Source organism: Thiofaba sp. EF100 (assembly GCF_039822285.1).
Classification (GTDB): Bacteria; Pseudomonadota; Gammaproteobacteria; order Halothiobacillales; family Halothiobacillaceae; genus Thiofaba.
On sequence record NZ_JBAJEY010000002.1, the window covers coordinates 389,907 to 445,585 of the forward strand.

The window sequence follows — 55,679 nt, forward strand, 5'->3', positions numbered from 1 at the left end:
GGGCGCTCGGATACTTGTGGCGCGCGCCATACAGCCCAACCTCCTCCAGCACCGCCTCCGCCTCTGCGGCGGCGGCCCTGCGCCTTGCGCCGAATAAGCGTCCCAGGAGGGGCGCTTGCGCAAGTTCCAGGCCGAGGAGCACGTTCTCGAGCACGGTCAGGTGCGGGAAGACCGAGTAGCGCTGGAACACGATGCCGCGGTCCGGCCCCGGCTCGGCGGGCAACGGCTGGCCGTCGATCAGGAAGGTGCCGCGCGAGGGCTGCTCGATGCCGAGCAGCATGCGCAGGAAGGTGGTCTTGCCGCAGCCCGAGGCGCCGACGATGGTGATGAACTCATGATCCTTCACCTCCAGGTTGACGTTCTCGAGCACAACCTGGTCGCCGTATTCCTTCCACAGGTGCTTGATCGAGAGGGTGGTCATGTGCGGGCGCTCCCGACGTGGTACCAGGGGAACAGGCGGCGCGAGGCCTGGCGCAGCAGCTGGTCCATCAGGAAGGCCAGCAAGGTGATCCAGGCCACGTAGGGCAGGATCACGTCCATCGCCAGATAGCGGCGTACCAGGAAGATGCGATAGCCGAGGCCGTCCTCGGCGGCGATGGCCTCGGCCGCGATCAGGAACAGCCAGGCGGCGCCCAGGGCGAGGCGCAAGGCGTCGATCAGGCGCGGCAGCATCTGCGGCAGGATTACCCGCAGGGCGATCTGCCAGGTCGAGCCGCCGAGGGTCTGGGCCTTGATCAAAAGCTCGTGCGGCAGCTCGGCCACCCGCAGCGCGACGTCGCGCATGATGAAGGGGGCAATGCCGATCACGATCAGCACCACTTTGGCCACCTCGCCGAGGCCAAACACGATGAACAGCACCGGCAGCAGGGCGAGGGGGGGGATGAGGGAGAGCGCGGCGATGAAGGGGGAGAGCGTGGCGCGGGCGTAGGGGATCAGCCCGGTCAGGATGCCGAACACCAGTCCGATCAGCGCGCTCAAGGCCAGCCCAAGACCCAGGCGGGTGAGGCTGGCGGTGGTATCGGCCCAGAGCTGGTACTCCCCGGTGCGCTTGTCCGGCTCCAGGGCAAAGCCCTGGATCGCCTCGGCGAAGCTTGCGAGGGATGGCAGGAGCTTGTCGTTCGGGTTCGCCTCTAGACGCAGGTCGGAGGCGACCAGATAGAGGACGATCACCGCCAGGAAAGGCAGCGCGCCCAGCAGGATGGCGCGCCCCAGGCTCGGGGTCCGATTGAGCAGGCGCATGTCAGAGCTTTCCTTCAGCGGCCATGTTCATGTAGTCGGCATCGAAGCGCAGCTTGACGTTCTTCGCATCGCCCAGGGTCTTGCCGCCCGGGAAGGCCATGCCGACCGCGTCCGCGCTCTTCGCGCCCTGGCCAAGCAGGCCGTGGCTGAAGGAGAAGGTGCGCACGAGATCCATGGTCTTCACCAGATCAGCGCTCTTGCTGAAAGTGACCGCCTCGCCCGGGGTGTAGAACATCCGGGTGGTCTTGAGCTGAGCATCGAAGCCGGCGAGGTCGGTGCCGGAGGCATTGGCCATCGCCCCGCGTGCGGCCTTGCCTGCCGCGTCATCGCGGGACATGACGGCCATGGTCTCGTACCACGCGCCCACCAGGGCCTTGCCCAGCTTGGGGTTGTCCTGCAGCGTCTTCGTGTTGACCACCAGCAGGTCGAGGATCTCGCCCGGGATCTGGCTGGAGTCGAACACCAGGGAGGCGCCCGGCATCGCCTTGATCGCGGAGAGTTGTGGGTTCCAGGTCACCACCGCCGTTACGTTCGGGGTGCCGTAGGCGGCGATGATGTCGGCATCCGAGGTGTTGACCACCTTGATGTCCTTTTCCTTGAGCTTGACCGTCTCCAGCGCCCGCGCGAGCAGGTAGTGGGACACGGACAGCTCGACCAGGTTGACCTTCTGGCCCTTGATGTCAGCGAGCTTCTTGCCCGTGCCCTTGAGCACGATGCCGTCGTTGCCATTGGAGAAATCGCCGATGATCAGGGCGGTGCTGTCCACCCCGCTGGCGGCGGGAATGGTCAGTGCATCCATGTTGGTCATGGTGCAGCCGTCGAACTGGCCGGCGGTGAACTGGTTGATGGACTCGATGTAGTCGTTGATCTGGACGACGTCGACCTTGATGCCGTACTTGTCGGCCCACTTTTTCATGATGCCGCTCTTGGACATGTAGTCCCACGGCATCCAGCCCACATAGATGCTCCAGCCGATCTTGAACTCGCTCTTTTCGGCGGCAAGGGCGGCGGGGCTGCTCATGGCAAGGCCAGTCGTGAGTGCCGTGGCCATGACCAGCGGCTTGAGAACCCTGGAAAGAAGAGATCTGTGCATCGGTCCGCTCCTCAGTGTCGTGCGTTTGAAATCGCGCTGTTTGAGGAGTGGACACGAAGTCGCCTCGGGGATAGCAAGCTCCATGCTCACTCCTCGTGGGTGACCTCCCGGGCTTTTGTCCCGCCGTGTATCCGCCCCAGGGCGGACCGCCTCTCTCGGACCAGCACTCCCGTGCAAGGAGCCGGAACCCTAGAGGCGCCCGATTAAGACAACGCAAGTGCCGTGCCAGGACAGGCAATCCGCACCATGGCAGGGGAGTACGGCTTTGGGCACGGGGCAGACTGCGGCCAGGCGGGGCGATTTGGGTGCGCAGTGCACCAAAGTTGTGCGCACGGGGGTGCGCTCCGGTTGAAGGGACTCGTCGGAGGCCGTGCCGGGGGCGCTCCCCCGGTGTCTGGCACGCCACGTGCAAGGATGAACGTGTGCGCCGGGTGTTCGGGGACTTGGCCTGCGCACACACAACCCCTGCATTCATTACGGAGTACTGTCCATGACCTCCCATGCGGACATGTCCCGTCCTGAGTCCATCCTGTGGGAAGAGCTGGTCCCCGGCGGCAACCACTGGTCCGGTCTCATGCGACGCGGCACGGCCCTGCGCCTGACCGATCTTCAGGGCGGCGCCAATCTCTCGGCCCTGTTCTACAACTTCGACGAGCGCCTCGAGCGCTACAACATGGCGGACACGCTCAAGGCCCAGCACACCGCCCTGCTCACCCGAGGGCATGTGCTGATGTCCGACATGGGGCGCGTGCTTGCCTCCATCGTGGCCGACGATGTCGGGGGGCACGATGCCTTCTGCGGGGTGTCCGACGCCGCCCTGATCCGTGAGAAGTACGGCGAGCGCCCGTTCGGCGTGGCGCGCAATGCCATGTACCGCAACGGCCGCGACGGGCTCCTGATCGAGCTCGGCAAGTGGGGGCTGGGCAAGCGCGACCTGGTCCCCGGGGTCAACTTCTTCAGCCGCGTGATCGTGGGGGAGGAGGGCGAGCTGTCCTTCGCCACGGGTCACTCCTACCCCGGCGCCACGGTGGACCTGCGTTTCGACATGAATGTGCTGGTGGTGCTCTCCGCCGCGCCGCACCCGCTCGACCCCAAGCCTGAATACGCCCCGGGGCCGGTCCTGCTGACCGCCTACCGCGCGGGGCTGGCCGCGGCGGATGACTATTGCCGCACCTTCCGGCCGGAAAACGCGCGCGCCTTCATCAACACCGAACGCTATTTCGCCGAGTGAGGGGGCGACCATGAACATGCTGATCGAAAGTCCGCTCGACCCGCGCGATGCGGTGCTGGATGAAATCTGCCCGGCGGGCGAGGCCTGGATGGGCACGGTCAGGAAGGGGCAGACCTTCCGCATCGTCGACCTGGAGGGCAACCAGGCGGTGGATACCCTGTTCTACAACGCACATGATGCCGAGGAGCGCTACAGCGCGACCGACACCATCCGCCGTCAGGGAAGGCTGTACCTGACCACCGGCTCACGCCTGATCTCCTCGGAAGGCAATGTGATGCTGACCATCACCGCCGACACCTGCGGCCGCCACGACACGCTCGGCGGCGCCTGCGCGGCGGAGAGCAACACCGTGCGTTACGCACTCGACAAGCGTCCGATGCATAGTTGCCGCGACAACTTCATGCACGCCCTGAACGCCTGTGGCTGTGCCCACCACCTGGGGATGAGCAAGCGTGACATCACCAGCAACATCAACTTCTTCATGAACGTGCCCGTGACCCCCGAGGGCCGGCTCAGCTTCGAGGACGGCATCTCCGCGCCCGGCAAGTACGTCGAGATGCGCGCCGAGATGGACGTGGTGGTGCTGATCTCCAACTGCCCGCAGCTCAACAACCCCTGCAACGCCTACAACCCGACCCCGATCCGCCTGCTGGTGTGGGATCCGGTGTGATCAGGCCCGCGCGCGGGACGGCCCGCGTTGCCATCCGAACCCGCCGGGACGACCCGGCATCCCCCGCGAACGAGGCCAGCAGAGTCCGGTGCGGCATGGGAAGGAGTCGAGGACCCCAACGATGTTCAACAAGGTTTTGATCGCCAACCGGGGCGAGATCGCCTGCCGGGTGATCCGTACCCTCAAGACGATGGGCATCGCCTCGGTGGCGGTGTATTCGGAGGCCGATGCCGGCGCGCTGCATGTCGATCTGGCCGATGAGGCGGTGTGCATCGGCCCCGCGCCGGCAGCCGAGAGCTACCTGCGCGCCGAGCGTATCCTGGAGGTGGCGCGCCAGACCGGCGCGCAGGCCATCCACCCCGGCTACGGTTTTTTGTCGGAAAACCCGGAGTTCGCCGAGGCCTGCGCCGCCGCCGGGATCGTCTTCATCGGCCCCAGCCCCGCGCAGATGCGCGCCTTCGGCCTCAAGCACACCGCGCGCGAGCTGGCGCTGGCCAACCAGGTGCCGCTCCTGCCGGGCTCCGGCCTGCTGCGCGATGCCGGACACGCGCAGGCCGAGGCCGCCCGCATCGGTTACCCTGTCATGCTCAAGAGCACCGCCGGCGGCGGCGGGATCGGCATGCGCCTGTGCTGGAGCGCGGACGAGCTGGCTGAGGCCTTCCAGTCGGTCGAGCGGCTGGCGCGCGCCAACTTCAAGGAGAGTGGCATCTACCTCGAAAAGTACGTCGAGCACGCGCGCCACATCGAGGTGCAGCTGTTCGGCGACGGCCAGGGGCGGGTGGTCGCGCTCGGCGAGCGCGACTGCTCGGTCCAGCGCCGCAACCAGAAAGTGATCGAAGAGACCCCCGCACCGGGCCTGACCGATGCGCAGCGGGCGCGTCTGCTCGCCACCGCCGTGCGCCTGGGCGAGGCGGTCGGTTACACCTCGGCGGGCACGGTCGAGTTCGTCTACGACACCCAGAGCGGCGAGTTCTACTTCCTGGAGGTGAACACCCGCCTGCAGGTCGAGCATGGCGTGACCGAGGCGGTCACTGGGGTGGACCTCGTCGAATGGATGATCCGCGTCGCGGCGGGCGACAGTCCGCTGAAGGCGGGGGTACCCAAGCCGCGTGGCGCCTCGATCCAGGTGCGCCTGTATGCGGAGGACCCGGCCAAGAACTTCCAGCCCTCCGCCGGGTTGCTGACCGCTGCCGACTTCCCCCCCGACGTTCGGGTGGATACCTGGGTCGAACGCGGCAGCGAGGTGCCCGCCTTCTACGATCCGCTGGTCGCCAAGGTGATCGTCAAGGGGGAGGACCGGCAGGACGCCATCGCCCGTCTGCAGGCGGCGCTGAAGGCCACGCACGTGGCGGGCATCGAGACCAATCTCGATTACCTGCGCCAGATCGTGCGTGATGCCGTGTTCAGCGAAGGCCGCCAGACCACGCGCTACCTGAACGGCTTCCACTACCGTCCAAGCACCATCGACGTGCTGGAGCCGGGCGTGCAGTCCAGCATCCAGGACTGGCCGGGGAGGCTGGGCTACTGGGACATCGGCGTGCCGCCCTCGGGGCCGATGGATGCGCTGTCACTGCGCCTGGGCAACCGCCTGGTCGGCAACGCGGAGGGCATGGCCGCGCTCGAGCTGACCATGGCCGGGCCGACGCTGCGTTTCAACACCGAGGCCATCATCGCCCTCACCGGGGCGGTCATGCCCGCCACCCTGGATGGAGAGCCCCTGGAGCCCTGGACCGCCCAGCGCATCCCAGCCGGGGCTGTGCTGCGCCTGGGCGCGATCAAGGAGGGGGGCGCCCGTGCCTACCTGTGCGTGCAGGGCGGTTTCGACGTGCCGGACTACCTGGGCAGCCACTCCACCTTCACCCTCGGCCAGTTCGGCGGCCATGCCGGACGGACCTTGCGCGTGGGCGACGTGCTGCACATCCGCCCACCCAGGGACGCGTCGGTCTGTGGGCGGGCGCTGGCCAAGGCCCTGCGGCCGGTATTCGGCAAGCACTGGGACATTGGCGTGCTGTACGGCCCGCACGGCGCGCCGGACTTCTTTACCGACGGGGATATCGCCACCTTCTTCGCCACCGACTGGGAGGTGCATTACAACTCCAGCCGCACCGGCGTGCGCCTGATCGGGCCGAAGCCCGAGTGGGCGCGGACGGATGGCGGGGAGGCCGGTCTGCACCCCTCCAACATTCACGACAATGCCTACGCCATCGGGGCCATCGACTTCACCGGCGACATGCCGGTCATCCTCGGGCCGGATGGTCCCAGCCTGGGCGGCTTCGTCTGTCCGGCGGTGGTGGTGCAGGCCGAGCTGTGGAAACTCGGCCAGCTGCGTCCGGGCGATACGGTGCGCTTCCATCGCCTGACCCAGGCCGAGGCCGCCCGGCGTGCCCGGGCTCTGGATGCGGCCATCGCCGGTCTGGATGCGCCGCTCATGGCGCCCGTCGCCGACAACCCCACGGGGGATGCGCTGGAGGCCGTGGTGCACCGCTTGCCTGGCGGTCCTGGGCGGGTGGAGGTGGTGTACCGCCGTGCAGGCGATGCCTATCTGCTGGTCGAATACGGTGAGCTCAAGCTCGACCTCGCCCTGCGGATGCGCGCCCATGCCCTGATGGAATGGGTGCAGGCCCGGCGTGCCACCCTGTTCGCGGGCGCGATCATCGACCTCACCCCGGGCATCCGCTCCCTCCAGATCCACTACGATCCGCGCGCCCTGCCGCTCGACGCGCTGCTCGCCGCCCTGCTGCGTGCCGAGGAGGCGTTGCCGGAGATTGGCGACCTGGTCGTGCCTTCGCGCATCGTCCACCTGCCCCTGGCCTGGGACGACAGCCAGACCCGTCTTGCGATCGAGAAATACATGCAGTCGGTGCGCCCGGACGCCCCCTGGTGCCCGAGCAACATCGAGTTCATCCGCCGCATCAACGGCCTCGACACGATCGACGAGGTCATGCGGGTGGTGTTCGAGGCCAGCTACATGGTGCTGGGCCTGGGCGATGTCTATCTGGGCGCGCCGGTTGCCACCCCGGTCGATCCGCGTCACCGCCTGGTGACCACCAAGTACAACCCGGCCCGCACCTGGACGCCGGAAAACGCGGTCGGCATCGGCGGCGCCTACCTCTGCGTGTACGGCATGGAGGGCCCGGGCGGCTACCAGTTCGTCGGCCGCACGGTGCAGATGTGGAACCGCTACAAGCAGACCGCCGACTTCCGGGAGGGCAAGCCCTGGCTGCTGCGCTTCTTCGACCAGATCCGCTTTTACCCGGTGACGGAAGACGAGCTGCTGAAGATGCGCGAGGACTTCCCGCGCGGTCGCTTCAGGCTGCGGATCGAGGAGACGAGCTTCAGCCTGCGCGACTACCAGGCCTTCCTGACCACCCACGCGGACAGCATCGCGGCCTTCAAGCAGCGTCAGCAGGCCGCCTTCGAGGCCGAGCGGGAGCGCTGGAAGGCCCTCGGGCAGGCCGAATACGCGAGCGACGCCATGGTGGCGGGCGCGGCGGCGGACAGCGAACTGGACCTGCCGGAGCACAGCCGCGCGGTGGGCTCGCCGGTGTCCGGCAACGTGTGGAAGGTGCAGGTCGCGGAGGGCGACAGGGTCAGGGCGGGCGATGTGCTGGTGGTGGTCGAGTCGATGAAGATGGAGATCGCCATCGAGGCCCCCTGCGATGGCCAGGTGTTCAGGCTGTTCTGCCGCGAGGCCACCCCGGTCACCGCCGGGCAGGACCTGCTGATCCTGCTGGAGGAGGTGTGACATGGCGCGCAGCCTCGACATCACCAGCCTGCGCCGGGCCTATCTGGCCGGCGAGCTCACACCCGTCACCCTGCTGGAGGAGGTGCTCGCCCGCCTTGAGGGCGAGGATACCCACCACATCTGGATCGAGCGCCTGCCGCGCGAGACAGTACTGGCTTACGCCCGGGCACTGGAGGACCGGGACCCGGCCGGGCTTCCCCTGTACGGCATCCCGTTCGCCATCAAGGACAATATCGACCTCGCCGGGGTGCCGACCACCGCGGCCTGCCCGGCCTTTGCCTACCGGCCGGAACAGTCGGCGCACGTGGTGCAGCGCCTGATCGACGCGGGGGCCATCCCGCTCGGCAAGACCAACCTCGACCAGTTCGCCACGGGCCTCAATGGCACGCGCTCGCCCTATGGCGCCTGCCGCAATGCCTTCGACCCGGACTACATCGCCGGGGGCTCCAGCTCCGGTTCGGCGGTGGCGGTGGCACTCGGCCAGGTCAGCTTTGCGCTCGGCACCGACACCGCGGGCTCCGGACGGGTGCCCGCTGCCTTCAACAACCTCGTCGGCCTCAAGCCGACGCGTGGTCTGCTCTCCACGCGCGGCGTGGTCCCCGCCTGTCGCACCCTGGACTGCGTCTCCATCTTCGCCCTCCACGCCGCCGATGCCGAGGCCGTCTTGGCCGTGGCGGCGGACTACGACCCGCGCGATGCGCAGGCCCGTGCGGGTCGCCCGGAGGCCCCCTTCCCACCCCGCTTCCGCTTTGGCGTGCCGCGCGCGGACCAGAAGGCCTTCTTCGGGGATGATGCCGGGGCGGAGCTGTTCGCCGAGTCCATCGAGCGTCTGGAAAGCTTGGGCGGCCGTGCGATGACCATCGACTTCGCGCCGTTCCTCGAGGCCGCGCGCCTGCTCTACGAGGGGCCGTGGGTGGCCGAACGCTATGCCGCCATCCGTGACTTTTTCGACACCCGCGCGGAGGACGTGCTGCCGGTGATCCGCACCATCATCGGCCAGGGGCGCGATTTCGATGCGGCGCAGACCTTCAACGGCTTCTACCGCCTGGCCGAACTGCGCCGCGCGGCGGAGGCGGTCATGGCCTCGGTGGACCTGGTGCTGACCCCCACCGCCGGACGCATCTACACCATCGAGGCGCTGCAGGCCGAGCCGATCCGGCGCAACAGCGAGCTCGGCTATTACACCAACTTCATGAACCTGCTGGACTTTGCTGCCGTGGCGGTGCCAGCCGGGTTCACCCCCGCCGGATTGCCCTTCGGCATCACCCTGTTCGCGCCGGCCTTCCGTGACCGCGCCCTGCTTGCGCTTGCAGCGCGTTTCCACACCGCCCTCGGTGGCACGATGGGGGCGACGGGGTTGCCGCTGCCCGCGGTGGACGTCCCGGAACCGCGCGAGGGGATCATCGAGGTGGCGGTGGCCGGGGCCCATCTGGAAGGGCTGCCCCTGAATGGGCAGCTCACCCAGCGCGGGGCCTGGCTGGTCGAGCGCACCCGTACCTCGCCCGATTACCGCTGCTACGCGCTGGCCGGCGGACCGCCGTTCCGGCCGGGGCTGATCCGGGTCGAGGAGGGGGGCGCGGCGATCGAGGTGGAGGTCTGGGCGGTGCCCGCCGAGCATTTCGGCAGCTTCGTGGCGGGGATCCCGGCGCCGCTCGGCATCGGCCGGGTGACCCTCGAAGGCGGGCGGGAGGTGAGTGGCTTCATCTGCGAACCACGCGGCATCGAAGGGGCGGAGGACATCACCGCCTTCGGTGGCTGGCGCGCCTATCTGGCCGCCAAGGGAGATTAGTCCCTCAGTACGGCCACCATCCGCCCGGGCACGAGCAGGGCATCCAGGGCATCGAGGATGGAAGGGAAGATGGCGCGCGCGGCCATGAGCGTCGCGCCCGCCGCGCCCTCGTTCATCAGCACGGCCAGGCCCAGGTTGGCCTTTTCCAGCATCAGCCGGTCGTTCCAGCCATTGCCGATGGCGCATACCCCGCCGTCAAGGCCGGCGACGTAATCCCGCTTGGCGATGGACTGCCCGGTGGCGGGCAGCACGTGCAGGTTCACCGGCAGCCCTTCCAGGGCGACACGGGCGGTGCCAAAGGTGTCCCCGGTCACGCAGTGCAGGGTCAGCACCGCGCTCAAGGCATGCAGGCGCTCGGCCGCCCCGGCCACCACCGCCCCGCGCAGGGCGAGGGTGCCGTTGAAGTCGAGCACCAGGTGCTGGAGTTCGAGGGGCGGTTGGCCGGGCAGGTCAATGCGGAGCATGGTGGGGTAGGGGCCCTTAACGCGTGGCGGAATGATTCAGAAAAGGGCACGTTCCCTCCCCCCTGGCGGGGGAGGGTTAGGGAGAGGGGGGCAACGTCTGATCACCCTCTCCCCCAGCCCTTGGTCCCTCCTCTCCGGCCCTTCCGTCATCCTTGCCGGAAGCCCCTGCGGGGTGCGGCCGTCGAGAGCCCCCTCGAGGGGGAGGGGGGCAGGATGTACCTGTGTTGGAAGGAGGGTGCCCCGCCCCCGGCCCGGCGTCAAGTCAGCGTCCGCCCCGGTAGCCTTGACCCGATCCGCCATTCGACGCGGTCTGCCCGCACTGTTCCATCGGGCTTTGGAGGATGGCATCCACCGTGGCCTGGTCGATCACCTGCGCGGTGTAGCTGCCGGTCTGCTTGATGATTTGTCCGGCAAACGAGCGCAGATGGTTGCGCGAACCGCACATCAGGTTGGCATAGACCGTGTCGGTGTAGGTCTGCTGACTGAGGGCGATAGAGTCCACCAGGTCCTGGATGTCCACCTCCTCGATCAGGGCGCCGACCTTGAGGGCCGCAAGCTCGCTCGCCTGCCCCTGGGTGGTCAGGGTGGTGTAGAGGCTGGCAAGCTCCGGGTTGACGAACACCCCGTGGGTCTCGGCGGCATCCACCGGGTCCGGCAGGCCGTAGCAGTCGAGCACGGCCTTCATGCTGTCCATGTGCTGCTGCTCGGAGGTGCGGATGTTGCTCATGATCGTGACCACCGGCACCTGGCCGGCACGGGCGAGCCAGTAGGCGGCGAGTTCGTCGTACACGTCACGGGCGAGCTTTTCCTCCTCGCGCATGAACAGGGCCTCGTCGATCTCGGCCTGGGAGAGTGGCGTCACCACCTGCGGGCAGGCGGCGGCGGTGACCGTGGTGCTTGGTGGGCTGGAGGTGCTCGTGGTTCCTGCTGCGCTGGCGCCGCCGCAGGCGCTGAGGGTGGTGGCGCACAGCCCGGCCAGGGCCAAGGCGGACAGCGTGCGGGCAAAAGAAGGGGTATCCATGGGGGTTCTCCTGGGTGAACGAAGGCGTAGGGCTGGCGATCAACGACCGCCGCGTCCACCGCCCATGCCGCCGCCCATACCGCCTGCCCCCCCACCCATACCGCCGCTCTGGCGGTGCTCGGCGCGGCGTGCCTCACGCTCCTCGCGCTGCGTTTCGCGCTGCTGGAGCATGTTCTGCTGCATGACGGGATCAGTCTGGCGGGCCTGGGTGGCCGCGTGTTCACGGATCTGTTGCTGCAGCCGATCCTGGTTCAGCACCGGCTCTTCGGCCTGAACGAAGGTGGCGCCGAACAGGGTGAGGGCGCAGGTCGAAGCGAGGAGAAGGTTTTTGCTGTGCATGATGGACACCTCATCGTGTGGAATGTACGGTTCATCGGCGGCCATGGCCGCCGCCCATGCCGCCCCCGCCGAAGCCGCGACCGGCCGGGCCGTAGTCGCTGCCGAAGCCCGCGCCGTAGCGCTGCTCGAAGCCGCGGCCATAGCCGCCGCGCCGGCCCTCGTCCGGGCCCGGCTCGGGGGACCGATCCCACCCCGGGGCGAGTCGGCGGGCGTCGTCCTCGACCAGCCCGGGGCGCGGCTCATCGCCTGGGGTCTCCAGGCGTCCCTCCTCGGCCAGCAGTGGGCCGGAGAACAGGGTGAGCAGGAGCAGGAGGGGCTTGGTCATCGGCGCGGCGTGGGTTCGGGGGTTGGCATGGGGCAAAGGATGCACGGGGTGTCTTGCGCCAGGATGGCTCCTGTGCAACCGTGCGTTTCAGAATGTAACAGATGCGGGAAAGATGATGCCCACGCTCTGGCTGGTGGATGACGATGCGGCCCTGCGCGACCTGCTGGTGCAGTATCTGCGCGAGCAGGGTTTTGCCGTCGTCGCCTTTGCCGATGGCCCGGCCCTGGACCGCGCCCTGCACGAGAACCCCCCGCCCGATCTGCTCCTGCTCGATGTCATGCTGCCGGGGGAGGATGGGCTCTCCATCGCCCGCAGGCTTGGGGGGCTGGGCATCCCCATCATCATGCTCTCCGCGCGTGGCGAGGACATCGACCGCATCGTGGGACTGGAGGTGGGGGCGGACGACTACCTGCCCAAGCCCTTCAACCCGCGTGAGCTTTTGGCGCGCATCCGCGCGGTGCTGCGCCGCCGCGAGCCCAACACCGTCAGCCACGCGGCGCCGGTGGCCCCTGCCCGGCTGTTGGAGCAGGGCCCCTTCCGCCTCGATCTCGACACCCATGCGGTGAGCGTGGCGGGGCGGCCCGTCGAGCTGACCGAGGGCGAATTCCAGCTGCTGCGGATCTTTCTCGAACAACCCCGCCGGCTGCTCTCGCGGGATGCCCTGCTCGAGCGGCTCAAGGGTTACGAGCGCAGTCCCTTCGACCGCAGCATTGATGTGCGGGTGGCGAGGCTGAGGCGCAAGATCGAGTCCGATCCTGCCCATCCCCGCCACCTGCTCACCATCCGCGGCGAGGGCTACGTGTTCGTGCCGGAGGGGCGCGAGACCCCATGAGCATCCGGCCACTGGCCTGGCACCTGCGCCGTGCGCTCGGGGCGGTGTTGGCGGTCCAGCTGGTGCTGGCTATGGCCCTGCTGGCTGTCTGGGTCATGTTCCCGCTGACCGAGCATGCCGCGCGTGACAAGGCGGCCCTGCTCGTCCTCTCCGCCCAGACCTGGCTGGAGCTGCCGCCGCCTACCCGGCCGGATTTCGAGTGGGAGCTGCGCGAGCGGCATGGCCTGATCCTCGAGGCCGCCGTCTGGCCGGAGGGACTCACCCCGGCCTGGATGCCCTACCCGAGTGCCCTGCAGCACGCCTTGGCGGAGCGCACCGGCAGTCCGGTGACGGTGGGCGGGCAGGGGGCGTTGGGGCAGCTCACCGTCGCCTTCATGATCGAGGGGCGACCGTTCGTGGCCCGCTTCGCTGCGCCCCGACTTCTGGGCGGGCAGGTGGCCGCCCTGGCGCTGGTGCTGTTGCTCTCCACCGTGCTCGCCGCACTGATGGCCTTATGGCTAACCCGCCGCCTGACCCGCCCACTGGAGGCCATGACCGCCATGGCGGCGCGTTGGGAGCGGGGCGAGGCCGGACAGCTGGAGGTGGAGGATTGCGATATCCGTGAGGTGCGTGAGCTCGGTGCGCGCCTTGTGACCATGCAGCAGGCCCAGCGGCGCATGGAGCAGGAGCGCGCCACCCTGCTGGCGGGTATCTCCCACGATCTGCGCACCCCGCTCGCCCGCCTGCGTCTGGCACTGGAGATGCTGCCCGCGGCCGCGGACGAGCGGCGGGAGGCCATGATCCGCGACGTGGAGGCCATGGATCGCCTGATCGGCCAGGCCCTGGCCGTGGCACGCGGGGAGCCCCTGCCGCTGGAGGACGCCGATCTTGCGGGGCTGCTAGGCGAGCTGGTGGAGGGCTACCGGCGTCAGGGGAGAACCGTCCCTCTGGCGGGGCCCGCGCACTGCCCGGCCCGCATCGCCCCCCAAGCGCTGCGCCGCATCCTCGGCAATCTGCTCGACAATGCCGTGCGCTACGGGGGTGAATCGGTGGAGGTGCAGCTGAGCTGCACCCAGGATCGCTGGCGGGTGGAGGTGCTCGACCGCGGCCCCGGGGTGCCGGAAGACATGCGCGAGGCGATCTTCGCCCCCTTCGTGCGGCTGGAACCTTCGCGCAATGCCGCGACCGGGGGGAGTGGCCTCGGGCTCGCCATTGCCCGCCAACTCGCGCGCGCGCAGGGCTGGCGCGTGGGACTAGCGGCGCGCGAGGGCGGCGGCAGCTGCGCCTGGGTGGAGGGAGAACGGTAGGAGGCCCGCCCCGGGCCGATGAGGCCCGGCTCATCGCGGCGGGGGTATGGGTTATGCGCCCTCGTGCCCAGGCACCAGCCTTGAGAGCAGGGCGTCCAGCTCATCCAGCGAGCCGTACTTGAGGACGATCTGGCCCTTGCCGCGCTGGCCGTGGCGGATGGTGACCGGGGTGCCCAGGCGTTCGGCCAGCCGCCGCTCCAGGGCCTCCAGGTCGGCATCGCGGGGCTTGGCTGCCGGTTGGGCGGGGGCGGGGTGGGTGAAGCGGGCGACCAGGGCCTCGACCTCGCGCACGGAAAGCTGGCGCGCGACGATCTGTTCAGCCAGCTCCTCCTGCTTGGCGGCAGGCAGGGGCAGCAGGGCACGGGCATGACCCATGTCGAGCTGGCCGGTCTCGACCAGGCCCTGCACCGCCGGGGCGAGCTCGAGCAGGCGCAGCAGGTTGCTCACGTGGGTGCGGGAGTGCCCCACCGCCTCGCCGGCCTGCTGGTGGGTGAGGCCGAACTCCTCGATCAGGCGCTTGATGCCCTGGGCCTTTTCCAGGGCATTGAGGTCCTCGCGCTGCAGGTTCTCGACCAGGGCGAGGGCGGCGGTGGTGCGGTCGTCCACCTGGCGCACCACCGCCGGGATGTGGGTGAGGCCAGCGAGCCCGGCCGCGCGCCAGCGGCGCTCGCCCGCGATCAGTTCATAGCCGTCGCCCGAGGGGCGGACGACCACCGGCTGCAGCAGGCCCTGGGTCTTGATCGAGGCGGCCAACTGCTCGAGCTGCTCCGGCTCGAACACCTGGCGCGGCTGCCAGGGGTTGGGGCGGATCGCGGAGATCGGCAGGGTGCGCAGCTCGCCCTCGCGCGGCTTGTTGTCGCTCGATGAGAGCAGGGATTCCAGGCCCCGTCCGAGGCCCCGCTTGGCGGCGGCGTTCATGCGGCAAGCTCCTTCAATCGGTCCATGACCTCCTGGGCCAGTTGCACATAGGCCTGCGCGCCGGTGGAGGAGGGGTCATAGGCGAGACCGGACAGGCCGTGGCTCGGGGCCTCGGCCAGGCGTACGTTGCGCGGGATGATGGTCTGAAAGAGCCGAGGTCCGAAGTGGGCCTCCAGCTGTTGCGAGACCTCCTGCGCCAGGCGGTTGCGCCCATCAAACATGGTGCGCAGCACGCCGAAGATGGCGATGTTGGGGTTCACCGCGGCGCGCACCTGCTCGAGGGTGTCCATCAGGGCGGAGAGCCCTTCGAGGGCGAAGTATTCGCACTGCATGGGCACCACCACCCCGTGGGCCGCGACCAGCGCGTTGACGGTGAGGATGTTGAGCGCCGGCGGGCAGTCGATGATGACCACGTCGTAGCGGTCCAAGACCGGCTGCAGGGCGTTGCGCAGGACCATCTCCCGGCCGATCCTGCTCACCAGGCGTACCTCGGCGGCGGTCAGATCGCCGTTGGCGGGCAGGATGTCGAAGTCGCCCCCTTCGGTGGCGTGGATGCAGGCACGGATCTCCGCTTCGCCCAGCAGCAACTCGGCCGCGGTCGGTGCGATCGTGTGCTTGTCCAGCCCGCTGGCGGTGGTGGTGTTGCCCTGCGGGTCGAAATCGATCAGCAGCACGCGCTTGTCACCCAGCGCCATGCCGGCGGCGAGGTTGACGGCGGTGGTGGTTTTGCCCACCCCACCCTTCTGGTTGGCGACGGCGAGGATGATCGCGCTCACGAGGTTTCCTTGTCACGCAGGATGATCAGATGGCGCTCGCCGAGGACGGCAGGGGCGGCAAGACGGGGCGTCTCGACCACTTCGGCCCAGGCGGGCAGCTTTGATAGTTCATCATGCGGTATCTGGCCCTTCATCGCCAGCCAGCGTCCCCCCGGGGCGAGCAGGTGGCGGGTGAGGTTCACAAAGTCGGTCAGCGAGGCAAAGGCGCGGCTGGTGATCTGGGGGTAGTGGCCGGTCAGCGACTCGATGCGGGCGTGCAGGGCGCGGGCGTTGGTGAGCCTCAGGCTGCGGATGGCGTGCTCCATGAAGCGCACCTTTTTGGCCACGGCATCGACGAGCGTCACATGAAGGGAAGCACAGGGGGCTCCCCTCCCCCTTGAGGGGGAGGGGCTGGGGGAGAGGGTGCGCTCTGCTAGGCCGTCCCTCCCCCTCTCCCCGGCCCTCCCCCCCGAGGGGGGAGGGGGCTGGTTGTCCAGCGGGCAGGCGATGGCGACCACCAGCCCCGGCAGCCCGGCCCCGGCGCCCACATCCAGCAGCGGGGCGTCGTCGAGATGGGGCAATAGGCTCAGCGAGTCGAGTAGATGCTTGTCCACCATCTCCAGTGGGTCGCGGATGGCGGTGAGGTTGTAGGCCCGGTTCCACTTGATCATCAGCTCCAGGTAGTCGAGCAGGCGGGCCTGCGCCTCGTCCGGGATGACGAGCCCCATGGCGGCGATGCCGTTGGCCAGGCGCACGGCGAGGGTTTTCCGATCAACCGTGGACACAGCAGCCTCCCGTGCAGCACGGCTGTTCGAGCTGGATCGGCGGGCAGGGGGTGTCGCCGTAGGAGCAGAACACGCAACAGTCGCCCGGCTTGGGGCGGAGCAGGGTTTCGCAGGCCGGGCAGGGCAGGTACCACTGGCAGGCATCAAGGGGCATGGTTTCCGTCCACCCATGCCCGCAGGCGGGGCAGGTGACGGTGGAGTCGGGTTTGACGTTCATGCGCTCTTGGCGGCCAGCTGCCGCTTTTTCAGATGGATCAGGAGCAGGGAGATGGCGGCCGGGGTGATGCCGGGGATGCGCGAGGCCTGGCCCAGCGTGGCCGGGCGGTGGGCCTTGAGCTTCTGCTTGATCTCGTTGGACAGGCCGCTGATGGTGTCGAGATCGAGGTCCTCCGGCAGCACGGTCTCCTCGTTGCGGCGGGCGCGTTCGATCTCCTCCTGCTGGCGGTCGAGGTAACCGGCGTATTTGACCTGCACCTCGATCTGCTCGGCCACGTCCTCGCGTGTCACCCCAGGCCCAATGCCGGGCAGGGTCGACAGCTTCGCATAGTCCAGCTCGGGGCGCTTGAGCAGATCCAGCGCCGTGGCCTCGCGCGAGAGCACCACGCCTTGCGCCCGCAACGCCTGGCCGGCCGGGCTTGCGGGCGTGACCATGATCTCGCGCAACCGCTGGCGCTCGTGCTCGATGGCCTCGACCTTCTCGTTAAAGGCGCGCCAGCGCTCCTCGCCGACGATGCCGAGCCGCCGCCCAAGCTCGGTCAGGCGCAGGTCGGCGTTGTCCTCGCGCAGCAGCAGGCGGTACTCCGCGCGGCTGGTGAACATGCGGTAAGGCTCGTTGGTGCCGAGGGTGATCAGATCATCGATCATCACCCCGATGTAGCTCTCCTCGCGCCGCGGCGCCCAGGGCTCCAGGCCATGGGCCTGGCGTGCGGCATTGAGGCCGGCGACCAGCCCTTGCGCGCCGGCCTCCTCGTAGCCGGTGGTGCCATTGATCTGGCCGGCGAAGAACAGGCCATCGAGCACCTTCGTTTCCAGCGTGGGCTTGAGGTCGCGCGGGTCGAAGTAGTCGTACTCGATGGCGTAGGCCGGGCGGGTGATGTGGCAGCGCTCGAAGCCCTTGATCGAACGGTACATCTCAAGCTGCACGTCGAAGGGCAGGGAGGTGGAGACGCCGTTGGGGTAGATCTCCATCGAGGTCAGGCTCTCCGGCTCGACGAACACCTGATGGCGCTCCTTGTCGGCGAAGCGGACCACCTTGTCCTCGATCGAGGGGCAGTAGCGCGGGCCGACGCCCTCGATCACCCCGGCGTACATGGGCGAGCGGTCGAGGTTGGCGCGGATGATCTCGTGGGTGCGCTCGCTGGTGTAGGTGATGTAGCAGCTCACCTGACGCGGGTGCTCGGCGCGCGAGCCGAGGAAGGAGAACACCGGGGCCGGGTCATCGCCCTGCTGTTCCTCCATCACCGACAGATCCAGCGAGCGGATGTCGATGCGTGCCGGGGTGCCGGTCTTCAGGCGGCCGACGCGCGGGTGCAGCTCGCGCAGGCGCTGGGCGAGGGCGATGGACGGCGGGTCGCCCATGCGCCCGGCGGCGTAGTTGTCCATGCCGATGTGCACCTTGCCGCCAAGGAAGGTGCCGGCGGTGAGCACCACCGCGCGCGCCATGAAGCGGATGCCGGTCTGGGTGATGACCCCGGTGACCTGCTCGCCCTCGACGATCAGATCATCCGCCGCCTGCTGGAAGACCACGAGGTTGGGCTGGTTCTCCACCGTCTGGCGGATGGCCAGGCGGTAGAGGTTGCGGTCGGCCTGCGCGCGGGTGGCGCGCACCGCCGGGCCCTTGCGGGCATTGAGGATGCGGAACTGGATGCCACCCCGGTCGGCGGCACGGGCCATGGCCCCGTCCAGGGCGTCGATCTCCTTGACCAGGTGCCCCTTGCCAATCCCGCCGATGGCCGGGTTGCAGCTCATCGCGCCCACGGTCTCGATGTTGTGGGTCAACAGCAGGGTCTTGGCGCCCGCGCGCGCCGCGGCCAGCGCGGCCTCGGTGCCGGCGTGGCCGCCGCCGATGACGATGACCTCGAAGGTTTCGGGATAGAGCATGGTTGCAACCGGTGTGACGTCGCCCGTGGGGCGAGAAATGGCAAGCGATTGATTATACAGGCTCTATCGACCGAATGGATGCTCAAAGGTTCGCCAGGGCCTCACGCACGAACTCGGGCGGGGTCAGGGCGCCCTGGTGCACGCCGGCGTTGTAGTAGCGGGTTGGGAAGGCTTTGGCCTCGGCATCGGCGCGGCGGAAGGCATCGAGCGGCAGGCCCTTGCTCGCCAGGGTGCAGGTGATCGAGCCGCCGGGATAGACCGGCTGCGGGAACAGCAGGCTGCGGCGCTCAAGGAAGCCGGCCTGGATCATCGCGCGGTGGTAATTCTGCAGAATGTCCATGTGGTAGAAGGGCGACTCGCTCTGGCCCACCATGATCCCGTTCGGTTTGAGCACGCGGTAGCAGTCGGCAATGAAGGCCCGGCCGAACAGGCCCTCGCCCGGGCCTACCGGATCGGTGGAATCGACGATGATGATGTCCACCGAGGCCGTCGGGGCCTCGCGCATGAACTTGATGCCATCGTCGAAACGCAGGTCGGCGCGTGGGTCGCCGTTGGCGTCGCACAGCTCGGGGAACCACTTCTCCGCCATGCGGGTGACCTGCTCGTCGATGTCGATCTGCGTCACCCGCGCCACCCCGGGGTGCTTGAGCACCTCGCGCAGGGTGCCGCAGTCGCCACCGCCGATGATCACCACCTCCTTCGGGTCGGGGTGGGTGAACAGGGCAGGGTGGCTCATCATCTCGTGGTAGACGAAGTTCTCCAGGCTGGTGAGCATGAAGGCGTCGTCGATCACCAGCAGGTTGCCCCAGTGCTCGGTTTCGTACACGGCAATCTTCTGGAATGGGCTCTGCACCTCGTCCAGCTTGCGCGTGACCTTGAGGCTGAAGGCCGCGCCCATGTGCGGGACGATTTCACTGATCCACGAGTGGTCGAGGGACATTGGAGAGGCTCCTGGTCTGAAGGCTGGTCGCCATGTTGCCACCCACCCTCGGTCGGCTTCAACGCTGACGGGCCGGTGGGGGAGCATTCACCCGACCCCATCCCTTATGCCACAATGGCGGGTTCGCGCCCTCCCGCGGCCATGCCTGTGGGCATGACCGCTCGGGTGTGGGCAGCAGTCGCCGTCGAGCGATGCATCGGCTGTCCTCCCGGGGGCCTGGCGCGCCATCCCGAGCATCGAGCCTTACCTTAATTCAGCCCAAGCACGCTACCCATGAATCGAAAATTTCCTGTCCGCTCCCTTGTTACCAGCGTTGTCCTGTCAGCCCTCGCCCCGCTTGCGGTCTTCGCCATGCTCCCGGTCGAGTCGGTTGGCGCGGTCGACTACCTCCTGGTCTTCGTGGTGTTCCTGATCGCTACCCTGCTCACCGCCCTGGCCGGCGGGGTGTGGAGCGAGCTGCTCGCCACGCGCCGCGCACCCCGCTCCTCGCTCGGCGTGCAGTCTTCGGCGGATATCGGCAAGGAGGAGATGGGCACGGTGAAGTGGTTCGATGCCAGCAAGGGCTATGGCTTCATCCTGCGTGACGCGGGTCCGGAAATCTTCGTCCACTACCGCTCCATCCTGGGCGAGGGCCATCGTGTGCTGTACGAGGGCCAGCGGGTGAAGTTCGTCATTGCCCAGGGCCGCAAGGGCCTGCAGGCGGAAGAAGTGGACGTGATCGCCGCCTGAGCTTGGGCCTTACTCCCTGCCTGGCATGATCGGCTGGTCCGGCAGCATGCGCAGGCAGGGGACCTTGGCCTCGAGAATGGTCTGACGCAGCGCCTCGACCGCCTCCGGACGGGGAAAGCTCTTGCGCCAGGCCAGCACCACCCGCCGCATCGGGACGGGCTCGCGGAATGCGCGATACACCAGCCGTCCCCCCTCCATGTCGTTCTGTGCCGACGAGCATGGCAGCACCGTTACCCCCAGGCCCGACGCCACCATGTGGCGGATCGTCTCCAGCGAACTGCCCTCCAGGGTGCGTTGCAGGCCGCCGATCGCCGCGCTGCGGTTGCAGTCCGGACACATCTGCAAGACCTGGTCACGGAAGCAGTGGCCCTGGCCGAGCATCAAAAGCTCCCCTTCCGCCAGCCGCTCCGGCGGCAGGATGGCCATCTCCCTCCATGGGTGTTCCGGCGGCATGGCCACCACAAACGGTTCATCGTACACCGCCTGAGTGACCACCCCGGGTTCGGAAAAGGGGAGGGAGACGACGATCACGTCCAGTTCACCAAAGCGCAGGCGTTCCGCCAGCTCAGACGTGAAGCCCTCTTCGATCAGGAGCGGCATCTGCGGAGCACGGACATGCAGCGCGGGGATGAGGTGGGGCAAAAGGTAGGGGCCAATGGTGTAGATCAGGCCGAGGCGCAACGGGCCGTTGAGCGGGTCCTGGCTATGTCTGGCCACCTGCTTGAGCCGTTCCACCTCCTCCAGCACCCGCTGCGCCTGGGCGACGATGCGCTCGCCCGCGGTGGTCAGCCTCACCTCGCTCTTCGGTCCGCGCTCGAAGATCTGCACGCCAAGCGCCTCCTCCAGCTTGCGCACGCCCACGCTGAGGGTGGGCTGGCTGACGAAACAGCTCTCGGCCGCCCGGCTGAAATGCCGCTCGCGGGCCACGGCGACGATGTAACGGAGTTCGGTGAGGGTCATGCGGCTTTGATTCGGAAGGGCAAGCGGGCTAGAATCGAGCGCCCAGGCGGGTGTAGTTCAATGGTAGAACGGCGGCTTCCCAAGCCTCAAGCGTGGGTTCGATTCCCATCACCCGCTCCAGTTTCCTGATCCCTGGCCCATGACCGCCCACGCATGAGCGACTTCATCATCGTTGGGGCGGGCGCCATCGGCATGCTGACGGCCCTCGCTCTGCGTCAGCGCGGCTATGCCGTGACCCTCATCGACCGACAGCAGGCAGGCCGCGAGTCCTCGTGGGCCGGCGGTGGCATCCTCTCGCCACTCTACCCATGGCGTTATGCCGATCCCGTCAATGCGCTCGCCCGACGCTCGCAGGCGCTCTATCCTGACCTGGTCGCCTCCCTGATCGAGACGACGGGCATGGATCCCGAGCATGTGCAAAGTGGCCTGCTCATGCTTGACGGCGCCGAGGGTGATGAGGCGCTGGTTTGGTCACGCCGCACCGGCACGCCGGTCGAGCGGGTGGGGAGGGATGAAATCGCGGCCATCCAACCGGGGCTGGCCGGTGTCACCGAGCCCGGCTGGTGGATGCCGCAGGTGGCGCAGGTCCGCAACCCGCGCCTGGTGCGTGCCCTGCGCGCGGCGGTGGAGCTGAGCGGCATCCGTCTGGTCGAGGGCGCCCCGGTGGAGCGGCTGGAGCTGACCGGCGGGCGCGTGCAGGGGGTGCGGGCCGCGGGGAGGACCATGCCGGCCGATGCCGTCGTCCTTGCTGCCGGGGCCTGGAGCGGTGACCTCTCCGGGTTGCTTCCCCGTCCGCCGCAGGTCCAGCCGGTGCGCGGTCAGATGCTGGTGCTGAACGCGCCGGGCAGTCGCCTTGCGCGCATCGTGATGCGCGGCGGTCGCTACCTCATCCCCCGCCGCGACGGCCGGATCGTGGTCGGCAGTACGGTCGAGCAGGCCGGCTTCGAGAAGCGGGCCACCCCCGAGGCGCGGGAGTCATTGCACCGCTTCGCGCTCGAACTGCTTCCGGAGCTGCGCGAGGCACCGATCGAGCACCACTGGGCAGGTCTCCGGCCGGGCGTGCCGGCTGGCATCCCCTACATCGGCCCGCATCCTGCAGCCGAGGGACTGTTCCTGCATACCGGCCACTTCCGCAACGGCCTGGTCATGGGGCCAGCCTCCACCGAGCTTCTGGTCCAACTGGTCGAAGGCGAGATACCCTCCTTCGATCCCGCCCCCTACGCCCTCGATGCCCCTCGTCCCGGCGAGTTGCATTGAGGCCAGCGCGCCACGTGCGCTAGAATCCCGGGCCAGTGCCGCAATAGCTCAGTTGGTAGAGCAACTGATTCGTAATCAGTAGGTCGACGGTTCGATTCCGCCTTGCGGCACCACCCACACGAAGGGCCTGCAGAAATGCAGGCCTTTTTACTTTCGCGCATGCGCATCGGCCCCGTCGCGCTCGTCGTCATGCCCACTCCCCGATGATCCCCACCGAGGGTAGACCACGCGCGGACGCTCGTGCCTCGCCCCTGCCTATACTCGGATCGTTGTGGCAACGCCCCATCGGCACGGGAGGATCAGGTGCAGCTGCATATCGGCACGTCTGGCTGGGCCTACCCGCACTGGCAGGGGCCGTTCTATCCGCTCGACCTGCGAGAGCCCGCGTGGCTCGCCTTCTACGCCAGACATTTCGGCAGCGTGGAGATCAACCGCAGCTTCTACCGCCTGCCCACACGGGAGAACTTCACCGCCTGGCGGGACGCCACGCCCGAGGGCTTCGTCTTCGCCGTGAAGGCCAGCCGTTTCATCACCCACTTCAAGAAGCTGAAGGCCCCGGAGCAGACCCTGCCACCCCTGCTGGCGGCCATCGAAGGGCTGGGGGAGAGGCTCGGACCGCTGCTGTTCCAGCTGCCTCCCCGTTGGCATGCCGATCCCGGGCGTCTGCGGACCTTCCTCATGGCTTTGCCGGCAGGGCTGCATGCGGCCTTCGAGCTGCGTGACCCGAGCTGGTACACGCGGGATGTCCTCGCGCTGCTGGCTGAGTTCAACGCCGCTTTCTGCGTGCACGACATCGGCGGCTTCCAGAGTCCGCGCGTGACCACCGCCGACTTCGTCTACCTGCGTCTGCATGGCCCCGGCGCGCCCTACTGTGGGCGTTACGACCGGCGGACATTGGCTGATTGGGCCGAGTGGCTCGGGCGCCAGGAGGCCAGGGCGGCCTATGTCTACTTCGACAATGACGAGGCAGCCCATGCGGTACGCAATGCCTTGGAACTGAAGGAGATGCTTGGATGAGCCCGCTCGAGATCGATGGCAGTTTCGGCGAGGGTGGCGGGCAGCTAAGCCGTTATGCCATGGCCCTGGCGGCGATCACCGGGCGGCCGATCATCCTCAGGAACATCCGCGCCCGCCGCCCCCGGCCCGGTCTCATGGCCCAGCACCTCACCGCCATGCGGGCCGTGGCCGAGGTATGCGGTGGGGCGCTGGAGGGTGCGGAGCTCGGGGCGGCGGAGGTCTGCTTCCAGCCGGGACGGATCCGCGGCGGCGACTACCGTTTCGAGGTGGGCACTGCGGGCAGCATCGTGTTGGTCCTGCAGGCCCTGCTGCCCGTCGTCTTGCATGCCGACGGCCCCTGCAGGCTCGTCGTCAGCGGCGGCACCGACGTGAGGATGGCGCCGCCGGTGGACTACCTGCGTCAGGTCTTCCTGCCCTGGCTTGCGCGCATGGGAGCCAGGGTGAGCATCGACTCGGTCCGGCACGGTTACTACCCCAGGGGCGGGGGTGAGGTCAGCCTGACGCTCATGCCCTGCGGACCGTTGAGCCCCCTGGTCGCGGCATCGCCCGGTGCGCTGCGGTCCCTCCGGGGCGTGGCCCACGTGTCCCGGTTGCCACGGCACATCCCCGAGCGCATGGCCGGGGCGGCGCGCGCCAGCCTGGCCGGATTCGGTCCCGTCGAGATCGACATCCAGGTCCTGTCTGAGGTCGAGGCCTGCGGCACTGGAGGTGCGATGGTACTCGTGGCCGAGACCGAGCACAGCCTGCTCGGGGCGGCGGTGGTAGCCGAGCGCGGCGTGACGGCCGAGAGGCTGGGAGAGGAGGCGGGCCGCGCCTTGCGGGCGGAGCTTGCGGCCGGCGCCGTGCTGGACATCCATGCCGTCGACCAGCTTCTCATCTACGCGGCGCAGGCGTGGGGGGATTCCAGCTTCACGGTGCGGGAGATCAGCCTGCATGCGCGCACGGTCATGTGGCTCATCGCACAGTTCCTGCCGGTGGAGTTCAGGGTGGAGGCGCAGGGCCACCTGCAGCGGGTCGAGGTTGTGCACGGAGGAGATCCCCGCCTGCCGCTGCGGGCGGGATGGGCTACAACAAGGAGGGAAGCCCCTCCAGGCAGGGAGAGTCCTCCATGAACGCTTCCGTCATCCTGCGGCCCCTCGTGTGCTGCCTGGCCTGCGCGGCCATGGTGGCCTGTAGCGCGGACCCGGAGGGGCGTGCGAAGGGGCTCTCGGGCCAGGTGCCTGCCGGCTGTGCGGAAGGTGGGGCAGTGTCGTCTGTCAGGCTCGAAAGGGTGTTCGCGGCCATCCCCCTCGACGAGCCTCTGGCCATGCTGCAGGCGCCAGGTGATGCCGGCCACTGGTACGTGGTGGAGAAGGCAGGCCGGGTACTGCGGATCGACAACCGCCCCGATGCGGCGGCAAGCGAGGTGTTCGCGGACATCCGCCCGCGCGTGCAGGCCCGCTACAGCGAGTCGGGCCTGCTTGGCATGGCCTTCCATCCGGATTTCGCCCACAACGGACAGGTCTTCCTCTCCTACACCACTCACGGTACGCCACTCGTGTCGCGCGTCTCGCGCTTCCTCAGCCGCGACGGCGGACGGACGCTGGATGCAGGCACCGAGACCGTCCTGCTCGAGGTCCAGCAGCCCTACGCCAACCACAACGGTGGGCAGATCGCCTTCGGTCCGGACGGCTTCCTCTACATCGGTCTAGGCGACGGCGGCGCGGCGAGCGACCCACGGGGCCACGGCCAGAACGTCGGCACCTTGCTCGGTGCCATGCTGCGCATCGACGTGGACAAGGGGGCGCCCTATGCCATCCCGCCCGACAACCCCTTCGCCGAGGCCAGTGCAGAGGGCGGCGGGCGGCCGGAGATCTACGCCTGGGGCCTGCGCAACCCCTGGCGCTGGAGTTTCGACCGCGTCAGCGGCGAGCTGTGGGCGGGCGACGTGGGGCAGGACGCGTGGGAGGAGATCGACAAGATCGTCCGCGGCGGCAACTACGGCTGGGCCATCCGTGAGGGGGCGCACTGTTACGGCACCGAGCGCTGCCGCACCAAGGGGCTGATCGATCCGGTCGCAGAGTACGGCCACGGTGAGGGCTGCTCCGTCACCGGCGGCTATGTTTACCGCGGCAAGGCCATTCCCGCCCTCCAGGGGGCCTACCTCTACGGCGACTTCTGCAGCGGCCGCATCTGGGCCCTCTGCCAGGGCAAGGGCTTGCCCCGGTTGCTGATGAACAGCGGTCTGAATATCTCATCCTTTGCCGAGGGGATGGATGGCGAGCTGTACGTGCTGCATTTCAGCAGCCAAGGGGCGATCTACCGGCTGGTCACCGCCCCCTGATGGGGGCGCGCCGAGCTCAAACCCAACCCCGCTTCTTCAGCCCATCCTTGATGTAGGCATACAGGATCGGGCTTATCACCAGCCCTGGGATGCCTGCGATGCGCTCCATGGCCAGCATGGCGATGAGGATCTCCCAGGCTCGGGCGCGGATGTGGCCACCGACGATGCGGGCGTTGAGGAAGTATTCGACCTTGTGCACGATCACGAGGAAGGCCAGCGAGCTGGCGGCCACCATCACCGAGTGAGAGAGGCTGATGATGGTGATGACGGTGTTGCTGACCAGGTTGCCGACGATGGGAATGAAGCCCATGACGAAGGTGACCAGCACCATGGTCTTGACCAGTGGCAGGTGAACACCTGCCAGGGGCAGGGCGACCAGCAGGTAGAGGCCGGTGAGGGTGGTATTGACCGTGGTGATCCAGGCCTGGGCGGTGATGATGCGGCGAAAGGCGAGGCTGAAGGCGCTGACTTCCTGCAAGAGCGCCCGTGCCAGTGGGCGCAAGGCTTGAGGGTCCGTGGCTTCGGTGTGGAGGGAGATCATTGCGCCGATGATGAGACCGATGAGGATGTGCACCAGGCCATAACCCAGGGCGCCGCCGGCGGAGCCCACCTCGGCGGCATGGCTGCGTAGCCAATCGACGGCATGCTGTTTGAGCGCCTCCGTATCCGGCGGCAGCCATGGTTCGGCCCAGGCGGGCAGGGCCGCCTTGGTGTCGTCGAGGATGCGGGCCATTTGCTTCATCAGCCCCTCCACGCCTTCCTGGCCCGTGCCATGCATGAGTTTGAGCAGGGCGAGGGCCCCCAGAGTGAGCAGGGTCAGCACGACGGCGGAGACGAGCAGGATGGCCACCACCCGCGCAAGATGCGAGGAGAAGGTGGGGCTGATCAGCCGTTTGGCAATGGCATGCACCAGCTGGTGCATGAGCAGGCCCGCGAGCAGGGCGGGCAGCAGGTGCTGCTTCACTGCAAAGAACACCGCGGCCACCGCCAGAGCGAAGGCCAGCCAGTGCATCCAGGTGGGCGCAGTGGTCGAGGGCGGGAGGGTCGTGGGGAGACTGGGCATGTTCAGGTTCGAGAGCTGCTGTGGTCTTCCCCTCTCCCCCAGCCCCTCCCCCCTGAGGGGGGAGGGGAGTACGACGGACGAAGGGGCCAAGTCATAGGCGTGGGCTTGGTCCGCTTAGGCATGGCCAAGCATGACCGCGGCGGTGAGCATCCAGCCCGCCGAGCCGGTGTACCAGGTCCAGCCGCCGCGGCCGTTGTGCGGGGCCACGCCGTACACGTCGGCGGCGATCACGTAGGGTTCGGTCATGTAACGCTCGGCTCCCGTGGGGGTGGCCGTGTGGCGGATGGGGCTGAGCATCGTCAGCAGGTCCAGCGCCTTGTCCGGGTGGCCGGCCTGGGCAAAGGCCATCACCGCCCACAGGGCGGCGTGGGTGTACTGCCCGCCGTTCTCGCGTACGCCGGCGACGTAGCCCTTGATGTAGCCGGGGTCGTGCGGCGTCTTGTCGAAGGCGGGGGTGAGCAGGCGGATGATGCCGACCTCGCGGTCGATGAGGTGCTGTTCCATGGCGCGAATGACTCGTTCGAAGCGCGGTGTGTCACCCTCACCCCCATCCCTTGATCCCTCCTCTCCGTCCCTTCCGGCCTCCCTGCCGGAAGCCCCTTCGGGGTTCGGCCGTCGAGAGCTCCCCTCAAGGGAGAGGGGGGCAAAAGCTACGCCGCTGAGGATGGCCCAGGCCTGGGCGAGGGTGTCGATCTGGCACTCATCGGAGGCTTTGGAGCCGAGCACGGCGCCGTTGTCGTACCAGGCGCGGCGGTACCATTCGCCATCCCAGCCTTCCGTGTTCAGCGCCTCCAGCAGTTTGGCGCGATGGGCGCGGTATTTTTCCGCCCGGGCCAGGTCGCGGCGCGCCTCGCACAGGGGGATGAAGTCGCCGAGGATGGCGTAGAGGAACATGCCCACCCACACGCTCTCGCCCTTGCCGAGCCGTCCGACGCGGTTCATGCCGTCGTTCCAGTCGCCGGTGCCCATCAGGGGCAGCCCGTGGACGCCGACCTTGAGCGAACGGTCGAGGGCGCGGCAGCAGTGCTCGTACACATCACCCTGCGTGCCTGAGTCCTCCGGCACCATGAAGCGTTCATCCTCCCCTTCCTCCAAAAGCGGGCCGGTCAGATACCGTGCCGGCTCGTCGAGGATGGCCCTCTCCCCGGTGTGCTGGATGTATTTGGCGGTGGCGTAGGGCAGCCAGAGCAGATCATCCGAGAAGCGGGTGCGGATGCCGCGGCTGGTGCCATCCGGGAAGGGGTGCCACCAGTGCAGCACATCGCCCTCGACGAACTGGTTGGCGGCGTTGAGCAGGATCTGGCGGCGGGTGATCCCGGCATCGTGACGGATCAGGTTGAGCGCGTCCTGCAACTGGTCGCGGAAGCCAAACGCCCCGCCGGACTGGTAGTAGGCCGTGCGAGCCCAGATCCGGCAGACCAGGGTCTGGTAGGGCAGCCAGTGATTGACCAGGATGTCCACCTCCGGCTTGCCGGTGTGGACGCGGGCCTTGGCGGTGAAGTCCTTCCAGAAGGCCTGGACCTCGGCCAGAAGCTGCTCGATGGCTCCGGGCTGGCGCAGCCGGCGCAAAAGCCCCGAGAGCCCTGCGGCATCGCGCGTCTCGCCAAGGACGAAGGTCAGGGTGCGTTCATCGCCCGGCGCCAGGGTGAGGCAGGCCTGCAGGGCGGCGCAGTCCAGCCCCTTGCCGGTGCGTCCATCGAGGGTCAGCGCGGTTTCCACGGCCAGCGGGCGGGCGGGGCTGCGGCCCTGGCCGATGACGTGACTGCGGTCGGCGCTGTAGTGCACGGCATCGGCGGGGGCGAGCAGCGCGGCATAGGCCACGCCTTCGGCGAAGGCCCCGGCGCTCGGGTTGCGGGCGATCAGGGCGTGCGCGTCGAGATCCCAGGCGGTTTCGAGGTGCTGGGCGGTACCCTTCGGGTCCACGCCGAGCACCAGCCGGTGGTAGTTGAACACCGACAGCTGGCGCGTGCGGTCGGAGAGGTTACGAAGCTTGATGCTGACGATCCGGCAGGTCTCATGCAGGGGCACGAACACGGTGGTGTGCTGCTCCAGCTCCTGGCTGGTGTGAGCAAAGCGGGTGTAACCGAGGCCGTGGCGCACCTCGTAATCCCCCGCGCCGGGCACCGGGCCGGGGGTAGGCGACCAGTACAGCCCGGCGTCTTCGTCGCGCAGGTAGAAGGCCTCCCCGTGCGGGTCGATGACCGGGTCGTTGAACCAGGGGGTCAGGCGGTGCTCGCGGCTGTTCTGGGCGAAACTGTGGATGGCGCCGCTCTCGCTGACGATGCAGCCGGCGTTGTGGGCGTTGGCGAGTACATTGGACCAGGGCAGCGGGGGGCGTTTGAGAGTGCCATCAGCCTCACGCGGCAGGCGGATGACGTACTCGGAGCCGTCGGCGTTGAAGCCACCGTAGCCGTTTTCGAACTGCAACAGCTCGGCGCTGTGGTGCGGGGGCAAGGTGCAGGCGCCCTCCTGGGAGGCCGGGCGGGCCAGAGAAGGCAAGACGGGGGTGCGGTTCAGCGCCACATCGGCGAGCAGGCTGGCGCCCACGGGGGCTTCGAGGAGGGCGAGCGCGGCCTCGCGCGTATCCGCCACGCCGAGCACGAACAGGGCCTGGCCCTCCTGCCCCGGGGCGAGCTCAAGCACGGTGCGCAGGGCCAGGCAGGGGTCGAGGACATTGCCTGCGGTGCCCGAGAGGGCTTGAGCCAGCATCGCCTGCGGTGCAGCCAGCGTCCGGCCGCGGCCGATAAAGCGCATGCGGTCGGTCTCGAACTCGGTGGCCTGCGCCCCAAGCAGGCCATGCACCAGCCAGGGGAAGCGCTCATCCGCGCCGCGCGGGCGGCGGCGGGCCAAGAGCGCCCCGTGCGCCATGACCGCCTCGGTCTGCACGAACAGCTTGGCGAAGGCCGGGTGGCCGGCATCGGCCGCGGGATGGTGGATTACCGGTTCGAGGTAGGAGGTCAGCTCGATCCGGCGCGCGCGATCCCCGAGGTTCTTCAGGCTGACCCGACGCAGTTCGCGGTCGCCGTCCACCCACACGGTCATGCGCGCCTCGAGGCCGTGGCTGCGCTTGGCAAAGCAGGCGAAGCCGTCCGCAAAGGCATGGCCGGCCTCCACGCCCTCCCCATCCGGCACCGGCTGGCGGCCGATCGACCAGAAGGCCCCACTCTCCGCATCGCGCAGGTAGATGAAGAAGCCGAGGTCATCCTCGAGCGTATCGCCATGCCAGCGGTTGAGCTGCAGCTCGCCGCGCCGTGCCTCGCCCGCGCCCGAGGGCGTCAACAGCAGGCGGTAGGTGTCGCTGGCTAGGGTGTGGGGGGCAGACATCATGGGGACCTCGGGACGGACGGGGATGGGGGCGCGTGCCGGATGAGCACCACGGCCGGAACAGCGCTTAGCTTAATCGCTGGGCCCGCCGGCCGGAATGGCTGGCCGTCCACGCTGAACACCCGGTCGGCCAGGGCGGGCAACTCCAGCACCACCCCGCCGGCCGGCGTGCGTAGCGTACCGCCGAGGCGGAGGCGCAGGGTCCCGGCCTCGGGGTGGTCGATGTCCAGGTCGAGCCGACCGAAGGGGGTGGACAGTTCATGGACGCGCAGACCCTCGGGGGCGTCGAGCCAGGCGGCGGGCAGGCCGGCACCGATGACCAGCGCCTGGTCGGCCTCGCGGACGTGGGCGATCAGGCTCAGCACGGCGCGGATGAACTCGCCGGCCACCCAGCCATGCGGCATGTCGCCGATGTAGTCCGGCCGGCGCGGATCGGCCCAGACCACCTCCGGCCAGGCGTTCCAGCCGCGGGGGCGGCGGTCGGCCAGCAGCAGCCGTAGCAACGTCCAGGCCTCCTCGCGCCGCCCGATCCGGGCCAGGGCCTCGACGTTGCGCCACTCGTAGGGGGTGTAGCCGGGCCAACGGGGGGAGCCCGCGGCGCGCTCGCGCACCATGGCAAGGTACGCATCGAAGGTCAGGCGCAGGGCCTCCTGCGGCAGCAGGCCGTCCTCCTGGGTGGGGCTGAGGACGATGGCGGTGGAGGTCGGGTCGAAGTCGCCCAGGTCCGCCGAGGCGGGGAGGGTGGTCAGGCCCTTGTCCTGCATGGTCTGGCGGATGGAGGCCACCACGTCCTCGCGCATGGCCGCGTGCGCGCGCCGGTAGCGTTCGGCGGCGGCGTCATCGCCCAGGCGCTCCGCCAGCCAGGCGGCATCCTTCAGGCCGCGCAGGGCAAAGAAGTCGTCCCAGTAGGAGTGCACCGGGTTCTGCAAATAGCCTTCGTGGCTGGCGGAATCAGGCAGCAGGCCGCGGAAGCGGCGTCGCTCCGGGGCCTCGAAGGCCGGGCCCAGGCGCTCGGCGCGCAGGGCCAGGAGGTGCCCGGCGGCGCGCTGTGCGGCCGGCCACAGCGCGCGGGCGAGGGCGAGGTCCTCGGTATGGCGCACGGTCTCGGCCAGCAGAAAGATGAACTCGCCATGGCTGTCGTGCTCGACCGTGGGGTCGGGACCAAGGGCGTCGATGCAGCAGGGGATGCCGCCCTCCTCCTGCTGGAATCCTGTGTACCAGCGCACGAAGTCGCGGGCCCGCTCCGCATGGCCGAGTTGCAGCAGGGCATGGGCCATCAGCGCGCCGTCGCGGATCCAGGCCCGGGCATAGCCGCGCGAGCCGGGGCGGATCAGCGGGCGGGGCGAGTGGATCAGCAGGTAGGCGAGACTGGTGCGCAAGGCGGCGGCGAGGTCCTCGCCCTCCGCGGTCGGCAGGTGCAGCATCACGCGCCCGGTCTGTTCGCGCCAGAGCATGCGCTGTTCAAGGCGCAGGCGCTCGAACAGCGCGGCGGGGGCCGCGCGCAGGGCGGCAGGTGCCGGGGCCCCCTCGAAGGGGAAGGCCAGGATCGTCTCGCGCACCTCGCCCGGGGCGAGGACAAGGGGCCAGCGCCAGGCGCCGGCCACCCCTGGCCCCGCATCCGGGCTGAAGCCCCCCGGCGGGGTGAGGGCGAGGATGCGCCGCTCGTCGTTGATCAGGAGGGCGTCCTCTGTGTGGACGAGGCGGTGGATGGGAGCGGCCCCACCGTTCACCGCCAGCCGCAGCCAGGGGGGATAGACCTGCAGCGGACGCAGGGCCAGTTCCAGGGTGGCGGCGTGGGGTTCCGTCCCCAGGTTGCGCAGGCGGTAGCGTGCCAGCAGCAGGGGGCAGCCGCCGACCTCGCCCGCCACGGCGTCGATGTCGAGCCGCATCTCGTCGATGCGCCAGGTCACGCTCGGCAGGGGGAGATCGCCTTCGAGGAGCTGCTGCGTGGTACGCACGTCCGCCCAACCGATCCGCCGTCCATCGAGGTGGAGGAAGGGTTCGATCGACGGGCCGCCGGGCCAGGGCTCCAGCAGGCCGTCCTCGCTCAGCAGGGCGGCGTGGGGGCTGTCCGGTGCGCCGATCACCGTCCAGTAGGCCTGCTCGCCATGAAAGGCGCGGGGAAAGCTGCCGCGCGGCAGGCTGGCGGCCTGCTCCAGCAGGGTCTGGGTCAGGGCGGGCTGGTCGGGGGATTGCGCAAACACAGGCTGCATGGGCGCTCCCATCAGGCCAAGGGCCAGGAGTAACCGGGCGGTGCAGTGCAGGGATCGGTCCATGGCCTGCGTCGGGTCGTCCATGGGGCCGGTCAGGGCCTCAGCCTTTCAGGCTGCCCTGGGCAAGGCCTGCGATGTACTGCCGCTGCAGGAGCACAAACACGATCAGCACCGGCAGCACGGTCAGGGTGGAGGCCGCCATCATCAGCTCGGTGTCCTGCACATGCTCGCCAGCGAGGTTGGCCAGCGCCACCGGCAGGGTGTGCAGCTCGGCATCGGAGAGCACGATCAGGGGCCACATGAAGTCGTTCCAGCTGCCCATGAAGGTGAACAGGGCCAGGGTGGCGAGGATGGGCCTCAGCTGCGGCAGCACCACCGACCAGAACAGGCGGAACTCCCCGGCGCCGTCCAGCCGTGCGGCGTCCAGCATGGCCTCCGGGATGTTCTGCGCGTACTGGCGCACCAGGAAGATGCCGAAGATGCTGGCGAGCATGGGCACCAGTACCCCGGCGTAGGTGTTGATCAGGCCCATCTGCTTGAGCATGAGAAACAACGGCAGCATGGCCACCTGGGCCGGGATGACCATGGCGGCGAGGAGCAGGCGGAACAGCCGCTCCCGCCCGGCGAAGCGCAGCTTGGCAAAGGCATAGCCCGCCATGGCGTTGAGCAGGGTGGCGATGCTGGTGGCCAGGAGGGCGATCAGGGCACTGTTGAGCGCATAGCGGCCCATGTCCAGCCGGGTGAACAGGTCGCGGTAATGCTCCAGCGTTGGGCTGCTGGGCCACAGGCGCGGCGGAATGGCGCTGGCCTCTCCGGTAGGCATGAAGGAGGCCGCCAGCATCCACGCAAAGGGGGAGAGGGTGAGCAGGGCCAGGGCGATGAGCAGCAGGTGGAGCAGCAGGCGTTTCACATCGCCCTCCGCTGCAGGCGCAGCTGCAGGAGCGTGCCCATCAGGATGATGGCGAACAGGACGAAGGCGATGGCGGCGGCAAAGCCCATGTTCCACCAGCGGAAGCCCTCCTGGTACATCAACAGCACCACCGAGAGCGTCGCGTTGGCCGGGCCCCCCTGGGTCATCACATACGGTTCGGCAAACAGCTGCAGGTAGCCGATCATGGTCATCAGGGCCACGAACAGGAAGGTCGGGGCCAGCAGCGGCAGGGTGATGTGGACAAACTGGGCCCAGGGACTCGCCCCATCGAGCCGCGCCGCCTCGTACAGCCGCTCCGGGATGGCCTGCAGCCCGGCAATGAAGATGATCATGTTGAAACCGAAATTCTTCCACGCCGCCATCAGGATGATGGCGGGCATGGCCCAGGTCGGATCGCCCAGCCAGTCAATCGGGTCGATGCCGAAGAAGCCGAGGAGCTGGTTCAAAAGGCCGGCCTCCGGATGGTAGAGCGCGCGCCAGACCACCGCCACCGCGACCAGGGTGCTCACCACCGGGAGAAAATACACGGTGCGGAACAGCGTTTTACAGCAGGTCAGCCTGGCATTCACAAGGAGTGCCGCGGCCAGGCTCAGGGCCACCGACAGCGGCCCGCCGAGCAGGACGAAGTAGAGCGTGTTGGCGAGCGCGGTCCAGAACAGCGGGTGGTCGAGCAGCTGGCGGTAGTTCGCCAGGCCCACCCAGCGCAGGGCGCTGGGATCGCCGATGGCGTAGATGTCGAAATCGGTGAAGGAGAGCAGCAGCGCGGCCAGGATGGGCAGGGCGAAGAACACCGCGATCAGCCCCAGCGCGGGGGCGAGGAACCAGAAGGCGGGCGGCAAAAGCCTGCCCCTCTCCCCCCGGGGGAGCGGGGCAGGGGCGAGGGGCGCGGGCGTTGCAGGCGCCTCTGATGTGGAAGCCTTGGGGTGGTGCATGTTCACCCTCTCCCTCTCCCCAGCCCTCTTCCCTCAAGGGCTATCGTATGTACACATCTTCTGTACCATGTCCGCGAGCAAGTCGCCACCCTAAGGGCACCTCGAAAAACCGTCACGAGCGGGCGGAGTGCAAGGAACTCCGCAGCGAATCCCCAGCACATACTTGCGCACTCACAGCACGCGGCGCAACACGATCCACCTCAGCCCCCAAAGTCGCGAAGTCGATGTACTTCTCCATGTCCACCAAGGGATCGCCCGGGCGGTCAATCTTCTCCTTGCGAAGTTCGGCAGCAAACAGGTCGGCCTTGATAGTGCTGCGACAGTTCATAGGGTGGCGTAAATCAAGGACTGGAAGGCAGCATCGTGCCCCTCAGAAGCAAGATCGGGGTTGTTCGAGGCGCCCTTCTTCTGTGAATTCTTACTCAATAACCATCCCCATGAATAACCATGTCTCGGTCAAAAATCACAAAATCGTCGTCTTTGACTTTTTCTGAAATCCAATGAAAGACGGCTGTCGATCCATCTGTAAGCATTGCTCTTGGATGAAGGTGGAATCGCATATTGCGAATATGTTCGTTTTGAACAAGGCACTCACGATGATGGCCAATATCCGCATTATTATCGCCGTAAGTCTCGATGAGGATGCTTCGGATGTCATCAATTGTTGGAATGGACTCAAAAAGCACTGACAATCCCCACAACCCCACTGACCAGTATTCCTCTACGTGACCAACGTAAGCAGATGAATTCCATTCATCCTCTAGATAGCGAGGATCAGAAATTTGGTCATAATATGGGTGCTCTTCGCCCTCGGTAAGGTATTTTCTCCTGTTCTTCTCCGCTTTCCAGTTGAAGTCTTCTTTTCTTACATCTCGAACAACCGTAAGCTCCGATAGCATGCGCCCAAAAAGCAAGACTCCAACGTATTTGTGGTCAGAATGGTAACGATTTGGTTTTAGGTTTACTTTTCCGTTTAATTCCAGCATGGACTCTTTTAGTCCCTCTATGAGTGGTGCGTCGCTCAAGCACCTCGTCAGCTTTTCAAGGGCTTCATTCTGGCTGTATCGCTTTCCCGTCGACTTGTAAATCGACCCATAGAAATCCGAGAGGGTAAGCTTGCTTCTTCCGAGGGTGTTGGCGATGTTTTCTATTACTGAAAGAGCTGCGGGGCTTCTTTGGAAGCTCTCCATAATGTCGACTAGTTTTTTGCAAGTCTCCGAAAAAAAACCTTCGCATAAGGCGTGGATTTTTTTCTCAATCTTGTCAAGCTGGATCTCGTGTTCTTTGATCTCGCTGTGATTTCCTTCCATCTTGGCGTCTCTGATAGACTCCAAGATATACTTCCTGGTTTCCATTAATAAAGACGCTTCTCTGTCAACAGAGTAGCCAGTGTGTGTAATTTTATTTAACATCACGGCCAAATCAATAAAAGGCTGGGTTAGTTGATCCGATTTTTCTTCTAAAAACAAGTATGCATCACGCCGCTCTTCCCTTTTGCTTATATCTAGAGCAACTTTGGCAAGCACGATGGCAACAAACGATGCCGCTATCGATACTGGAACCCCCACCAACAAACCAAGGTAGTCTGATATGCCTGAAAGGTGGTTAATTGAAAAATCAGCGCCATTCGAGCCAAGAAGGCTTTTAATTCCTCCGATAATTCCTGTAGATCCCAAAAGAAATAATGCGCTGACGAGCAACAGAAGAAAAAAACTGGTCGCCAGCAGCAGCCAGAAATCTTTGATTATATTTTTATTCATGCTTGCACCAGCATTGTTTGTCTGGAGACAGAATATTTTTCATCAAACGAACCGCTTTGGCGAGGCTTCCCGATGGGGCTCCCCAGGTGGCCAGAAGCCCAGTTTTTCGAGAGGCCAATTGTAATGCTCGACGATGTAATGGGCCAGTATTGTACTGGTCCAGTACTTTTGGCACTCAGGATGGTCTTGGAGGAGCCATGGTACTGGAGCGAGGAGGCCCTGGCCGGGGTGGAGCATGACGGTGTTGTAAGCGACGCACCACTCGGCAAGTTTTAGGTTGAAGGCGTGGATGGTGGTGAACAGCAGGTCCTCGTGCTCGTCCTCGAACGGCTCCTGCACGGTGCGGTTGAAGCGCTCGCCATCGGCGTTCATCGAAGGTCGAGGCGGGTAGATCCAAAAGCGTGTCAGGATATGGGGCATGGAAGTGCTTCTTGAACTCCGGGCCGTTGTCGGAGAGGACATAAAGCACACGAGGGGCGCTCATCGGCTGCTGGGGCTCCGAGAGGCGCCGCCAGGGCCGGGGCAGTCGCCTGGGTGGTCCTGCCCAGCAAGACCACCGCAAAGCCAATGCGGGAGACTGGATCGAAGAGCGAGAGGATGTAGCGCCGCACACCATCGAGCACCCACAGTGTCCACTGCCCAAAGAGTCATCGGTGCGGCACGCAGGCCTTTGGGTTTGCGCACCTTCTTGAGCGGTGAATCCGCGAAGAAATTGAGGTGCCGATAACGTTTGGTGAGTGTGTCGTGGACTGGGTGTTCCCCAGAGATGCCCACCACGTGCCAGGGCTCAGTGACACCCAAGGCAGCTTCGAACAGCTTGGCCTGCATGGCGTACAACCACTTCAACCGGACCCCTTGTGGGCCGTAAACTTGGGATAGGAAGCTGCTACCCACTCGAGATCCAAATAGAGCCTCCTCTGTCATTAAATCCTTATGATCTCGAGGAACTTGACACTGATCATGTCCTGTCGTCATGGTTGACGATGCTCCAGCAACCAGCGGCGTTTTTCCAGGAGTCGATCGGTTTCGGCATCGAGGGTGCGCAACGCCTCCTCCTCGCTCGTAAGCCCCCGCGCGGCGCGTTCCGCCTGGCGCATGACCAGGCTCGCGATGCGCTCCCACTCCGGGATGGCCGGAACGCCGCGCACATGGGCAAGCTGCTGCCAGAAGGCCTCCACCCGCGGGGCCGTGTGCAGCCCGCCCTGCGTCCAGGCACGGGTGCGCACCGGCAGATCCCCCGTCTCGCGGTAGAAGGCAAGCTGCTGCTCGGGTTCGAGGAGGAAGGCGATGAGCGCCCGTGCCGCCTCCGGGTGCCGGCTGTCCGCACGCAGGGCCAGGCTCGCCCCGCCGGCGATGGATGCCCCAGGGTAGGGCGTGCCGTCCGGCACCGGCAGTGGTGCGGTGGCCCAGGCGCCTTGCAGCGCGTCGGGCAGGCGGCGCTCGAACTCACCGAGGTTCCACGGCCCGCTCACCAGAAAGGCGATGCGGCCGCGGGCGAAGGCCTGGTACACATTCCCGGCCGCGGCCTCACCTGCCACCTCGGCCAGGCCCTCGCGGAACAGGCGCAGGTAAAAGGCGAAGGCCGCGCGGAAGGCGGGAGCTCGGAAGTCGCCGTAGCGCCCCGCCTCGCGCAGCAGGTCGGCCTGTTGTTGCAGGCCCAGGGCGATGAGCGTCTGCCATTCGGTGAAGGGTAAGAGCAGGGGCGGGCGCCCGGTGATCGCCTTCACCCCGTGCAGGGCGGTGAGCCATTCACTCCAGGTGCGCGGCGGATGGTCGAAGCCGGCCTGTGCCAGTAGGTCGGCGCGGTAGTACAACAGGCGGGTGTCCACGTACCAGGGCAGCCCCCACAGCCGCCCGTCGATCCGGTTGGCGGCGAGCACGCCGGGGAAGATGTCGGCCTCCGCCTCGGCCGGCAGGGTGCCGTCCAGCGGGGCGAGGGCCTTGAGGGCATGGAGCTCCGGCAGCCAGGTGTTGCCGAGCTGGAAGACGTCCGGCAGGGTGCCGCCGACGTGGGCGGTGAGCAGCTTCTCGTGCGCCGCGCTCCAGGGGATCTGCTGCACCCGCACGCGGATGCCGGGGTGGCGGCGCTCGAACTCCGGCAGCAGGGCCTGCACCCGCTCGCCCTCGCTGCCCATAGCCCAGAAGTCGAGGGTCGTCGTTTCGGCCTCGTGCGCGCTGCAGCCGGCCAGCAGCATGGGCAGGAGGCAGGCGAGCAGGAGGGCAGGGAGGCGTCGGTGAGACACGATGTGAGGCGGCCAGCAAGACATGCCGACAGCATTCACCCGCGCCATGAACGCCGTCAAGCCTGGCCGCCCGGTTCCTTGGCAAGTCGGGGCTCAAGGTGCCATGCTTCCCGCATCCTGGTCTCACCCTGCCGGCCTGCCGTGTCCACCATCACCCTCGCCCTCCGTTCCGCCCTGTTTGCCGTCGGTTTCTGGGTCAGCCTGCTGATCTACCTGCCGATCCTGCCGGTGGTGCAGTTCCTGCCCATGCACCAGCGTTTCCTCATCCTGCGTGGCTGGAACTGGATGGCGGTGCACTGGCTGCGTCTCACCTGTGGTGTGCGCTGGACGGTCGAGGGCACAGTGCCGGAGGGGGGGGGCGTGATCATCGCCAACCATCAGTCCACCTGGGAGACCCTGTTCCTGCCGCTGGTGGTGCGCGGACCGGTCTTCGTGCTCAAGCGCGAACTGCTGCGTGTACCGGTCTTCGGCTGGGGGCTGGCGCTGGCCCGCCCGATTGCCATCGACCGCGCGGCCGGGCGCGATGCGCTCAAGCAGATCCTGTCCCAGGGGCGCGAGCGCATTGCTGAGGGACGTTGGGTCGTCATTTTCCCGGAGGGGACGCGCACCGCGCCGGGCCGCATCGAGAAGTTCAAGCCGGGTGGGGCCATGCTCGCCACCCAGAACGGGGCGCGGGTGGTGCCGATCGCACACAACGCCGGTTGCGCCTGGCCGCGCAAGGGTTTCATCAAGCGCCCGATGACCATCACCTTCCGTATCGGCCCGGTGATCGAAACCGAGGGAAGGGGGGCGAGCGAGGTGAACGCCGAGGTCGAGGCGTGGGTGCGGGCCCAGTTGGCGACCATGCCCTGCCCGGACCAGGGCGCCTGAGGCCCCTGCGCCTGCGCAAGGGCATTTGTCGGAGGGGAATCATGACCGATTTGTCGGGAACACATCGGGGGTCGCCGTCAGGCGAACCCGCAGGGGGCCGACCAGGGATGGTCGGCGTCCACCTGTACGAGCAGATCGGCGAGCGGATCGGCGAGGCGACCGGCCAGCCCTTCCGGCCGCGCCATTCGTTCAGCCGGGGCGGCGGCTGCATCAGCGAGGGGATCGTGCTGGAGGAAGGGGCGCGGCGTTACTTCGTCAAGCTCAATGCTGCCGGCCGCCTGCCGATGTTCGCGGCCGAGGCGGAGGGCCTGCGCGAGCTGGCCTCCGCCCGCGCCCTGCGCGTGCCCGAGCCCATCGTTTACGGCGAGGCTGGTGGGCAGTCTTTCCTGGTCCTGGAGTACCTGAACCTGGAAGGCCCCGATCGCCCGGACCGGCTGGGTGAGGGGTTGGCGGCCCTGCACAGCCATGCCGCCGGGCAGTACGGCCTGGCGCGGGACAACTTCATCGGCACCAGCGTCCAGCACAATACCCCCTCGGGCGACTGGCCCGGCTTCTGGATCCATTGCCGGCTGGAACCGCAGCTGGAGATGGCTGCACGCAGCGGGGCGGGCTGCGACCTGCTGGATCTCGGCGAGGCGCTGATGACCTGGCTGCCAGCCTTCTTCACCGACTACCGCCCCGTGCCCAGCCTGCTGCACGGCGACCTATGGGGGGGTAATTACGGTTACGTGTCGGACGGTGACGCCGGCGCGGGCGAGCCGGTGGTCTTCGACCCGGCCGTGTACTACGGCGACCGCGAGGCGGACATCGCCATGACCGAGCTGTTCGGCGGTTTCCCGCTGCGCTTCCGCCATGCCTACGAGGCGATCTGGCCACTCGATCCGGGCTACGGGGTGCGTCGCCAGCTCTACAACCTCTACCACGTGCTCAATCACTTCAACCTGTTCGGGGGCGGCTACGCCGAGCAGGCGAACCGCATCATGCGCAGGCTGTTGAGCGAGGTGCGCGGATGACCCTCCCCCTCATCATCCCCGACTGGGCCGTGCTGCCCGGGGTGCGCGCGGTGGTCACCACCCGCGTCGGCGGGGTCAGCCAGGCGCCTTTCGACACCTTCAACCTCGCCACCCACGTCGGCGACGACCCCTGCGCGGTGGGGGAGAACCGCCGCCTGCTGCGCGAGGCGCTGAGCCTTCCGGCGGAACCCCTCTGGCTGGACCAGGTCCATGGCACGGCGGTGTGCGATGCCACGATGACCGGGGGCTGCTTCGACGCAGCCTTCGCCGACCGGCCCGGTGTGGTGCTGGCCGTGCTCACCGCCGACTGCCTGCCGGTGTTTTTCGCAAGCAGTGATGGGCGCGAGATCGGCGTGGCCCATGCCGGCTGGCGGGGGCTGGCGGCGGGGGTGCTGGAGGCCGTGCTGGACCGCTTCGCTGCCCCGCCCGGCGCGATCCGGGCCTGGCTCGGCCCCGCCATCGGACCTTCGGCCTTCGAGGTGGGGGAGGAGGTGCGGGCGGCCTTCCTCGCCCATGCGCCCGAGGCGGCGGCAGCCTTCGTGCCGACGCATCCCGGCCACTGGCTCGCCGACCTCTTCCTGCTCGCACGTCAGCGGCTGGCGGCGCGTGGGGTGCACGCCGTCACAGGCGGGGGGCTGTGCACGGTGAGCGACCCTGCGCGTTTCTACTCCTACCGGCGCGACGGTGTCACTGGACGCATGGCCAGCCTGATCTGGCGTGATTCATGAACATGCAACCCGTTTGTGTATGATCCGGGTGTTTAACGGTTTCTGATGGGAAAGATGGACGATGACTGAGAACACGCAGAACGGCTGGAAACTGCTGACCCTGGTCGGCCCCGACCGTGCCGGCATCGTCGCCGAGGTGTCCCGCGTGCTGTATGGCGCCGGGGCGGAGCTGGGCGAGGCCTCGATGATGCGCCTTGGGGGGGTGTTCACCATCATGCTGATGGTGCGCCTGCCGGAGAATGTCGCGGATCTCAAGGGCCTGCTGGAGTCCGTGCGCAACGAGTTCAAGCTGCGCGTGCACGTGGATGAGGTCGGTGCCGGGCTGCACCGGCATGTCGATCCCGATGTGCGGATCACCGTGCACGGCGCCGACCGTGCCGGCATCGTCGCCGAGGTGACCGGCGCCCTGGCGCGGGCCGGGCTCAACATCCTCGACCTGCGTTCCGACGTGGCCGGCAGCCGCGAGCAGCCCATCTACATCATGACCATCGAGGGGGTGGCCCAGCAGGGCTATGAGGCGCTGGAGAGCGCCCTGGCGGGCCTGCCCAAGGACATCCGCGTCACCTTGAGCCCAGTCGACATCGTCAGGGGTTGAGATGGCCGTCCGTGACATCGTTCTCTACCCTGACGAGCGCCTCAAGACCCCCTGCGAGCCGGTCGAAACCTTCGATGCCGAGCTGCGGGACTTCGTCGAGGACCTGCTCGACACCTGCGCCGTGGGCCCCGGGGCGGTCGGCATCGCCGCGCCGCAGGTGGGGCTGCTCAAGCGCGTCTGCATCGTCGATGCCACCCGCGCCCGACGGCCGGTGCCCAATCATGGCCGGCTGGTGCTGGTGAACCCCGAGATCACCGCCTGGGACGGGTTTGCCGTGGGTCGTGAGGGCTGCCTGTCGGTGCCGGACTACACCGGCAACGTCATCCGCGCGGAGAAGATCCGCCTTGCGGCCTTCGACCTCGAGGGCAAGCCGTGCGAGTTCGAGATGGAGGGCTATGAGGCGCGCATCGCCCAGCACGAGCTGGACCACCTCGATGGCGTGCTGTTCCTCGACCGTCTGGTCAGCCGCAGCGCCGACCTGTTCCGCCGCAAGGGTTGATCACCCCACCCTCCAGATTGTTTCAAAAGGGCTGTCCTGCCCTTTTGAAACTCGCCTCGTCGCGGTACACGCCCGCGACGGGCTCCGAGGGGGTGGTGACATCCCCGCCTGCCGGGTGCATGCTAGGCCTAACGAAGCCTTCATCCAACGGGCATGCCTACCACCCTCCGTCACGGCCTGTGGGTCGTCCTGATCGCGCTCGGCGGACTCTTTTTCGCCCATGAGGCCGGTCATTTGCAGGCTGACCGTGAGCTGGCCCAGCAGCGGTCCGAAGCGATGCAGGCCTTGGCCCTGCATCGCGCGCGGCTGGAGGGGGCCTTGAATGCCTCGCTCTATCTCACCCATGGCCTGGCCAGTCAGATCGCCGTGGAGGGAGGCATCAGCGAGGAGCGCTTTGCCCTGCTTGCGCGTGACCTGATCGGCATCAACCCCTACATTCGCAACATCGTCCTTGCACCGGACAACACCATCCGCATGGTCTACCCCCTGGTGGGCAACGAGCTCGCCCTGGGGCTTCACTACCCGGACCGCCCCGATCAATGGCCGGCCGTACGCCGCGCGATCGAAACCCGCCAGCCGGTGGTCGCCGGACCGCTTGAAGTGGTGCAGGGCGGGATAGGCATCCTCAACCGCATCCCGGTTTTCCGGCGTGGCGGCCCCCAGGATGGCGCCTACTGGGGCATCGTCAGCAGCGTGATCGATTTCGGCGCCCTGCTCAGGACCGCGGGGCTGGAGGGGGAGTCCAGCCCCTACGTCTTTGCCCTCAAGGCCCTGAATGCGCGTGGCGAGGATGAGATTTTCCTGTGGGGGGATCCCCAGCTGTTCGAGGGCGGGCATCTGGCCCTGGATGTGCGTCTTCCGGGCGCGACCTGGGTGCTTGGCGCCCGGCCCGTGGCCGGCTGGACCCACCGCACGGGGGAGCAGACCGAGGCCTTCTGGATTGGCATCGTCTTGACCGTGCTGATTACCGCGCTGGTTCATCTGCTGCTGGCCAAGCAGCGCGCCATCGGCCATCTGGCGATGCACGATCCGCTCACCGAGCTGCTCAACCGGCGCGCCTTCGATCGCCGGCTGGAGGAGGCTGTGGCGCGTCAGTGGCGCTATGGGGGCAGCTTCGCCGTGCTGCACATCGACCTGGATGGCTTCAAGCCGATCAACGACCAGTTTGGGCATGCTGCTGGGGACGAGGCCTTGCGCATCATTGCCTCACGCTTGCGCGATACGCGGCGTCTCGATGATGTGGTCGCGCGGCTGGGGGGTGATGAGTTCGCCATCCTGGTGCAGGGGGGCGAGCCCAGCGCCATTCCCATGGCCAGGAGCTTGGCGGACAAAGTCCTGGCCGCCATCCGTCAGCCGCTGTGGCTGGCAGGGCAGCCGGCTCACCTTGGGGCATCGATTGGTATCGCGGCCTGTCCCGAGCATGTCTGCGAGGAAGGCGGCTTGATGCGCCTGGCCGATCAGGCCATGTATCAGGCCAAGGCCTGCGGCAAGGGGCTGTGGGGCATAAGCGACGGCCAGTCGCCCTGCAGTCTCGGCTGAGTCGCCCTCAGAAGGTGGCGGTTCCGGGCGGTTGTTGTGCCGGGGTCGCCTGCACGCCACCGAAGATGTCCCGATAGCTGGCATAGATCGCGATCATGATGATCGGCATGAGGAACAGCCAGCCGAGCATCAGTGGCAGGGAGGCGAGGAACGCCAGCGGGATGAGGATCAGGCCGAAGATCAGGAGCGGCAGCCAGTTGCCCAGGCAGGCCCTCAGACTCAGCTTGAGCGACTGCAGCGGCGGCATGCCCGCGAACAGCACCAAGGGCGCGGCGTACAGCATCGCCATCAGGAAAACCAGCGACAGCAGCAGCACGGTGAGCAGGCCGGCAAGGCCTGCGCCCATCATCTGCGCGTGCATGGTCGCAGGGTCCTGGCCGAGCAGGGCCGAGGTGCCTGCCGAGCCGCCCATGACCGCCGCCAGGGTCAGCACCAGCAGCAGACTGAAGGCGATGCTGATCGCCCCGAGGGTCAGCATCGGTCCGCGCGAACGCTCGTCGGTGAGCGGCTGGAACAGCATCTTCACATCCAGCGGCCGGCCGGCCTCCGCCTCGCGGGCGGCCAGGTACAGGCCGCCCGCGAGTGATGGGGAGATCAGCGCGAAGGTCAGCTGGCCGATGATGGGGATGAAGCCGAGCACGATGGCCAAGCCCAGGTAGATGAGCACCAGCAGCAGCCACATGCCGATCTGCCCCTTGAAGATGGCCCACGCGTCGGCATACCAGCCTGCTCCGCGTCCTGCCCCGACTGTTTTGAATTCCATCGTCGCCTCCCTTGGTTTGCGCTAGGCTGACTATAGCGGAAAGCCCCTCTTCGTGCCCTTGAAAGGCCTTGTCCCGCCCCAACAGTAAGGCTCAATTCATTTCGACCCTTCAGGAGTGTCGCTCATGCGCATGGACAAACTCACCGCCAAGTTCCAGCAGGCCCTGGCCGATGCCCAGTCAATCGCCATCGGCCGCGACCATCAGATGATCGAGCCCATCCACCTGCTCGCCGCTCTGCTCGACCAGGAGGGCGGATCGGTGCGCGCCCTGCTGCAATTCGCCGAGGTCAACGTCAACCAGTTGCGCTCGCAGATCAACGAGGCGCTGGATCGCCTGCCGACCGTCAGCGGCGCGGCGGGCGAGGTGCATGTCTCCAATGATCTCGGTCGCCTGCTCAACGTGACCGACAAGTTGGCCCAGCAGCGCAAGGACGCCTACATCTCCAGCGAGTTGTTCCTGCTCGCCGCGGTGGACGACAAGGGGGCAACGGGCGAGCTGCTGCGCAAGGCCGGCGCCACCCGCGGCATGATCGAACAGGCCATCGACAAGCTGCGCGGCGGGCAGAAGGTCAATGACCCGAACGCCGAGGATGCCCGCCAGGCGCTGGAGAAATACACCCTCGACCTGACCGCGCGGGCGGAGAGCGGCAAGCTCGACCCGGTCATCGGCCGCGACGAGGAGATCCGCCGCTGCATCCAGATCCTCCAGCGCCGCACCAAGAACAACCCGGTGCTGATTGGCGAGCCGGGCGTGGGCAAGACCGCCATCGTCGAGGGCCTGGCCCAGCGCATCGTCAATGGCGAGGTGCCGGAGGGGCTGAAGAACAAGCGCCTGCTCTCGCTCGACATGGGCGCCCTGCTCGCCGGGGCCAAGTTCCGCGGCGAGTTCGAGGAGCGCCTCAAGGCGGTGCTGAACGACGTGGCCAAGGCCGAGGGGAGCATCATCCTGTTCATCGACGAGATCCACACCATGGTCGGCGCGGGCAAGGCCGAGGGGGCGATGGATGCGGGCAACATGCTCAAGCCGGCGCTGGCGCGCGGCGAGTTGCACTGCATCGGCGCCACCACCCTGGACGAGTACCGCCAGTACATCGAAAAGGACGCCGCACTGGAGCGCCGTTTCCAGCAGGTGCTGGTGGACGAGCCCTCGGTGGAGGACACCATCGCCATCCTGCGTGGCCTGAAGGAGCGCTACGAGGTGCATCACGGGGTGGAGATCACCGATCCGGCGATCGTCGCCGCGGCCACCCTCTCGCACCGCTACATCACCAGCCGCCAGCTGCCGGACAAGGCCATCGACCTGGTCGACGAGGCCGCCAGCCGCATCCGCATGGAGATCGACTCCAAGCCGGAGGAGATGGACCGCCTGGAGCGCCGCCTGATCCAGCTGCGCATGGAGCAGGAGGCGCTCAAGAAGGAAACCGACGAGGCGAGCAAGAAGCGCCTGGCTGCGCTGGAGGAAGAGATTGCTCGTCTGCAGGCCGAGTACGGCGCCCTGGAAGAGGAGTGGAAGCGCGAGAAGCTCTCGCTTGAGGGCGCCTCCAAGATCAAGGAGGAGCTCGACCGCCTGCGCGTCGAGTTCGAGGCTGCGCGCCGCGCCAACGACCTCGCCCGCATGTCCGAGCTGCAATACGGCCGGATCCCGGAGCTGGAGAAGAAGCTGGCCGAGGCCCAGGCGGTCGAGCAGGTCGAATTCAAGCTGCTGCGCAACAAGGTCACCGACGAGGAGATCGCCGAGATCGTCAGCCGCTGGACCGGCATCCCGGTCAGCAAGATGCTCGAGGGCGAGCGCGAGAAGCTGCTGCGCATGGAGGATGAGCTCGGCAAGCGCGTGGTCGGCCAGCGCGAGGCGGTCAAGGCCGTGTCCGACGCCATCCGCCGGGCCCGCGCGGGCCTTGCCGACCCCAACCGGCCGAACGGCTCCTTCCTCTTCCTCGGCCCCACCGGGGTGGGCAAGACCGAGCTGACCAAGGCTCTGGCTGCCTTCCTGTTCGACACCGAGGAGGCCATGGTGCGCATCGATATGTCCGAGTTCATGGAGAAGCACTCCGTGGCGCGGCTGATCGGGGCGCCTCCGGGCTATGTCGGCTACGAGGAAGGGGGCTACCTGACCGAGGCCGTGCGCCGCAAGCCCTATTCCGTGGTGCTGATGGACGAGGTGGAGAAGGCCCACCCGGACGTGTTCAACGTCTTGTTGCAGGTGCTGGACGACGGCCGCCTGACCGACGGCCAGGGGCGCACGGTGGACTTCCGCAACACCGTGATCGTCATGACCTCGAACCTCGGCAGCCACCGCATCCAGGAGCTGGCGGGTGAGGCGAACTACGAGCAGATGAAGGCCGAGGTGATGGAGATCGTCAGCCACCACTTCCGCCCGGAGTTCATCAACCGCATCGACGAGGCGGTGGTGTTCCATCCGCTCGGCCGCGAGCAGATCCGCAGGATCGTCGAGATCCAGACTGCCAACCTGCGCAAGCGCCTGGAGAGCCGCGACATGCAGCTCGTGCTCTCGGAGGCTGCGCTGGATCTCTTGGGCGAGGCCGGCTTCGACCCGGTCTACGGCGCCCGTCCGCTCAAGCGCGCCATCCAGCAGAAGCTGGAAAACGCCTTGGCCCAGGCCATCCTCAAGGGCGAGTTCGGCCCGGGAGATACCATCCGGGTGGATGCGGCGGGCGACCAGCTGGTGCTGAGCAAGGGGTAAGTGCCCGTTACAGGCCGTTTGAACGGTGTTTTGAATCCAAGGCCTCGTGGGGCGACCTGCGAGGCCTTGCTTTTGCAGGCTCAGGACGCAGCTGTGGGCAGACGGAGAGTGATCCTCAAGCCGCCAAGATTCTCGGCGCGCCCCAGATGCAAAGAGCCGCCATGCAGCAAGGCAATCTCCCGCGCCAGGGCCAAACCCAGTCCCAGGCCGGCTTTGACCGAGTCGCCCCGGCCAAAGCGTTGCAGGAGCGGGGGGATGCGTTCCTCGGGGATGCCCGGGCCATTGTCTTCGATGATCAGGGTCATGTGCTGTGGGGTATGGTGCATGCGCAGGGCGATGTGGAGCTCGTTCGGGCCGTGTTTGCAAGCGTTGTCGAGCAGGTTGTACAGCATGACCTGGAGGAGCAGGCGGTCGCCCTCGATCCACCAGTCATCATCGCCTTCCTGGGGCATGTCCCAAAGAATCTCGCGTTCGGGCCAGCGGTCCTGAATTTGTGCCGCAATCTCTAAAAGCAAGGCATGCAGGTCGAGGCGGATCTTCTGCAGGACGATTTGTTGGCGCTCAAGGCGCGCAAGGAGGAGCAGGCGTTCGATCAGGCGGTGGAGGTGCTGCGTCGATTGATGGGCCTTGTCCAGATCCTCGGCAGCGTCCGGGTGATTTTCTTTAAGCAGCTGAAGCTGGGCGCTCAAGCCTGCGAGGGGGGTGCGTAACTCGTGGGCGGCAATCGCACTGAAGTGCCTCTCGCGCTCCACCAGGCTGCGGAAACGGGTCAACAGACGCTCGAAGGCCTCCACCACCACCGCCAGTTCCGCCGGTAAGTTTGTGGACGGGGGAAGGCTGACGCGCAAAGGGTCGGGGTGGTTGAGAGCCCGGATCAGCTGGCGCAAAGGGCGCAAGGATAGGGTGGTCAGGACGAAAATGAACAGCGCCAGCAAGGGGAGCAGGATGAGGGATTGCAGGCTCACCCGCAGGGCGATGTCGGAGGCCAGCTCTTCGCGGATGGCATGCTCCTGGAGCAGCAAAACGTAGTGCTGGTGGGCGGTATCCCAAAGTCCCACGTAGCGCCAGCTGCCGCCCTCGTCATGCAGCGTGCCGAACCCGACCGGTTGATCGGTGATCTGGGCCAAGGGTTGCGGGTCGCTATCCCATGCCACCGGCCCTGTGGAACCCCGCCAGAGGTGTCGCACGACCACCTTGCGGGTGTAGGGATGAAGGGGGGCAGGTGGGGGGTGGGTGATGGGATGATCCATCGCCAGATGGATGCGCGCCTGCTGCTCAAGTTGCGCATCGAACAGCTCGTCCAGCTCGTGGTGGGCATCCTGATAGACGCCGACCATGGTGATGGGCGCCACCACGAGCATGGCGCCCAAGAGGCCGACCATCAGGCGGGTCCGGAGCGAGGCGCGGTGGATCATCGAGCTTCAGGGCAGCGCAGGCGATAGCCGATGCCGCGCAAGGTCTGGATGCGTTCACTCCCCAACCGCTTGCGCAAATGGGAGATGAAGACCTCCAGCGTATTGCTGGCAATGTCACCGTCCAGATCATAGAGCAGCGCGTGCAGGCGCTCGCGCGTCACCGTCTTGCCGCAATGGCGCATGAGCACTTCAAGAACGGCGCGTTCCTTGTTGGGCAGGTCGATGGGGTGGCCTGCCACCTGGAGGGTACGGTGGGTCAGATCCAAGGTTAAATCGCCGCATTGCATGACGGACGAGCAGCTGGGGGTCTTGCGGCGTCCCAGGGCCAGGATGCGCGCATGCAGTTCGTGCAGGTCGAAGGGCTTGATCAGGTAGTCATCCGCCCCGGCTTCCAGCCCTTCCACACGCATGGCCACGGCGTCCATGGCGGTGAGCATCAGGACAGCGACCCCCTGCAGCGGCGGCGGTTGACGGCGCAGCCAGCGCAAGAGGCCGAGACCATCGCCCTCGGCCAGGCGCCAGTCGAGCACGATCAGATCAAAAGCGATCTCGCGCAGAAGTTGGCGCGCCAGGCGCTCACCGTTGGCCGCATCCAGCACATGACCCTTCTGGGTCAGAAAGCGCGTCACCGCCTCGGCGATCAAAGGGTCGTCTTCCACCAGCAGGATGCGCATGCCGATCAGGGGTTCGCTGCAAAGTAGCCAACAATCATGTCGATCTGTTGCGGAGTATAGCCGTGGGCATGGGCAGCCATGATGTTCCTGTTGGCGGCCATGGCGCGGAACTCCACGATCTCTTTAGCCTCTTTGCCGCGCAGATCCTCGAAGCCGCCCGTGCCATGGGTTCCGTGGCATTGGAAGCAATTGGAGGCCAGCAAGCGGGCCGGACTCGCATCCAGGAACGCCGACGAGGTTGTCGTCGGAGTGTCGAAGCGGGGCTTGGCATGTTTTGCCTGATGGTTGCCGTCCCGGTCATCGTCGGCACTGACGGTGAGGGGGATGGCAGAAAGCATAAGGAGCAGGAAGGGAATCCGGATGTTCATTGGCGAATCCTCAGGAGGGCATGGCGGGTGCGCCAGCGGCACCCGCTGCTTTGGTCAGGCAAAGCTGTCGCTCATCAGCGTGGTGAACCAGGTGTTCATCTGGTTGAAGTTTTTGCTGCTGATGCTGGCCGCCTCGACGACACCCGCTCCGCCAGGGACCATGGTCTTGCTGCTTCGGTCGTATTGATACACCGCAGTCAGCCAGCTCGCCGTCGTGGCCGTGATCGGGGAATAGCAGGCCGAATTGGTGACGGGGGCGGGATCAGGCTGCTGTCCCTGGAGTAAGCGCACGATCGCATCGGCACACACCTTGGCTTCCTGGTTGGCGATATGGCCCGCTTTGGGCTGGGTCGTGGCCGAGGCGTCGCCGATCACATGGATGAACGGCACCGCAGTCGATTCATAGCTCAATACATCCACGGCGGCCCAGCGGCCCCCGGCGCTGTTGGCCACCCCGGCCATTTCGGCCACCACCCCCGCCCGGTGGGGTGGTATGACATTGATGACCTTGGCGTTGATCACCTGTGCCGCACCTCCTTGGGTAAAACTGATCGTGCGGTTGACCTTGTCGACCTGAATGTTGGTGGTGCCCGGGCGGTAGTCGATGATCCCGGCGTGGGTCTGGGTGAAGGCCAGGTTGAAATTGTGCGGTTCCGCCTGGATGGAGGGGTTCTCATCCAGGACGACGACCTTGCAGTTTCCGCGCCCGGAGGATTTGAGGTAATCCGCTACAAGACAGGCCCGCTCGTAGGGGCCCGGCGGGCAGCGGTAGGGTTTGGTCGGAATGGTCATCAGGAAGGTGTCGCCATTCTGCATGCTTGCCAGCTGATCACGCAGCTTCTGCGTTTGCGGCCCAGCCTGCCAGGCATGGGGAAATTCGCCTGCATAATCGGCCTGCGTGAGCCCATAGGCGTCGTCGAAGCGAATCCCTGGGGCGAGGACCAGGCGGTCATAGCTCAAGCGGCTGCCATCGGAGAGCGTCACTGTCTTGGCCTGGCCATCGACGGCTGTGACCTCGGCCTGTTTGACCACCACCCCATACTTGCTGCTCAAGGTGGCGTAGCCGTAATTCAGGCTGCTCAAGGTTCGCGTCCCGGAGAGCACGAGGTTGCTCATGATGTTGGAGACATAGGTGGGGTTTTTTTCCACCAGGACCACCTCGAGCCCCGCGCCGCCCCACAGGCGGAGATATTTGGCCGCCGTGGCCCCCGCCATGCCTCCGCCGACCACCACGACGCGGCGTTGGGTGATGCCCGTCTGGGCCAGGACGGCTGTTCTGCCCACCCCAGGCCAGAGCAGAAGTCCGGCCCCTGCAGCGCAACAACGCAGAAAATCTCTTCTGTTCATGATGTTTATCCCCTCGATGCTTAACGGATCTGGTTGAGATAGCCCACCAGGGCCTGGAGCTGGGCATCGGTATAGCCCTGGGCATGGGCGGCCATGATGTCGTCGCTGGCTGTCTTGGTGCGGAATTCCCAGATCTCACCGGCCTCGTCGCCGGCAATGCGCTCAAATCCGCCCGTGCCATCCGTGCCATGGCATTGGAAACAATTGGAGGCGAGCAGCCTTCCTGCTGCGCTGGCCGGCAGAGCGACCTCGCCCCTCGTGCCTTGTGTACCCTCGGGCGCCCCGGAGGAAACATCGCTCCCCGTTGTTCCACCACCTCCCCCACACCCCGCAAGGAGCAACGGGGTGATCAACAGGATGGTTCTGTAGCGTTTCATGTTGTCTTCGGCCTCCCTTGTCTTGGGGCTTTGAATACCCCTTGCCGCGCAGGTTAGGCAGGGAGTCTGAAAAAAGCCTTAACAAAGGTGGGGGAGGGGCAAAAACAAAAAGGCCCGCACCCAGTGTGCGGGCCTTTGCCTATGCATCACGGCAGGGGGGAGCCCCCTGCTCAGGGTGAGGTGAAGTGCAACGGCGTTGCGCCCGTGCCCACGCTCACCGTGGCCGAATGTGTTTCCAGGAAGGCGATGCTGTCGTTTTTGGCCGGATCGTCGGCGGCAGCATCGCAGGTCAGGGCCAGGGTATAGCTGCCTGCGACCAGCGGTGCGGTGACATAGCGGCAGAGGGGTGGGGTTGAAGTGTCGCACACCACGGGGGCCGTGGTGACCGGGTTCACCCCATGCGGTGCGGGGCAGTCGACGAGCACGCCGCCCTGGTCGAGGTAGCAGAGGTCGTCCGGCGTGATGGCGCTACCTGCGTAGACGTACACCGCGCAGTCGTCTCCCGCCGCAGCACTGCCCACGGTGCCTGCGAAGTGGCCGGCTTGCAGGTTGTCGACCAGGCGTAGGGTGGGGCGCAGCTTGTAGCCCTTGGCATCCTGGTGCACCGACTTGCGCAGGTCGAACTCGACGGTGAAGTCGCTGAGGCCGCCTGCAGCCACGGTGAAGCCCGAGATCAGCTTCAGGCCGCTGTTCTCGTTGCTTGGGATATCGAGCGACTCGACGACCTCGTTTGTTTTCCCTTCGTTGAAGACGATCTCGGCATGATCGACATACAGCCGCAGCCACTGGTAATTGCCGGCCGGCACACTGACGCGATCGAGCAGCAGCAGCCGGTTCGTGCCCTGGTAGTTCATCAGGTTGACAGTGTAGGGCTGGTTGCCGGCGGTCAGTGGATCGCTGTCGAGGACGAAGCTCTGGGTGCCGTCCGGGCTGTGCAGGTCGATGCGGGAGAAGGTGATGTAGACCGCGTCGGCGCCATCGACCGGGGCGTCCTGCACTGCGATGCTGACCGTGCCGGTGCTGGAGCCGCCGCCACCGCCGCCGCAGGCGGCGAGCAGGAGGGTGGAGGTGACGAGGGCGGAACGGGCGAGGTGCTTGATCATGGAGGGCCTCCCGGAATGAGGAAGAGACCCTTTGAAGGGTAGTACACGGACAGGCATCCCGCCGCCCAGGCCTAACCCCGCACGTGGTCCGCAATCGCCAGCCTGCGCCGCATGGCCATGCGCTTGCTGTAATGCCCCTCCATGCGGGAGAGCACGCCCGAGAGGAAGCGCACGGCCTCGATGATGTGCGGACCTTTGTTGAGCATGGCGCATTCGGCGCGGATGCTCATGGCCGCGTCGGTCACCTCGGGGCGGGAGGGGGCGCCGTTCTTGGCCAGGCTCTCGAGGATCTGCGTGGCCCAGATGACTGGGACGTGGGCGGCCTCGCACAGCCAGAGGATCTCCTCCTGCACCTCGGAGAGGCGCTCGAAACCCATCTCCACCGCGAGGTCGCCACGCGCGACCATCACCCCGAGCCGGGGGCTACGCAGGCCGGCCAAGAGGATGCTCGGCAGGTTTTCGAAGGCCTGACGGTTTTCGATCTTCAGCACGATGCCAAGCTGGGAAGCGCCCAGGCGTTCAAGCTGTTTCTGCAAGCCGATGACATCCCCAGGGGCGCGCAGGAAGGACAGCGCGACCATGTCCACATGCGGGGCGAGGGTTTCGAGGTCGGCCTGGTCCTTGGCGGTGAGGGCTGTGGTGTGGAACTCGGTGTCAGGAAAGTTGATGCCCTTCTCCTCCCTCAGCCGGCTGCCCTCGGGGGCGGCGTGGGTGATGGCGAGGCGCATGATCTGGCCGTCGTTGGCGACGATGACGCCACCGATGCGTCCATCGTCCAGCCACACGCGTTGTTCCGGGCGGGCCTGCTCGAAGGCCGCCTCGAGGCTGCAGTGCAGGCGGGCCGGCTCGCTCATCTCGCCAGCCTCGTTGCGCACCCCGGCTCGACCGGGCTCATCCGCGCGGGTGAGGAGCAGGGGGTCGCCCACCTTGAGGCGGATCTCCTCCAGGATGGCGGGGGCACCGCCGAGCTGGCCGCGCAGCAGATGGCGGCGGCCGCGCGTGGCGTTGATGATCGTGCCGTCCTCGATGTAGGCGGTGTGGTCGAAGGCGAGCAGGGCGCCGTCCGGCCCGGCCTGGATGACGCTGGCGACGCGCAGCCGGCCACGCGCGTCGGTCAGCTGCAGCCGGTCGCCTGCCTTGAGGCGCTCCAGGCCCTTGCCCTGGAACAGCAGGGCGGGTACTCTTGGGATAGGGGCGGGACGGCTATCCGCGCTGATCCACAACAGGGCCTCGCGGGTGACGCGACCGCGGAAGTCGCGTTCCGGACGGATCTTCAGTACGCGGCCAAGCGTGCGGATGAGAGCGGTGCGGGACTTGGGTCCGGCGAGGTCGGCCTGGATACGGCACTCGCGCCCTTGGGCGAGGGCGGCGGCGCGCACCCGCTGGATCATGGCAAGCCAGGTCTCGGCATCGTCATGGGCGCAGTTGATGCGCGCGATCTCCATGCCGGCCTCGAGCAGGGCGGGAATCAGGTCAGGGGTGGTCGCCGCTTCGCTCGGGAGGGTGACCATGATCCTGACCTCGCGGCCATCGCGGGCCTCGCCCAGCAGGTTGCGCGCGTTCTCACGCAGGTGGCGGGGGCCGCTGATGAAATCGACGGGCGGCTCGGGGGGCGGGCTCGCAGGGCGGCCGTCCATCTCTTCCAGCCGTGCCGCGACGGCGTTCAGACTGGCGAGGGCGTGCGATTCAAGCAGGCCGAACGAGGACAGACCGAGCATGGCAAGCTCGCGCTGCAGCGGGCGGATGTCGTGCCGGCGCAGGGCAAGGTAGTGCAGCAGGTTGCGGGCGCTCGGGCGGAGGGCGGGATGGATGCCTTCCAGCGTCGTGGCGAACTCCTGTTCGAGTTGCAGGCCCTCGTCGCGCAGGGCGCAGACCTGCTCGAGCAGTCCGGCGGCATGGGGCAGGGTCGTCATGGTGGCGGGGGTCTAGGGGGATGCCCCTCATGCTCGCCGCCGGAAGTGACAGCCTTGTGTCGCCCTGTTGATGTTGGCCGAGCGGGTGCGCATAGTGAAGCAGTCACTGATGAGGAGGTTGCCCATGCCAAGCTACGACTATCGTTGTCCGGCCAATGAGCGCGTGTTGGAGGTGCGCCACGGCATGAATGAGTCCATCGCCAACTGGGGTGAGTTGTGTGCCCGTGCGGGGATCGAGCCGGGGGATACACCGCTGGATGCCCCGGTCGAGCGCCTGATTAGCGGTGGGGCGCTGGTGGGCAGCGCGGCGCTGAAGAATCCCTCGCTCCCGCCCTGCATGTCCGGCAGCGGTTGTGGAGGGGGTGTTTGCGGCCTGAGCTGAAAGCGTCACACGTTCTACACCGTGGGCCGCCAATATCGGTCCTGCCCGACAACCAGAGGAGAATGCCATGAGCGACATGGGCCAGACGATGCACGACTTCAAAGAGGGCTTTGCCATGATGACGAGCGAGGCCGCGGAGGTCATGCAGGCCTTCAACGGCTTCATGAACCAGGTGCTGTGCGACGGTGCGCTGGATACGCGCACCAAGGAGTTGATCGCCCTTGGCATGGCCATCACCGCGCGCTGCAGCTACTGCATCGGCATCCACGTCAACAAGGCGCTGCACGCCGGGGTGACCCATGCCGAGATCATCGACGTGTGCAAGGTGGCGATCCTGATGGGCGGTGGCCCGGCCATGACCTACATCGCTGAGGTCAAGAAGGCGCTGGACCTGTTCGAGAAGCAGCAAGCCTGCGGTTGATCCCTCATCCGCCTTGTCAGACTGTTTCAAAAGGGCTGTCCTGCCCTTTTGAAACTCGCCTCGTCGCGGTACACGCCCGCGACGGGCTCCGAGAATCAATCACGTGCTGTGATTGATTCTCGGGCGAGCCGTCCTTGGCTCGCCAATCCAGGCTGTTTCAAAGAGTTTTGAAACAGCCTGTTGTGCGGGCCTTGTCATTGAATGAGCGGCAGCCAGCCCGGCAGGCAGGCGCTGGCCTTGCGCAAGCGGCGATCCCACTGGCGCGCGCCCAGGCATCGCTCCTCCAGGGCCTGCCAGAAGGCGGGGCTGTGGTCGAAGTGCTCAAGGTGGGTGAGCTCGTGCAAAAGCACGTAATCCACCTCCTGCGGGCTGAGCCAGAGCAGCCGCGCGTTGAGGCTGATGCGGCCTTGGTGCGAGCAGCTCCCCCAGCGGCTTCTGGCCCAGCGCACGCTCACCGCGGAGGGGTTCAGCCCCTGCTGGCGGGCATGCTCGAGCAGTCTTGGCGGCAGATGGAGCTTGGCCTGATGCAGCAGCCAGCGCCCGAGCAGGGGCCAGAGCAGGGCCGGGGTACCCTGCAGGGTCAGATGCTGGCGCTGGGCGTCGGCATGCAGGCGGCCCGAGGGCGCATCAGGGACATGAGCAAGACTCCAGCATTGCCCCAGGGCCGGCAGGTCGATGGCCTCGGGT

Annotated in this window: 51 protein-coding genes, 2 tRNA genes, 2 pseudogenes and 1 riboswitch (2 of these 56 cut by a window edge); of the genes and pseudogenes, 22 read left to right on the plus strand and 33 right to left on the minus strand. The window is 67.1% G+C overall.

Translation table 11 applies throughout. The annotated features are described in order from the left end of the window. The 3 genes in view from V6D91_RS06275 to V6D91_RS06285 are tightly spaced (at most 1 nt apart) and all read right to left on the minus strand, a layout consistent with a single transcriptional unit that may run on beyond the window. Window positions 1-421, minus strand: the 5' portion of a protein-coding gene (locus V6D91_RS06275; protein WP_347318787.1) for an ABC transporter ATP-binding protein. The gene continues 380 nt to the left of window position 1, outside the view; only the first 421 of its 801 coding nucleotides appear in the window; its start codon is at window positions 419-421; its stop codon lies beyond the left edge, outside the window. Beyond that, on the minus strand, window positions 418-1,239 hold the full coding sequence (locus V6D91_RS06280; RefSeq protein WP_347318789.1) for an ABC transporter permease subunit: 822 nt from the start codon (window positions 1,237-1,239) through the stop codon (window positions 418-420). Before V6D91_RS06280 ends, V6D91_RS06275 begins: the two co-directional genes overlap by 4 nt. A gap of 1 nt (window position 1,240) precedes the next feature. Next, entirely contained in the window at window positions 1,241-2,332 is a 1,092-nt protein-coding gene (locus tag V6D91_RS06285; protein ID WP_347318792.1) for a putative urea ABC transporter substrate-binding protein, read from the minus strand. 102 nt (window positions 2,333-2,434) lie between these two features. Next, a riboswitch (guanidine-I (ykkC/yxkD leader) is annotated at window positions 2,435-2,536 on the minus strand. 286 nt (window positions 2,537-2,822) lie between these two features. On the opposite strand from V6D91_RS06285, the gene V6D91_RS06290 reads away from it, so the two are divergent. From V6D91_RS06290 to atzF, 4 genes are all read left to right on the plus strand, one after another. Next, window positions 2,823-3,563: an urea amidolyase associated protein UAAP1 gene (locus V6D91_RS06290; RefSeq protein WP_347318794.1), complete on the plus strand. Its 741-nt coding sequence runs from the start codon at window positions 2,823-2,825 to the stop codon at window positions 3,561-3,563. 16 nt (window positions 3,564-3,579) lie between these two features. Then, on the plus strand, window positions 3,580-4,233 hold the full coding sequence (locus V6D91_RS06295) for an urea amidolyase associated protein UAAP2 (RefSeq protein WP_347318936.1): 654 nt from the start codon (window positions 3,580-3,582) through the stop codon (window positions 4,231-4,233). A 121-nt stretch (window positions 4,234-4,354) separates the two neighbouring features. Further along, window positions 4,355-7,978, plus strand: a complete 3,624-nt coding sequence (uca, locus tag V6D91_RS06300) for an urea carboxylase (RefSeq protein WP_347318796.1) — start codon at window positions 4,355-4,357, stop codon at window positions 7,976-7,978. A gap of 1 nt (window position 7,979) precedes the next feature. Continuing rightward, entirely contained in the window at window positions 7,980-9,767 is a 1,788-nt protein-coding gene (gene atzF / locus V6D91_RS06305; RefSeq protein WP_347318798.1) for an allophanate hydrolase, read from the plus strand. Here the strand turns inward: atzF and V6D91_RS06310 are convergent. The 4 genes from V6D91_RS06310 to V6D91_RS06325 form a co-directional block, all read right to left on the minus strand. Next, window positions 9,764-10,231 (minus strand): ATPase P, encoded by a 468-nt coding sequence (locus V6D91_RS06310; protein WP_347318800.1) that lies wholly within the window; start codon window positions 10,229-10,231, stop codon window positions 9,764-9,766. The genes atzF and V6D91_RS06310 overlap by 4 nt on opposite strands. A 262-nt stretch (window positions 10,232-10,493) precedes the next feature. Further along, window positions 10,494-11,252, minus strand: coding sequence for a DUF2202 domain-containing protein (locus V6D91_RS06315; RefSeq protein ID WP_347318802.1), 759 nt, complete (start codon window positions 11,250-11,252; stop codon window positions 10,494-10,496). Between the two features lie 39 nt (window positions 11,253-11,291). Further along, the gene (locus tag V6D91_RS06320; RefSeq protein ID WP_347318805.1) at window positions 11,292-11,591 is read right to left on the minus strand and encodes a hypothetical protein; all 300 of its coding nucleotides are present in this window, start codon (window positions 11,589-11,591) and stop codon (window positions 11,292-11,294) included. A gap of 31 nt (window positions 11,592-11,622) precedes the next feature. After that, window positions 11,623-11,916 (minus strand): hypothetical protein, encoded by a 294-nt coding sequence (locus V6D91_RS06325; protein WP_347318808.1) that lies wholly within the window; start codon window positions 11,914-11,916, stop codon window positions 11,623-11,625. 112 nt (window positions 11,917-12,028) lie between these two features. Between V6D91_RS06325 and V6D91_RS06330 the strand changes: the two genes are divergently transcribed. Then, window positions 12,029-12,748 (plus strand): response regulator, encoded by a 720-nt coding sequence (locus V6D91_RS06330; RefSeq protein ID WP_347318811.1) that lies wholly within the window; start codon window positions 12,029-12,031, stop codon window positions 12,746-12,748. Further along, window positions 12,745-14,034: an ATP-binding protein gene (locus V6D91_RS06335; protein WP_347318813.1), complete on the plus strand. Its 1,290-nt coding sequence runs from the start codon at window positions 12,745-12,747 to the stop codon at window positions 14,032-14,034. Before V6D91_RS06330 ends, V6D91_RS06335 begins: the two co-directional genes overlap by 4 nt. Before the next feature lie 51 nt (window positions 14,035-14,085). On the opposite strand, the gene V6D91_RS06340 is transcribed toward V6D91_RS06335, so the two are convergent. The 6 genes from V6D91_RS06340 to speE form a co-directional block, all read right to left on the minus strand. Further along, on the minus strand, window positions 14,086-14,952 hold the full coding sequence (locus V6D91_RS06340) for a ParB/RepB/Spo0J family partition protein (RefSeq protein WP_347318816.1): 867 nt from the start codon (window positions 14,950-14,952) through the stop codon (window positions 14,086-14,088). After that, the gene (locus V6D91_RS06345) at window positions 14,949-15,728 is read right to left on the minus strand and encodes a ParA family protein (protein ID WP_347318818.1); all 780 of its coding nucleotides are present in this window, start codon (window positions 15,726-15,728) and stop codon (window positions 14,949-14,951) included. Before V6D91_RS06345 ends, V6D91_RS06340 begins: the two co-directional genes overlap by 4 nt. After that, window positions 15,725-16,492: a 16S rRNA (guanine(527)-N(7))-methyltransferase RsmG gene (locus V6D91_RS06350; RefSeq protein ID WP_347318819.1), complete on the minus strand. Its 768-nt coding sequence runs from the start codon at window positions 16,490-16,492 to the stop codon at window positions 15,725-15,727. Before V6D91_RS06350 ends, V6D91_RS06345 begins: the two co-directional genes overlap by 4 nt. Beyond that, on the minus strand, window positions 16,479-16,709 hold the full coding sequence (locus V6D91_RS06355; protein WP_347318820.1) for a GDCCVxC domain-containing (seleno)protein: 231 nt from the start codon (window positions 16,707-16,709) through the stop codon (window positions 16,479-16,481). The genes V6D91_RS06350 and V6D91_RS06355 overlap by 14 nt, the downstream gene beginning before the upstream one ends. Continuing rightward, complete coding sequence (gene mnmG / locus V6D91_RS06360) at window positions 16,706-18,592, minus strand: tRNA uridine-5-carboxymethylaminomethyl(34) synthesis enzyme MnmG (protein WP_347318822.1); 1,887 nt, start codon at window positions 18,590-18,592, stop codon at window positions 16,706-16,708. Before mnmG ends, V6D91_RS06355 begins: the two co-directional genes overlap by 4 nt. An 82-nt stretch (window positions 18,593-18,674) precedes the next feature. Then, entirely contained in the window at window positions 18,675-19,532 is an 858-nt protein-coding gene (gene speE, locus V6D91_RS06365) for a polyamine aminopropyltransferase (protein WP_347318824.1), read from the minus strand. A gap of 513 nt (window positions 19,533-20,045) precedes the next feature. Here speE and V6D91_RS06370 point away from each other — a divergent pair. Next, on the plus strand, window positions 20,046-20,261 hold the full coding sequence (locus V6D91_RS06370; RefSeq protein ID WP_347318937.1) for a cold shock domain-containing protein: 216 nt from the start codon (window positions 20,046-20,048) through the stop codon (window positions 20,259-20,261). Window positions 20,262-20,270: 9 nt separating this feature from the next. Here V6D91_RS06370 and V6D91_RS06375 read toward each other — a convergent pair whose 3' ends face one another. Next, window positions 20,271-21,221 carry a hydrogen peroxide-inducible genes activator gene (locus tag V6D91_RS06375; RefSeq protein ID WP_347318826.1) on the minus strand — a complete coding sequence of 317 codons (951 nt, stop codon included), beginning with the start codon at window positions 21,219-21,221 and terminating at the stop codon, window positions 20,271-20,273. A gap of 46 nt (window positions 21,222-21,267) precedes the next feature. Between V6D91_RS06375 and V6D91_RS06380 the strand changes: the two genes are divergently transcribed. The 6 genes from V6D91_RS06380 (at window position 21,268) to V6D91_RS06405 (ending at window position 25,818) form a co-directional block, all read left to right on the plus strand. Beyond that, window positions 21,268-21,341, plus strand: a tRNA-Gly gene (locus V6D91_RS06380). Window positions 21,342-21,374: 33 nt separating this feature from the next. Continuing rightward, window positions 21,375-22,478 carry a glycine oxidase ThiO gene (gene thiO, locus V6D91_RS06385; RefSeq protein ID WP_347318828.1) on the plus strand — a complete coding sequence of 368 codons (1,104 nt, stop codon included), beginning with the start codon at window positions 21,375-21,377 and terminating at the stop codon, window positions 22,476-22,478. Between the two features lie 37 nt (window positions 22,479-22,515). Continuing rightward, a tRNA-Thr gene (locus tag V6D91_RS06390) sits at window positions 22,516-22,591 on the plus strand. Between the two features lie 190 nt (window positions 22,592-22,781). Beyond that, the gene (locus V6D91_RS06395; RefSeq protein ID WP_347318830.1) at window positions 22,782-23,495 is read left to right on the plus strand and encodes a DUF72 domain-containing protein; all 714 of its coding nucleotides are present in this window, start codon (window positions 22,782-22,784) and stop codon (window positions 23,493-23,495) included. After that, window positions 23,492-24,607 carry an RNA 3'-terminal phosphate cyclase gene (rtcA, locus tag V6D91_RS06400; protein ID WP_347318831.1) on the plus strand — a complete coding sequence of 372 codons (1,116 nt, stop codon included), beginning with the start codon at window positions 23,492-23,494 and terminating at the stop codon, window positions 24,605-24,607. Before V6D91_RS06395 ends, rtcA begins: the two co-directional genes overlap by 4 nt. Next, window positions 24,604-25,818: a PQQ-dependent sugar dehydrogenase gene (locus V6D91_RS06405; RefSeq protein ID WP_347318834.1), complete on the plus strand. Its 1,215-nt coding sequence runs from the start codon at window positions 24,604-24,606 to the stop codon at window positions 25,816-25,818. Before rtcA ends, V6D91_RS06405 begins: the two co-directional genes overlap by 4 nt. A gap of 16 nt (window positions 25,819-25,834) precedes the next feature. Here V6D91_RS06405 and V6D91_RS06410 read toward each other — a convergent pair whose 3' ends face one another. The 10 genes and pseudogenes from V6D91_RS06410 to V6D91_RS06455 all read right to left on the minus strand — a co-directional run bounded on the left by V6D91_RS06410 (window position 25,835) and on the right by V6D91_RS06455 (window position 38,284). Beyond that, window positions 25,835-26,881, minus strand: a complete 1,047-nt coding sequence (locus tag V6D91_RS06410; protein ID WP_347318836.1) for an AI-2E family transporter — start codon at window positions 26,879-26,881, stop codon at window positions 25,835-25,837. 114 nt (window positions 26,882-26,995) lie between these two features. Further along, complete coding sequence (locus tag V6D91_RS06415) at window positions 26,996-30,208, minus strand: glycosyl transferase (RefSeq protein ID WP_347318838.1); 3,213 nt, start codon at window positions 30,206-30,208, stop codon at window positions 26,996-26,998. Further along, on the minus strand, window positions 30,205-32,502 hold the full coding sequence (locus V6D91_RS06420) for a hypothetical protein (RefSeq protein ID WP_347318840.1): 2,298 nt from the start codon (window positions 32,500-32,502) through the stop codon (window positions 30,205-30,207). Before V6D91_RS06420 ends, V6D91_RS06415 begins: the two co-directional genes overlap by 4 nt. A gap of 16 nt (window positions 32,503-32,518) precedes the next feature. Continuing rightward, window positions 32,519-33,328, minus strand: coding sequence for a carbohydrate ABC transporter permease (locus V6D91_RS06425; RefSeq protein ID WP_347318841.1), 810 nt, complete (start codon window positions 33,326-33,328; stop codon window positions 32,519-32,521). Continuing rightward, complete coding sequence (locus tag V6D91_RS06430; RefSeq protein ID WP_347318843.1) at window positions 33,325-34,188, minus strand: sugar ABC transporter permease; 864 nt, start codon at window positions 34,186-34,188, stop codon at window positions 33,325-33,327. The genes V6D91_RS06425 and V6D91_RS06430 overlap by 4 nt, the downstream gene beginning before the upstream one ends. Window positions 34,189-34,444: 256 nt before the next feature. Then, window positions 34,445-34,609: pseudogene (locus tag V6D91_RS06435) on the minus strand (IS5/IS1182 family transposase); the annotation flags it as partial. A gap of 94 nt (window positions 34,610-34,703) precedes the next feature. After that, complete coding sequence (locus V6D91_RS06440; RefSeq protein WP_347318844.1) at window positions 34,704-36,041, minus strand: hypothetical protein; 1,338 nt, start codon at window positions 36,039-36,041, stop codon at window positions 34,704-34,706. A gap of 42 nt (window positions 36,042-36,083) precedes the next feature. Then, window positions 36,084-36,461 (minus strand): integrase core domain-containing protein, encoded by a 378-nt coding sequence (locus V6D91_RS06445; protein WP_347318846.1) that lies wholly within the window; start codon window positions 36,459-36,461, stop codon window positions 36,084-36,086. A gap of 285 nt (window positions 36,462-36,746) precedes the next feature. Continuing rightward, a pseudogene (locus V6D91_RS06450) lies at window positions 36,747-36,869 on the minus strand (ISL3 family transposase); the annotation flags it as partial. Window positions 36,870-37,012: 143 nt separating this feature from the next. Then, on the minus strand, window positions 37,013-38,284 hold the full coding sequence (locus tag V6D91_RS06455; protein ID WP_347318848.1) for an extracellular solute-binding protein: 1,272 nt from the start codon (window positions 38,282-38,284) through the stop codon (window positions 37,013-37,015). A gap of 141 nt (window positions 38,285-38,425) precedes the next feature. On the opposite strand from V6D91_RS06455, the gene V6D91_RS06460 reads away from it, so the two are divergent. The 6 genes from V6D91_RS06460 (at window position 38,426) to V6D91_RS06485 (ending at window position 43,528) form a co-directional block, all read left to right on the plus strand. Beyond that, the gene (locus V6D91_RS06460) at window positions 38,426-39,154 is read left to right on the plus strand and encodes a lysophospholipid acyltransferase family protein (RefSeq protein WP_347318850.1); all 729 of its coding nucleotides are present in this window, start codon (window positions 38,426-38,428) and stop codon (window positions 39,152-39,154) included. Window positions 39,155-39,261: 107 nt separating this feature from the next. Next, a complete protein-coding gene (locus V6D91_RS06465; protein ID WP_347318852.1) occupies window positions 39,262-40,167 on the plus strand; it encodes a fructosamine kinase family protein in 906 nt (301 codons plus the stop codon). Continuing rightward, window positions 40,164-40,895, plus strand: a complete 732-nt coding sequence (gene pgeF / locus V6D91_RS06470; RefSeq protein ID WP_347318853.1) for a peptidoglycan editing factor PgeF — start codon at window positions 40,164-40,166, stop codon at window positions 40,893-40,895. The genes V6D91_RS06465 and pgeF overlap by 4 nt, the downstream gene beginning before the upstream one ends. Window positions 40,896-40,956: 61 nt before the next feature. Then, window positions 40,957-41,490, plus strand: a complete 534-nt coding sequence (locus tag V6D91_RS06475) for an ACT domain-containing protein (RefSeq protein ID WP_347318855.1) — start codon at window positions 40,957-40,959, stop codon at window positions 41,488-41,490. 1 nt (window position 41,491) lies between these two features. Further along, a complete protein-coding gene (gene def / locus V6D91_RS06480; RefSeq protein WP_347318857.1) occupies window positions 41,492-41,989 on the plus strand; it encodes a peptide deformylase in 498 nt (165 codons plus the stop codon). A 153-nt stretch (window positions 41,990-42,142) separates the two neighbouring features. Next, window positions 42,143-43,528 carry a diguanylate cyclase gene (locus V6D91_RS06485; RefSeq protein WP_347318859.1) on the plus strand — a complete coding sequence of 462 codons (1,386 nt, stop codon included), beginning with the start codon at window positions 42,143-42,145 and terminating at the stop codon, window positions 43,526-43,528. A 7-nt stretch (window positions 43,529-43,535) separates the two neighbouring features. Here V6D91_RS06485 and V6D91_RS06490 read toward each other — a convergent pair whose 3' ends face one another. Next, window positions 43,536-44,291, minus strand: coding sequence for a BPSS1780 family membrane protein (locus tag V6D91_RS06490; protein WP_347318861.1), 756 nt, complete (start codon window positions 44,289-44,291; stop codon window positions 43,536-43,538). Between the two features lie 124 nt (window positions 44,292-44,415). Between V6D91_RS06490 and clpB the strand changes: the two genes are divergently transcribed. Next, complete coding sequence (gene clpB / locus V6D91_RS06495; RefSeq protein WP_347318863.1) at window positions 44,416-46,992, plus strand: ATP-dependent chaperone ClpB; 2,577 nt, start codon at window positions 44,416-44,418, stop codon at window positions 46,990-46,992. A gap of 80 nt (window positions 46,993-47,072) precedes the next feature. On the opposite strand, the gene V6D91_RS06500 is transcribed toward clpB, so the two are convergent. The 7 genes from V6D91_RS06500 to V6D91_RS06530 all read right to left on the minus strand — a co-directional run bounded on the left by V6D91_RS06500 (window position 47,073) and on the right by V6D91_RS06530 (window position 54,189). After that, a complete protein-coding gene (locus tag V6D91_RS06500) occupies window positions 47,073-48,407 on the minus strand; it encodes a HAMP domain-containing sensor histidine kinase (RefSeq protein ID WP_347318864.1) in 1,335 nt (444 codons plus the stop codon). Continuing rightward, window positions 48,404-49,081, minus strand: coding sequence for a response regulator (locus tag V6D91_RS06505; RefSeq protein ID WP_347318865.1), 678 nt, complete (start codon window positions 49,079-49,081; stop codon window positions 48,404-48,406). Before V6D91_RS06505 ends, V6D91_RS06500 begins: the two co-directional genes overlap by 4 nt. 5 nt (window positions 49,082-49,086) lie before the next feature. Beyond that, window positions 49,087-49,449, minus strand: a complete 363-nt coding sequence (locus V6D91_RS06510; protein ID WP_347318867.1) for a hypothetical protein — start codon at window positions 49,447-49,449, stop codon at window positions 49,087-49,089. Window positions 49,450-49,503: 54 nt separating this feature from the next. Next, window positions 49,504-50,796, minus strand: coding sequence for an FAD-dependent oxidoreductase (locus V6D91_RS06515; RefSeq protein WP_347318869.1), 1,293 nt, complete (start codon window positions 50,794-50,796; stop codon window positions 49,504-49,506). Between the two features lie 20 nt (window positions 50,797-50,816). Further along, window positions 50,817-51,173, minus strand: coding sequence for a c-type cytochrome (locus V6D91_RS06520; protein WP_347318871.1), 357 nt, complete (start codon window positions 51,171-51,173; stop codon window positions 50,817-50,819). Between the two features lie 170 nt (window positions 51,174-51,343). Then, a complete protein-coding gene (locus V6D91_RS06525) occupies window positions 51,344-52,276 on the minus strand; it encodes a DUF4382 domain-containing protein (RefSeq protein ID WP_347318873.1) in 933 nt (310 codons plus the stop codon). 71 nt (window positions 52,277-52,347) lie between these two features. Continuing rightward, window positions 52,348-54,189: a pyruvate kinase gene (locus tag V6D91_RS06530; RefSeq protein ID WP_347318875.1), complete on the minus strand. Its 1,842-nt coding sequence runs from the start codon at window positions 54,187-54,189 to the stop codon at window positions 52,348-52,350. A 124-nt stretch (window positions 54,190-54,313) separates the two neighbouring features. Between V6D91_RS06530 and V6D91_RS06535 the strand changes: the two genes are divergently transcribed. Beyond that, a complete protein-coding gene (locus tag V6D91_RS06535; protein ID WP_347318876.1) occupies window positions 54,314-54,571 on the plus strand; it encodes a zinc ribbon domain-containing protein in 258 nt (85 codons plus the stop codon). A gap of 67 nt (window positions 54,572-54,638) precedes the next feature. Next, entirely contained in the window at window positions 54,639-54,992 is a 354-nt protein-coding gene (locus V6D91_RS06540) for a carboxymuconolactone decarboxylase family protein (RefSeq protein WP_347318878.1), read from the plus strand. Window positions 54,993-55,186: 194 nt separating this feature from the next. Here V6D91_RS06540 and V6D91_RS06545 read toward each other — a convergent pair whose 3' ends face one another. Then, window positions 55,187-55,679, minus strand: the 3' portion of a protein-coding gene (locus tag V6D91_RS06545) for a YgjP-like metallopeptidase domain-containing protein (RefSeq protein ID WP_347318879.1). The gene runs 203 nt beyond the window's last position; 493 of the gene's 696 nt are visible here — the last part of the coding sequence; its start codon lies off the right edge, out of view; the stop codon is at window positions 55,187-55,189.

Excerpts from the sequence above, each read along its gene's own strand:
- V6D91_RS06280 (WP_347318789.1), bottom strand. The coding sequence starts at position 1,239 with ATGCGCCTGCTCAATCGGACCCCGAGCCTGGGGCGCGCCATCCTGCTG.
- uca (WP_347318796.1), top strand. The coding sequence starts at position 4,355 with ATGTTCAACAAGGTTTTGATCGCCAACCGGGGCGAGATCGCCTGCCGG.
- V6D91_RS06465 (WP_347318852.1), top strand. The coding sequence starts at position 39,262 with ATGGTCGGCGTCCACCTGTACGAGCAGATCGGCGAGCGGATCGGCGAG.
- V6D91_RS06405 (WP_347318834.1), top strand. The coding sequence starts at position 24,604 with ATGAACGCTTCCGTCATCCTGCGGCCCCTCGTGTGCTGCCTGGCCTGC.
- V6D91_RS06290 (WP_347318794.1), top strand. The coding sequence starts at position 2,823 with ATGACCTCCCATGCGGACATGTCCCGTCCTGAGTCCATCCTGTGGGAA.
- thiO (WP_347318828.1), top strand. The coding sequence starts at position 21,375 with ATGAGCGACTTCATCATCGTTGGGGCGGGCGCCATCGGCATGCTGACG.
- V6D91_RS06325 (WP_347318808.1), bottom strand. The coding sequence starts at position 11,916 with ATGACCAAGCCCCTCCTGCTCCTGCTCACCCTGTTCTCCGGCCCACTG.
- V6D91_RS06520 (WP_347318871.1), bottom strand. The coding sequence starts at position 51,173 with ATGAAACGCTACAGAACCATCCTGTTGATCACCCCGTTGCTCCTTGCG.
- atzF (WP_347318798.1), top strand. The coding sequence starts at position 7,980 with ATGGCGCGCAGCCTCGACATCACCAGCCTGCGCCGGGCCTATCTGGCC.
- V6D91_RS06375 (WP_347318826.1), bottom strand. The coding sequence starts at position 21,221 with ATGACCCTCACCGAACTCCGTTACATCGTCGCCGTGGCCCGCGAGCGG.
- V6D91_RS06475 (WP_347318855.1), top strand. The coding sequence starts at position 40,957 with ATGACTGAGAACACGCAGAACGGCTGGAAACTGCTGACCCTGGTCGGC.
- V6D91_RS06310 (WP_347318800.1), bottom strand. The coding sequence starts at position 10,231 with ATGCTCCGCATTGACCTGCCCGGCCAACCGCCCCTCGAACTCCAGCAC.
- V6D91_RS06490 (WP_347318861.1), bottom strand. The coding sequence starts at position 44,291 with ATGGAATTCAAAACAGTCGGGGCAGGACGCGGAGCAGGCTGGTATGCC.
- V6D91_RS06355 (WP_347318820.1), bottom strand. The coding sequence starts at position 16,709 with ATGAACGTCAAACCCGACTCCACCGTCACCTGCCCCGCCTGCGGGCAT.
- V6D91_RS06340 (WP_347318816.1), bottom strand. The coding sequence starts at position 14,952 with ATGAACGCCGCCGCCAAGCGGGGCCTCGGACGGGGCCTGGAATCCCTG.
- V6D91_RS06525 (WP_347318873.1), bottom strand. The coding sequence starts at position 52,276 with ATGATCAAGCACCTCGCCCGTTCCGCCCTCGTCACCTCCACCCTCCTG.
- V6D91_RS06420 (WP_347318840.1), bottom strand. The coding sequence starts at position 32,502 with ATGGACGACCCGACGCAGGCCATGGACCGATCCCTGCACTGCACCGCC.
- V6D91_RS06485 (WP_347318859.1), top strand. The coding sequence starts at position 42,143 with ATGCCTACCACCCTCCGTCACGGCCTGTGGGTCGTCCTGATCGCGCTC.
- V6D91_RS06285 (WP_347318792.1), bottom strand. The coding sequence starts at position 2,332 with ATGCACAGATCTCTTCTTTCCAGGGTTCTCAAGCCGCTGGTCATGGCC.
- V6D91_RS06410 (WP_347318836.1), bottom strand. The coding sequence starts at position 26,881 with ATGCCCAGTCTCCCCACGACCCTCCCGCCCTCGACCACTGCGCCCACC.
- V6D91_RS06500 (WP_347318864.1), bottom strand. The coding sequence starts at position 48,407 with ATGATCCACCGCGCCTCGCTCCGGACCCGCCTGATGGTCGGCCTCTTG.
- pgeF (WP_347318853.1), top strand. The coding sequence starts at position 40,164 with ATGACCCTCCCCCTCATCATCCCCGACTGGGCCGTGCTGCCCGGGGTG.
- speE (WP_347318824.1), bottom strand. The coding sequence starts at position 19,532 with ATGTCCCTCGACCACTCGTGGATCAGTGAAATCGTCCCGCACATGGGC.
- rtcA (WP_347318831.1), top strand. The coding sequence starts at position 23,492 with ATGAGCCCGCTCGAGATCGATGGCAGTTTCGGCGAGGGTGGCGGGCAG.
- V6D91_RS06530 (WP_347318875.1), bottom strand. The coding sequence starts at position 54,189 with ATGACGACCCTGCCCCATGCCGCCGGACTGCTCGAGCAGGTCTGCGCC.
- V6D91_RS06320 (WP_347318805.1), bottom strand. The coding sequence starts at position 11,591 with ATGCACAGCAAAAACCTTCTCCTCGCTTCGACCTGCGCCCTCACCCTG.
- def (WP_347318857.1), top strand. The coding sequence starts at position 41,492 with ATGGCCGTCCGTGACATCGTTCTCTACCCTGACGAGCGCCTCAAGACC.
- V6D91_RS06315 (WP_347318802.1), bottom strand. The coding sequence starts at position 11,252 with ATGGATACCCCTTCTTTTGCCCGCACGCTGTCCGCCTTGGCCCTGGCC.
- V6D91_RS06415 (WP_347318838.1), bottom strand. The coding sequence starts at position 30,208 with ATGATGTCTGCCCCCCACACCCTAGCCAGCGACACCTACCGCCTGCTG.
- clpB (WP_347318863.1), top strand. The coding sequence starts at position 44,416 with ATGCGCATGGACAAACTCACCGCCAAGTTCCAGCAGGCCCTGGCCGAT.
- V6D91_RS06335 (WP_347318813.1), top strand. The coding sequence starts at position 12,745 with ATGAGCATCCGGCCACTGGCCTGGCACCTGCGCCGTGCGCTCGGGGCG.
- mnmG (WP_347318822.1), bottom strand. The coding sequence starts at position 18,592 with ATGCTCTATCCCGAAACCTTCGAGGTCATCGTCATCGGCGGCGGCCAC.
- V6D91_RS06440 (WP_347318844.1), bottom strand. The coding sequence starts at position 36,041 with ATGAATAAAAATATAATCAAAGATTTCTGGCTGCTGCTGGCGACCAGT.
- V6D91_RS06330 (WP_347318811.1), top strand. The coding sequence starts at position 12,029 with ATGATGCCCACGCTCTGGCTGGTGGATGACGATGCGGCCCTGCGCGAC.
- V6D91_RS06510 (WP_347318867.1), bottom strand. The coding sequence starts at position 49,449 with ATGAACATCCGGATTCCCTTCCTGCTCCTTATGCTTTCTGCCATCCCC.
- V6D91_RS06295 (WP_347318936.1), top strand. The coding sequence starts at position 3,580 with ATGCTGATCGAAAGTCCGCTCGACCCGCGCGATGCGGTGCTGGATGAA.
- V6D91_RS06535 (WP_347318876.1), top strand. The coding sequence starts at position 54,314 with ATGCCAAGCTACGACTATCGTTGTCCGGCCAATGAGCGCGTGTTGGAG.
- V6D91_RS06540 (WP_347318878.1), top strand. The coding sequence starts at position 54,639 with ATGAGCGACATGGGCCAGACGATGCACGACTTCAAAGAGGGCTTTGCC.
- V6D91_RS06515 (WP_347318869.1), bottom strand. The coding sequence starts at position 50,796 with ATGAACAGAAGAGATTTTCTGCGTTGTTGCGCTGCAGGGGCCGGACTT.
- V6D91_RS06505 (WP_347318865.1), bottom strand. The coding sequence starts at position 49,081 with ATGCGCATCCTGCTGGTGGAAGACGACCCTTTGATCGCCGAGGCGGTG.
- V6D91_RS06445 (WP_347318846.1), bottom strand. The coding sequence starts at position 36,461 with ATGCCCCATATCCTGACACGCTTTTGGATCTACCCGCCTCGACCTTCG.